Source organism: Shewanella sp. (assembly GCF_041630135.1).
Classification (GTDB): Bacteria; Pseudomonadota; Gammaproteobacteria; order Enterobacterales; family Shewanellaceae; genus Shewanella.
This window is the reverse complement of sequence record NZ_JBFKLW010000025.1, coordinates 1-54,131: the sequence shown is the minus strand read 5'-3', so window position 1 is coordinate 54,131 and position 54,131 is coordinate 1. Positions and strand designations below refer to the sequence as shown.

Annotated in this window: 42 protein-coding genes and 3 pseudogenes; 20 read left to right on the top strand and 25 right to left on the bottom strand. The window is 52.7% G+C overall.

Annotation, left to right across the window (positions count from 1 at the left end; genetic code table 11):
• Nucleotides 1-83 precede the first annotated feature (83 nt).
• The 5 genes from ABYK60_RS09025 to ABYK60_RS09005 form a co-directional block, all read right to left on the bottom strand.
• Nucleotides 84-1,241 (bottom strand): acyl-CoA dehydrogenase family protein, encoded by a 1,158-nt coding sequence (locus ABYK60_RS09025; protein WP_372871662.1) that lies wholly within the window; start codon nucleotides 1,239-1,241, stop codon nucleotides 84-86.
• Between the two features lie 100 nt (nucleotides 1,242-1,341).
• The gene (locus ABYK60_RS09020; protein WP_372871661.1) at nucleotides 1,342-2,835 is read right to left on the bottom strand and encodes a CoA-acylating methylmalonate-semialdehyde dehydrogenase; all 1,494 of its coding nucleotides are present in this window, start codon (nucleotides 2,833-2,835) and stop codon (nucleotides 1,342-1,344) included.
• Nucleotides 2,836-2,951: 116 nt separating this feature from the next.
• Nucleotides 2,952-4,130 (bottom strand): acetyl-CoA C-acyltransferase, encoded by a 1,179-nt coding sequence (locus tag ABYK60_RS09015; protein ID WP_372871660.1) that lies wholly within the window; start codon nucleotides 4,128-4,130, stop codon nucleotides 2,952-2,954.
• Between the two features lie 267 nt (nucleotides 4,131-4,397).
• Nucleotides 4,398-5,348, bottom strand: a complete 951-nt coding sequence (gene metA / locus ABYK60_RS09010) for a homoserine O-succinyltransferase (RefSeq protein WP_372871659.1) — start codon at nucleotides 5,346-5,348, stop codon at nucleotides 4,398-4,400.
• Nucleotides 5,349-5,400: 52 nt separating this feature from the next.
• Nucleotides 5,401-5,811: a YbaY family lipoprotein gene (locus ABYK60_RS09005; protein WP_372871658.1), complete on the bottom strand. Its 411-nt coding sequence runs from the start codon at nucleotides 5,809-5,811 to the stop codon at nucleotides 5,401-5,403.
• A 121-nt stretch (nucleotides 5,812-5,932) separates the two neighbouring features.
• On the opposite strand from ABYK60_RS09005, the gene ABYK60_RS09000 reads away from it, so the two are divergent.
• Nucleotides 5,933-6,685: an SDR family NAD(P)-dependent oxidoreductase gene (locus ABYK60_RS09000; protein WP_372871656.1), complete on the top strand. Its 753-nt coding sequence runs from the start codon at nucleotides 5,933-5,935 to the stop codon at nucleotides 6,683-6,685.
• Nucleotides 6,686-6,759: 74 nt separating this feature from the next.
• On the opposite strand, the gene ompW is transcribed toward ABYK60_RS09000, so the two are convergent.
• From ompW to ABYK60_RS08975, 5 genes are all read right to left on the bottom strand, one after another.
• Nucleotides 6,760-7,404, bottom strand: coding sequence for an outer membrane protein OmpW (gene ompW / locus ABYK60_RS08995; protein WP_372871655.1), 645 nt, complete (start codon nucleotides 7,402-7,404; stop codon nucleotides 6,760-6,762).
• A gap of 345 nt (nucleotides 7,405-7,749) precedes the next feature.
• Nucleotides 7,750-8,349 (bottom strand): nucleotidyltransferase family protein, encoded by a 600-nt coding sequence (locus ABYK60_RS08990; protein ID WP_372871654.1) that lies wholly within the window; start codon nucleotides 8,347-8,349, stop codon nucleotides 7,750-7,752.
• Between the two features lies 1 nt (nucleotide 8,350).
• Complete coding sequence (locus ABYK60_RS08985; RefSeq protein ID WP_372871664.1) at nucleotides 8,351-8,728, bottom strand: YbaY family lipoprotein; 378 nt, start codon at nucleotides 8,726-8,728, stop codon at nucleotides 8,351-8,353.
• A 56-nt stretch (nucleotides 8,729-8,784) separates the two neighbouring features.
• Nucleotides 8,785-9,654, bottom strand: coding sequence for an acyl-CoA thioesterase II (gene tesB, locus ABYK60_RS08980; RefSeq protein WP_372871653.1), 870 nt, complete (start codon nucleotides 9,652-9,654; stop codon nucleotides 8,785-8,787).
• A 77-nt stretch (nucleotides 9,655-9,731) separates the two neighbouring features.
• Nucleotides 9,732-10,628, bottom strand: a complete 897-nt coding sequence (locus ABYK60_RS08975; protein ID WP_372871652.1) for an SDR family NAD(P)-dependent oxidoreductase — start codon at nucleotides 10,626-10,628, stop codon at nucleotides 9,732-9,734.
• 221 nt (nucleotides 10,629-10,849) lie between these two features.
• On the opposite strand from ABYK60_RS08975, the gene ABYK60_RS08970 reads away from it, so the two are divergent.
• Nucleotides 10,850-11,731, top strand: coding sequence for a 1,4-dihydroxy-2-naphthoate polyprenyltransferase (locus ABYK60_RS08970; protein WP_372871651.1), 882 nt, complete (start codon nucleotides 10,850-10,852; stop codon nucleotides 11,729-11,731).
• 68 nt (nucleotides 11,732-11,799) lie between these two features.
• Here the strand turns inward: ABYK60_RS08970 and gndA are convergent, their stop codons facing one another.
• Together gndA and ABYK60_RS08960 are read right to left on the bottom strand one after the other, a co-directional pair.
• Nucleotides 11,800-13,335, bottom strand: a complete 1,536-nt coding sequence (gndA, locus tag ABYK60_RS08965; protein ID WP_372871650.1) for an NADP-dependent phosphogluconate dehydrogenase — start codon at nucleotides 13,333-13,335, stop codon at nucleotides 11,800-11,802.
• A gap of 181 nt (nucleotides 13,336-13,516) precedes the next feature.
• Nucleotides 13,517-15,451 carry a propionyl-CoA synthetase gene (locus tag ABYK60_RS08960; RefSeq protein ID WP_372871649.1) on the bottom strand — a complete coding sequence of 645 codons (1,935 nt, stop codon included), beginning with the start codon at nucleotides 15,449-15,451 and terminating at the stop codon, nucleotides 13,517-13,519.
• 248 nt (nucleotides 15,452-15,699) lie between these two features.
• Here ABYK60_RS08960 and ABYK60_RS08955 point away from each other — a divergent pair, with 248 nt between their 5' ends.
• The 8 genes from ABYK60_RS08955 (at nucleotide 15,700) to ABYK60_RS08920 (ending at nucleotide 24,325) form a co-directional block, all read left to right on the top strand.
• Nucleotides 15,700-16,101 carry a MerR family DNA-binding transcriptional regulator gene (locus ABYK60_RS08955; RefSeq protein ID WP_372871648.1) on the top strand — a complete coding sequence of 134 codons (402 nt, stop codon included), beginning with the start codon at nucleotides 15,700-15,702 and terminating at the stop codon, nucleotides 16,099-16,101.
• Nucleotides 16,102-16,190: 89 nt separating this feature from the next.
• Nucleotides 16,191-17,360 (top strand): isovaleryl-CoA dehydrogenase, encoded by a 1,170-nt coding sequence (locus tag ABYK60_RS08950; RefSeq protein ID WP_372871647.1) that lies wholly within the window; start codon nucleotides 16,191-16,193, stop codon nucleotides 17,358-17,360.
• A 117-nt stretch (nucleotides 17,361-17,477) separates the two neighbouring features.
• The gene (locus tag ABYK60_RS08945) at nucleotides 17,478-19,085 is read left to right on the top strand and encodes a carboxyl transferase domain-containing protein (RefSeq protein WP_372871645.1); all 1,608 of its coding nucleotides are present in this window, start codon (nucleotides 17,478-17,480) and stop codon (nucleotides 19,083-19,085) included.
• Between the two features lie 10 nt (nucleotides 19,086-19,095).
• Nucleotides 19,096-19,926 (top strand): enoyl-CoA hydratase-related protein, encoded by an 831-nt coding sequence (locus ABYK60_RS08940; protein ID WP_372871644.1) that lies wholly within the window; start codon nucleotides 19,096-19,098, stop codon nucleotides 19,924-19,926.
• Nucleotides 19,927-19,936: 10 nt separating this feature from the next.
• On the top strand, nucleotides 19,937-21,958 hold the full coding sequence (locus ABYK60_RS08935) for an acetyl-CoA carboxylase biotin carboxylase subunit (protein WP_372871643.1): 2,022 nt from the start codon (nucleotides 19,937-19,939) through the stop codon (nucleotides 21,956-21,958).
• 1 nt (nucleotide 21,959) lies between these two features.
• Complete coding sequence (locus tag ABYK60_RS08930; RefSeq protein ID WP_372871642.1) at nucleotides 21,960-22,850, top strand: hydroxymethylglutaryl-CoA lyase; 891 nt, start codon at nucleotides 21,960-21,962, stop codon at nucleotides 22,848-22,850.
• 106 nt (nucleotides 22,851-22,956) lie between these two features.
• Nucleotides 22,957-23,658: a CoA transferase subunit A gene (locus tag ABYK60_RS08925; protein WP_011759472.1), complete on the top strand. Its 702-nt coding sequence runs from the start codon at nucleotides 22,957-22,959 to the stop codon at nucleotides 23,656-23,658.
• A 10-nt stretch (nucleotides 23,659-23,668) separates the two neighbouring features.
• Entirely contained in the window at nucleotides 23,669-24,325 is a 657-nt protein-coding gene (locus ABYK60_RS08920) for a CoA transferase subunit B (RefSeq protein WP_372871641.1), read from the top strand.
• Nucleotides 24,326-24,830: 505 nt separating this feature from the next.
• On the opposite strand, the pseudogene ABYK60_RS08915 reads toward ABYK60_RS08920, so the two are convergent.
• A pseudogene (locus ABYK60_RS08915) lies at nucleotides 24,831-25,860 on the bottom strand (integron integrase).
• Nucleotides 25,861-26,204: 344 nt separating this feature from the next.
• Between ABYK60_RS08915 and ABYK60_RS08910 the strand changes: the two are divergent.
• From ABYK60_RS08910 to ABYK60_RS08885, 6 genes are all read left to right on the top strand, one after another.
• Nucleotides 26,205-27,047 carry a hypothetical protein gene (locus ABYK60_RS08910; protein ID WP_372871640.1) on the top strand — a complete coding sequence of 281 codons (843 nt, stop codon included), beginning with the start codon at nucleotides 26,205-26,207 and terminating at the stop codon, nucleotides 27,045-27,047.
• Between the two features lie 203 nt (nucleotides 27,048-27,250).
• Nucleotides 27,251-27,898, top strand: a complete 648-nt coding sequence (locus tag ABYK60_RS08905) for a hypothetical protein (RefSeq protein ID WP_372871639.1) — start codon at nucleotides 27,251-27,253, stop codon at nucleotides 27,896-27,898.
• 65 nt (nucleotides 27,899-27,963) lie between these two features.
• Nucleotides 27,964-28,761: an enhanced serine sensitivity protein SseB gene (gene sseB / locus ABYK60_RS08900; RefSeq protein WP_224159496.1), complete on the top strand. Its 798-nt coding sequence runs from the start codon at nucleotides 27,964-27,966 to the stop codon at nucleotides 28,759-28,761.
• A 134-nt stretch (nucleotides 28,762-28,895) separates the two neighbouring features.
• Entirely contained in the window at nucleotides 28,896-29,330 is a 435-nt protein-coding gene (locus ABYK60_RS08895) for an energy transducer TonB (RefSeq protein WP_372871638.1), read from the top strand.
• A 109-nt stretch (nucleotides 29,331-29,439) separates the two neighbouring features.
• Nucleotides 29,440-29,754, top strand: coding sequence for a hypothetical protein (locus ABYK60_RS08890; RefSeq protein WP_372871637.1), 315 nt, complete (start codon nucleotides 29,440-29,442; stop codon nucleotides 29,752-29,754).
• 1,193 nt (nucleotides 29,755-30,947) lie between these two features.
• Nucleotides 30,948-31,607, top strand: a complete 660-nt coding sequence (locus tag ABYK60_RS08885; protein ID WP_372871636.1) for a hypothetical protein — start codon at nucleotides 30,948-30,950, stop codon at nucleotides 31,605-31,607.
• Between the two features lie 67 nt (nucleotides 31,608-31,674).
• Here ABYK60_RS08885 and ABYK60_RS08880 read toward each other — a convergent pair.
• The 7 genes and pseudogenes from ABYK60_RS08880 to ABYK60_RS08850 all read right to left on the bottom strand — a co-directional run.
• Nucleotides 31,675-32,048, bottom strand: a pseudogene (locus ABYK60_RS08880) (transposase); the annotation flags it as partial.
• A 113-nt stretch (nucleotides 32,049-32,161) separates the two neighbouring features.
• A complete protein-coding gene (locus ABYK60_RS08875) occupies nucleotides 32,162-37,198 on the bottom strand; it encodes a S8 family serine peptidase (protein ID WP_372871663.1) in 5,037 nt (1,678 codons plus the stop codon).
• Nucleotides 37,199-37,632: 434 nt separating this feature from the next.
• Complete coding sequence (locus tag ABYK60_RS08870) at nucleotides 37,633-38,388, bottom strand: serine/threonine protein phosphatase (RefSeq protein ID WP_372871635.1); 756 nt, start codon at nucleotides 38,386-38,388, stop codon at nucleotides 37,633-37,635.
• A gap of 176 nt (nucleotides 38,389-38,564) precedes the next feature.
• Nucleotides 38,565-38,750: a Trm112 family protein gene (locus tag ABYK60_RS08865; protein WP_372871634.1), complete on the bottom strand. Its 186-nt coding sequence runs from the start codon at nucleotides 38,748-38,750 to the stop codon at nucleotides 38,565-38,567.
• On the bottom strand, nucleotides 38,740-39,750 hold the full coding sequence (lpxK, locus tag ABYK60_RS08860) for a tetraacyldisaccharide 4'-kinase (protein WP_372871633.1): 1,011 nt from the start codon (nucleotides 39,748-39,750) through the stop codon (nucleotides 38,740-38,742). The genes ABYK60_RS08865 and lpxK overlap by 11 nt, the downstream gene beginning before the upstream one ends.
• Nucleotides 39,750-41,549: a lipid A export permease/ATP-binding protein MsbA gene (msbA, locus tag ABYK60_RS08855; RefSeq protein WP_372871632.1), complete on the bottom strand. Its 1,800-nt coding sequence runs from the start codon at nucleotides 41,547-41,549 to the stop codon at nucleotides 39,750-39,752. The genes lpxK and msbA overlap by 1 nt, the downstream gene beginning before the upstream one ends.
• 33 nt (nucleotides 41,550-41,582) lie before the next feature.
• Entirely contained in the window at nucleotides 41,583-43,928 is a 2,346-nt protein-coding gene (locus ABYK60_RS08850; protein WP_372871631.1) for a DNA internalization-related competence protein ComEC/Rec2, read from the bottom strand.
• 30 nt (nucleotides 43,929-43,958) lie between these two features.
• Between ABYK60_RS08850 and ABYK60_RS08845 the strand changes: the two genes are divergently transcribed.
• A complete protein-coding gene (locus ABYK60_RS08845) occupies nucleotides 43,959-44,468 on the top strand; it encodes a DUF2062 domain-containing protein (RefSeq protein WP_372871630.1) in 510 nt (169 codons plus the stop codon).
• Between the two features lie 58 nt (nucleotides 44,469-44,526).
• On the opposite strand, the gene lolE is transcribed toward ABYK60_RS08845, so the two are convergent.
• From lolE to ABYK60_RS08830, 3 genes are all read right to left on the bottom strand, one after another.
• Nucleotides 44,527-45,783 (bottom strand): lipoprotein-releasing ABC transporter permease subunit LolE, encoded by a 1,257-nt coding sequence (gene lolE / locus ABYK60_RS08840; RefSeq protein ID WP_372871629.1) that lies wholly within the window; start codon nucleotides 45,781-45,783, stop codon nucleotides 44,527-44,529.
• The gene (lolD, locus tag ABYK60_RS08835) at nucleotides 45,783-46,472 is read right to left on the bottom strand and encodes a lipoprotein-releasing ABC transporter ATP-binding protein LolD (RefSeq protein ID WP_372871628.1); all 690 of its coding nucleotides are present in this window, start codon (nucleotides 46,470-46,472) and stop codon (nucleotides 45,783-45,785) included. The genes lolE and lolD overlap by 1 nt, the downstream gene beginning before the upstream one ends.
• Before the next feature lie 75 nt (nucleotides 46,473-46,547).
• Nucleotides 46,548-47,786: a lipoprotein-releasing ABC transporter permease subunit gene (locus ABYK60_RS08830; RefSeq protein ID WP_372871627.1), complete on the bottom strand. Its 1,239-nt coding sequence runs from the start codon at nucleotides 47,784-47,786 to the stop codon at nucleotides 46,548-46,550.
• Between the two features lie 148 nt (nucleotides 47,787-47,934).
• On the opposite strand from ABYK60_RS08830, the gene ABYK60_RS08825 reads away from it, so the two are divergent.
• The 3 genes from ABYK60_RS08825 to ABYK60_RS08815 all read left to right on the top strand — a co-directional run bounded on the left by ABYK60_RS08825 (nucleotide 47,935) and on the right by ABYK60_RS08815 (nucleotide 53,348).
• Complete coding sequence (locus ABYK60_RS08825) at nucleotides 47,935-48,501, top strand: hypothetical protein (protein ID WP_372871626.1); 567 nt, start codon at nucleotides 47,935-47,937, stop codon at nucleotides 48,499-48,501.
• Nucleotides 48,502-48,681: 180 nt separating this feature from the next.
• Nucleotides 48,682-52,146 (top strand): transcription-repair coupling factor, encoded by a 3,465-nt coding sequence (gene mfd / locus ABYK60_RS08820; RefSeq protein ID WP_372871624.1) that lies wholly within the window; start codon nucleotides 48,682-48,684, stop codon nucleotides 52,144-52,146.
• Nucleotides 52,147-52,148: 2 nt separating this feature from the next.
• Nucleotides 52,149-53,348 carry a peptidoglycan binding protein CsiV gene (locus tag ABYK60_RS08815; protein ID WP_372871622.1) on the top strand — a complete coding sequence of 400 codons (1,200 nt, stop codon included), beginning with the start codon at nucleotides 52,149-52,151 and terminating at the stop codon, nucleotides 53,346-53,348.
• Here the strand turns inward: ABYK60_RS08815 and ABYK60_RS08810 are convergent.
• Nucleotides 53,339-53,614, bottom strand: coding sequence for an acylphosphatase (locus ABYK60_RS08810; RefSeq protein WP_372871621.1), 276 nt, complete (start codon nucleotides 53,612-53,614; stop codon nucleotides 53,339-53,341). The two genes, ABYK60_RS08815 and ABYK60_RS08810, sit on opposite strands and share 10 nt — an antisense overlap.
• A gap of 436 nt (nucleotides 53,615-54,050) precedes the next feature.
• Nucleotides 54,051-54,131: pseudogene (locus tag ABYK60_RS08805) on the bottom strand (IS200/IS605 family transposase); the annotation flags it as partial.

Sequence of the window (54,131 nt, the reverse complement as noted above, 5' to 3'; positions counted from 1 at the left end):
CCTTCGATACGTTCAATCAAAAAAGCCATGGCAATAATTCCTTATTCTGTCGAAGTCTCTATTCAATCGAAATCACTGGCAAATCAGAGAATGTCGTGGGCGTTTTCGTCCAGCAGGCGACGGGAGATAATAAGGCGCATGATCTCGTTGGTGCCTTCCAGAATTTGATGTACCCGTACATCACGGAAATGACGTTCCAGCGGATATTCCCGGATATAACCATAGCCGCCATGAATTTGCAGTGCAGCATCGCACACGGCAAAGCCGATATCGGTGGCAAAACGCTTGGCCATGGCACAATATGCGGTGGCTTCCGGGTCTTTGCTGTCGAGTTTAAACGCAGCCAGACGCACCATTTGACGGGCAGCCACCAGCTCGGTGGCCATATCCGCAAGCTTGAACTGCAGCGCCTGGAAGGCTGCCAGCGGTTTACCGAACTGCTTACGCTCGTTCATGTACGCGATTGAACGCTCAAGGGCTGCCTGAGCCGTTCCCACTGAGCAGGTGGCGATATTGATACGGCCGCCATCCAGGCCCTTCATAGCGAAGGTAAAGCCCTGACCTTCGTCGCCCAGCAGGTTTTGGACCGGCACGCGCACGTTTTCAAAGGTAATAAGGCGGGTTGGCTGGGCATTCCAGCCCATCTTGTCTTCGGCCTTACCGTAAATCACCCCTTCGGCGTCCGCGGGAATGGCGATGGCGGAGATACCCTTGGGACCAGCTTCACCGGTACGGCACATCACCACCAGAAGCTCAGTGGCACCTGCGCCGGAGATAAACATCTTGCTGCCGTTAATCACGTACTCATCGCCCTCACGCACCGCCTTGGTGGTAAGTGACGCGGCGTCGCTGCCTGCACCGGGTTCAGTGAGGCAGTAGGAGGCAAGTTTGGCACCCGTAGTCAGCGCCTCAGACCACTCGGCGCGAAACACTTCTGTGCCCCAGGTGGTGACCATCCAGGTGGCCATGTTGTGAATGGTCAGCATCGCCGTGGTGGCGGTACAGCCTTTGGAAAGCTCTTCAAAAATAATGGAGCTGTCCAGGCGTGACAGCCCCATGCCACCTTCGGACTCCGGACTGTAGAGCGAGCAAAAGCCCAGCTCACCGGCTTTTTGAATCACATCTTTCGGAAAGTGGTGTTCTTCATCCCACTTGGCGGCGAAGGGGGTAAGCTCATCTGCGGCGAACTGGCGTGCAAGTTCAGCGAACTGGCGTTGATCTTCGTTTAAATTGAAATCCATCTTGACTGCTCCCGTGACTCTGGGGTCACTTCATGTAATGGCCGGCGATTACGCCGGCCTGTCAGGCTTTACCTTGATGTATTGCTGCCTTGGCTCGCTATCAGCGCAGGGCAATGGTCATGTTGGGACCATGGGGGATATCGTCTTCAAACCAGCGACAGGTGATGGTCTTGGTCTCGGTGAAGAAACGCACCGCCTGCTTACCATAAGCGTGCTGGTCACCGTAGAAGCTGCCCTTCCAGCCGGTGAAGGAGAAGAACGGCAGTGGCACAGGGATTGGTACGTTAATACCAACCTGACCCACTTCGATTTCGTGCTGATATTTACGTGCAGCGGCGCCGCTGGCAGTAAAGATAGAGGTGCCGTTGCCATAGGGTGACTTGTTTACCAGCTCAATGGCCTGTTCCAGCTCATCCACTTCCATACAGCACAGCACTGGACCGAAGATTTCTTCTTTGTAGATGCTCATGTCAGTGGTGACCTTGTCAAACATGGTCGGACCAACCCAGTTGCCGGACTCATAACCTTCAACGGTGAAATCGGAGCCATCCAGCAGACACTCGGCGCCTTCAGCCTTGCCCTGAGCAATCAACTTGAGTACCCGCTCTTTGGCAGCAGGACTGATAAGCGGGCCGTAACCTGCATCTTTGTCGTCCCACAGACCCGGACGAACTTTGGCAAGCGCCTCTTTAAGCTCTGGGATCCACTCTTTGGCGGCGCCCACGAATACGGCAACTGAAATGGCCATACAACGCTGACCGGCGGCGCCCACTGACGCTCCCACCAGGTTATTGATCACCTGCTGCTTGTTGGCATCGGGCATGATAACGCAGTGGTTTTTGGCACCGGCGAAGGCCTGAACGCGCTTTAGGTTGTCGGTACCTGTCTTGTACACATACTGACCCACGCCCACTGAGCCGACAAAAGAGATGGCCTTGATATCAGGATGAGTCAGCAGAATATCCACCGCGCTCTTATCACCATGCACCAGCTGCAGTACGCCCTTTGGTGCGCCGGCCTGTTCAAACAGCTCGGCCAGACGTTGCGGAGTCATGGGGTCTTGCTCGGAGGGCTTGAGCACGAAGGTATTACCGCAGGCAATGGCCAGTGGGAACATCCACAACGGGATCATCGCCGGGAAGTTGAATGGGGTAATACCGGCGCACACGCCCAGAGGCTGGGTGTAGGAATAGGTGTCGATTTTACGGGCCACGTTCTCAACGGTTTCGCCCATCAGCAGGGAAGCAATATTGCAGGCATGTTCAGCCACTTCAATGCCACGCCACACATCGCCCTTGGCATCTTCGAAGGTCTTGCCGGTTTCCTTGGCCAGAATGGTTGCCAGCTCATCATGATGCTCTTTCAGCAGCGCCTGATAGCGCAACATCACTCGGGCACGTTCAGACACAGGCACTTCTTTCCAGCTCTGGAACGCCGCCTTGGCACTGGCAATGGCACCATGAACTTCATCATCACTGGCACAGCGTACCTGAGCAATTGGCAGATTGTTGGCCGGATTGGTTACCGTGATAACGCGCTCACCTTGCCCCAGAGTAAACTCACCATCGATGTAATGCTTAACTTGTGTAGTCATATCGCTTCCTTTTGAGGGTCAGAGGTCGTGGCGCGCCTGCTATAAGATTTATGAATGGCTGCGCTCACGTTCTGCTTGTTGTCTTGTTGATTGCTGCTTGCAGTATTCCCAAATACTCAGACTTCAATGGCCATGGCAGTGGCTTCGCCGCCGCCGATGCACAAAGAAGCAACACCGCGCTTAAGACCACGGGCCTTGAGGGCGTGAATAAGGGTTACCAGCACGCGGGCGCCGGAGCAGCCGATGGGATGACCCAGGGCACAGGCGCCGCCATTGACGTTCACCTTGGCGGCATCCAGCTTAAGTTCGCTGATAGCCAGCATGGTCACCATGGCGAAGGCTTCATTGATTTCAAACAGATCCACGTCATCCTTGCTCCAGCCCACATTGGCCAGCAGCTTGTTCATAGCCCCCACAGGCGCGGTGGTGAACATGGCTGGCTCCTGGGCATGGGTGCTGTGCCCCTTAATGGTGGCGAGCACGCTCAGCCCCAGCGCATCGGCCTGGTCGCGACTCATCAGCATCAGCGCGGCGGCGCCGTCGGAGATTGAGGATGAATTGGCGGCTGTGATGGTGCCGTCTTTGGCGAAGGCAGGACGCAATGTCGGAATTTTTTCAGGGCGGGCGTTGCCAGGCTGCTCGTCAACTTTTACTTCCACATCGCCTTTGCGGCTGGACACAGTCACGGGCACGATTTCGGCTTCAAAGGCACCTGAGTTAATGGCAGCGTTGGCTTTTTCCAGTGAGCTTAAAGCGAAGGCATCCATAGACTCGCGGGTAAGGCCATAATCATCGGCGGTTTTCTGGGCGAAAGTACCCATTGCGCCACCTGTGTAGGCGTCTTCAAGGCCATCGAGAAACATGTGGTCCATCACTTTGCCGTGACCCATGCGCATACCGCCACGGGCTTTATCCAGCAGATATGGCGCCTGACTCATGCTTTCCATACCACCGGCAATCACCACCTTGGCGCTGCCAGCTTTAATGAGGTCATGGGCCATCATCACGGTTTTCATGCCGGAACCACAGACTTTATTCACTGTTGTGGCTCCAACAGACAACGGCAGACCGGCACCCAGCGTCGCCTGACGGGCTGGCGCCTGACCCAGACCTGCGGGCAGAACACAGCCCATCAGCAGCTCGTCAACTTTAGCACCGTCAAGGCCAGTGTCATCCAGCAGGGCTTTCACTGCGGTGGCGGCCAGTTTTGGTGAAGGCACCTCTGACAGACTGCCCTGAAAACCGCCCATGGCAGTGCGCTTTGCCGCGACAATGACGATATCCGATACGCTCATTTTTGACTCCAATTGCTTGTCGTGCCCTGTTCAAAAACAACGGGCAAATGTGATTGCTGTCGCAGTTTGCGACCCGATGCATTGAATGTGACGTTTACGCGAACGTAAAGCAAGTGGAAATTGGTCTAATAAGGTGCATTTATGGCCGGTGCTTTGTCACTCTGGATTTACACCCCCGGCGGCCAGACAGTCAGCGGAATGGCAAATACAATAAAAAAGCTGGCGTTTGCCAGCTTTTTTATTAATTAATCAGCCAATTATTGCAATTCAGCTACTGGTTCCGCCTTCCCATGGAGTGATGGCGCTCATGTCGGATAAGTCATAAGGCGTCAACTGGTACACGTAGTAATTGAGCCAGTTACTGACCAACAGGCTGCCATGGCCATGCCAGCGGGCCACCGGCGCCTGGGCCGGATCGTCATCGCGGAAGTAATTTTTGGGCACTTGCGGCTCAATACCGGCAGCCAAATCCCGATGATACTCATCACTCAAGGTAGATTTCTGGTATTCGGGATGACCGATTACAAACAGGTTGCGGTTATTGCGACTGAGCACCAGATAAGCCCCGGCCTCATCAGATTCAGCCAATACCTGTAAGCCAGGATGGGCATGCAACTCTGCCACCGGAATTTCAGCATAACGTGAATGGGGCGCAAAAAACTCCTCGTCGAAGCCGCGCAGCAGCGGATGATGCTCACAGCTGCGGGTATGTACATAGACGCCGGAGCGTTTGGTTTCCAGCAGTTGCCGCTTTACCCCATACAGGTGATACAAACCCGCATGGGCTGCCCAGCACAGGAACAACACAGAGGTCACATGGCGTTGAGACCAGTCAATGATTTCACGAATATGGTCCCAGTAGGTCACCTCTTCAAAATCCATTTGCCCGAGGGGGGCACCGGTGATAATCAGGCCGTCGTAATTCTTATGACGAACATCTTCGAAATCGCGATAGAAGGTGTTCATATGATCAATTGAGGTGTGACGGGACTCTTTGTCGTGAATACGCAGCAAATCCACATCCACCTGCAACGGAGTATTACCAAGCAGCCGCAGCAGCTGTGTTTCAGTCTCAATCTTATTGGGCATCAGATTGAGAATAAGCACCTTCATCGGACGTATGTCCTGATGAGCCGCCCGAGTCTCGGACATCACAAAGATATTTTCAGCGAGCAGAATTTCTGCCGCCGGCAGGTTATCTGGGATCTTAACCGGCATACCGCGCCTCTCGATTGATTAAACCCGGGGTGCCACTGCCGGTTATCCCAGCTCAGCGCCCAGCTTTTTCCAGCATCACCGACATACCGGTGGGCTGATTGAGATCCACTGTGTAGCTTTGGGTATTGATAAACAAAAGTTTATCGTCTTTGGTTATTCGCGCACCTATGGCGTAAGTGTGTCCGGGCTTAAACTGGTCGCGTTTGAACACGAACAGAAAATCCTTAGGCAAGGCCTGCACAGCTACTGTCATCTCACCCAGCATTTCGGCAGCCACGTCCATCCGGGACACATCCTGCACCTGCACCTTGAGTAAAGACTCCGGTGGCAAAGCAATACGCTCGCGAAACCACACACTGCCACTGATCTCCACATTGTCTTCGGTGGAGGTGCAAGCTGTCATTGCCGCAGCCCCTATCATGGCGGCCATCGGCAAGGCGGCACTCAGTAACCATTTCTTCATCAGTAGATCCTCCCGAATCATACATCAAGACTTCCAGATGTCTATACATCCGCTGTTGAATCTTGTTCACCTGCGGCTTTAGCTCTATCATGTTAGCCTCGGTTCACGGCAAAAATACTATATGACTCAAGCAACTGCGATAATTGTGGGTGCCAGCTCACAACTCGGACGCGAATTGGTGATCCAACTCACACAGGAAGGTACCCGCCTCGGTCTGTTGGTGCCCGACCCAGACGCCATGAACGACTTTATTGCTTCACTTGATGAGCAAAACCAGGCCAATATCACAGTAGCCGCCCTGCCAATCACAGAGCCAGAAGCGGCCATCCAGTCGATAGAATCTCTTTGGCAACATTTGGGCGGCGCCCATCTGGTGCTGGTCAATACCGGTCTTAACAGCTATCACCCGGATCTGCCCTGGCAAATGGAAGCCGATATCATCAGGGTAAACGTGCAGGGCTTTGCGGCTATTTGCAATACCGCCTTTCGATTACTGCGCGAACAGGGCTATGGCCAACTTGGCGCGATTAACTCCATTGCGGGACAGCGCGGTGGCCCGGCGGTGGCCTACCACGCCTCCAAGGCCTTTGCGCAAAATTACCTTGAGGGCCTGTCGATGCATGCTCAGCGCCTGAAGTTGCCGATTACCATTACAGATCTGCAAATGGGGCTGCTGGACAAGGCTGCCATGCAGCAAAGCCAGTTTTGGCTGCCACCGCTGCCCAAGGTTGCGGCGCAAATCATCCGGGCACTGAAAAAAGGCAAGCGACGGGCCTATATCACCCGCCGCTGGGCTCTGGTCGCCTGGCTTACCCGGCTGTTACCTGAATATATCTACAACACCCGCCACTGGAAGAAAAAGGGCAAACACTAATAGTGTTTACCCTCTGAAAAACAAACATAAAAAAGGCGCCAACGGCGCCTTTTTTATTTCAGCGTTTGCAGGGCTCAGAACTTGTAACCCACGCTCACCATGTAAACCCATGGGTTGATATCAGTCTTCACTGACTGAGCTTCACCGCCAAGGTTAAATTTCACGTCGGTGCTGATATCGGCATACCAAACAGAAGCGTTCAGCATCCAGTTCTTGTTGAAGCTGTAATCAAAACCGGCCTGAGCTGCCCAACCAATGGAAGTGGACAGACTCAGATCGGTCAGAGCGCCTTCCAGATCATTGGTGAATTCGTTATCAAAGAAGTTGGTGTAGTTCACACCCACACCCACGTAAGGACGGAAAGCAGAGTTGGCATTGCCGAAGTAGTACTGGGCAACCAGAGTGGGTGGCAGATGCTTGGTTTCAGCGATTTTGCCCAGAGCACCCAGAGACACATCATGGCTGAATGGGGTAGCGGCCAGCAGCTCAATGGCCCAGTTGTCGGTCAGCATGTAGCCAAAGTTCAGACCCAGCTGAGTATTATTGCTCACTCCAAATTGAGCACCTGGCACCACGTCAGGGCTGGACTCGTCAGGGGCAACAGTCACGGCACCGGCACGTACAATGATATCACCGGCCTGATGCGCCATGGCAGAAACAGAAACTACAGACAGCAGGGATGCGGCAATCAGACCAGACAGCAGAGATTTGTTCATCATTTACTCCATTAACCTCGTGGGCTTTGTTATTTTCAGTTACATCCGTAACAATTGCGGCCTAGCCTGCCAGACGATTGCTTTAACGTTCTTGATCCAAATCAACGCCCCATTCAATACCCCGTTTGAGGTAGCGCCAGCGGGATCCAGCTCACAATTCAACCCTGTTTTGTTATTACTGCTGGCAATAAATTCGAGATAAACGCCCCATTTACAGTATGAAAAACCGTTAATTACCAACGTGTGTAAGCATATGAGACGGTCAGCCAACGCAAAGCATCCACTGTGAAAACAGGACTATGTATAGAGAAGGCTGAGGCAGGTGCGAAATGAATTGGGTCGGGGATCTTATGAGAGACTGAGCCTGGGATAGCGCTGCAGCCATTGCTTGCTATGTACCCGCTGCTGGAACGAGTGCAATTTATGGGCAGCGGAAGGAGTAAGCTTTAGCGCAAAAAGCGACTCAAGCCCCCAGCTGCTGACCACGTCAAGTTGCCCATCGGCAGCATGTCTGACACCTATGGCGGTCTCTTTTTCAGGCCAGGCTGCCATGGCTTCAGGCAGATTGGTATAGGGCGCATCGCCGTGCTTAAGATGCATGCGGCGCTGATCCCTTACCTCCCAATTTACCTCGGGCATACGCTCAGACAGCGCAGAACAAATATACCGCTCAACTTCCCTGGCTTGTGTCAGCCAATCTGAGTCTTTTTGAGCCGCTTGGGCGGAAATCTGTGGCCCCATATAGATAAGATCAACATCATTAAGCGCTGCTGGCGACTGCTCGTGCAAATAATCCCATACGGCATTTCGCACAAAGCCTGCCGCCAACAGATATTGACCAACACCAACGCCGGCACATACCTCATGGGCAACCTCGAGGCATCGTCTGCGGATGGGGTCATCCACCAATATGGCCGCCAGACGGCTATCAAGGGAGCCTGAATGCACCTCAGTTATCTACCTGCTTCATGAGGACCTCAGTGGTAAACTTGCGGTTATTGATAACCGGGAACCGCTCGTAGGTCTGAAAAATCACCAGATTGTTATGCTTGATAAGTGCCACCACACCATAGTTGACGTTGGGGTCTATGGTTTCCGGCGGCAGAATAAATTTAAAAGGCACGGGGGCGCGCACAATATTAAAGGTCTTCTGGGCGAAAATAACCCCGGGAGTGTCCAAATCGATGACGGCTATGGTAATGGCGCTGTTTGGCGGCAAAGCAACCCGCTCAAGATAACCCGCCGCGCCATTGATAATCACCGGCTTGGGTTCCTCCACGGTCACACAGCCGCTCAGGCTTGTAAGCGACAGCAACAACATTACCATCACTGACACCCATCTGATGGCACCCGGCAGTTCAGACTTCAACATCGACTTAAACATCACTTTGTATCCTGTTTCATACGCATCAGCCCTTCCTGGGTTGCCGATGCCACCAGCTCACCGTGGCGATTGAAAAAATGCCCTTTTACAAAACCCCGGCCGCCACTGGCGTTGGGGCTGTCGATACTGTACAGCAGCCAATCGTTCATATCCAAGGGCCGGTGAAACCACATGGCATGATCTATGGTGGCCATGCGCATACCCGGTGTTAAGAAAGAGACCCCATGTGGCTGAGCCGCAGTGACCAGAAAGTTAAAATCGGAAGCATAAGCCAGCAGCGCATCATGAACATGACTGCCTCCCTCCACCTTTCCGTTGGCACGCAGCCAGACATGACGCACCGGCTCACGGGATCGCGGTGCCACCGGGCTTACAGGGTCAACAATACGCATTTCAATGGGCGCATCTGCCATGAATTTTTCCAGCATTTTAGCCGGGATCTTGTCCCTTAATGTCACCGCCAGCTCCTGCTGGTTCAAAAGCCCCTCAGGGCCCGGCACGTCGGGCATGGTAATCTGGTGGGAAAAACCGTCTTCTTCAGCCTGAAACGAACAGGTCATGTAAAAAATCGGCCTGCCCTTTTGCACCGCCTTGACCCGACGGGCACTGAAAGAGCCACCATCGCGCATAATTTCGACGTCGTAAACTATGGGCAGCGACTCATCCCCGGCCCGCAGAAAATAGCTGTGAAGTGAATGCACCTTCCGGCTGGATTCAACTGTTTCGCGGGCAGCACTGAGCGCCTGCCCCATGACCTGGCCACCAAACACATGACCAAAGCCCAAATCCTGGCTCTGGCCACGGTAAAGACCAATTTCAAGGGGTTCCAATGTCAGTAACGACAGTAGGTCATTCAAAACCTGGCTCATGTTATCTCACTGATTTAAAAAATCATTGGCACAGAGTAACAAAAAGCCCTGTCAGCTGCGAGTCCGGTCTGAGGGATTCAGTCGAGCTTGACCCCCTGCTCATGGGCGCTGCGCCTCGCCCAGGCAAGGATCTGATCTTCACCATTGGCATGTTTTATGATGGGCAAGGCCGAAGCAATCTCGCCCCAATGAGCAGCGATGGCCTCAGGGGTGCGGGAATCGGAATCAAAATACCTGTGGCTGTGCTCACCGATACAAAGCTCACTGACGCTGCCTCCGGCTGCCAGTAAATGACGGCCGCAAGGCGCCTTGGGACTTAGCAAAAACAACAGAGTCGCAGTTATCATTTCTTTGGAAAACAGCGGTTTTACCTGAGGTGCCAGGTGAACCTCTGTCATGGATGTATGCGCCAGAGGGCACAGAGAGTTAACCAACACATTACGGGGAAGGCCTTCCATAGCGAGGCCATTGACCAGCCCCACCAAGGCCATTTTGGCGCAGGCAAACGCACTTTGATGCAAGTCACCATAGAGAGCACTGACGCCTGTGGTCATGACTATCCTGCCATAGCCCCGGTCCATCATGCCGCGCCAAAGACCATGGGTCAGAGCAAAACTGCCACACAAATCAACCTGCAGCTGACGATGAAATTCTGCCGCACTTAAGTGCTCAAAGGCACCATAGGTATGAATGCCTGCATTGTTTATCAGCAAATCTATGCCGCCGGTAAGGCGTTCGATATCCGCAAACAGACTGCATAACTCACCTTCATCACTGATATCAACAGACAAGTAAGTCACGTTGGCACCGGCTGCGGCCAGGGCGCGCAGCAGCTCAATCACCGCAGGTGAATCCTGTGGCAGCGTATCAACCATAAACACCCTGGCACCGCGTTCCGCCAAGGCTAACGCATAGGCCCGCCCAAGCCCGGTAGCGGCTCCCGAGATCAGGGCTGACTGATTATCGAATCGCATTTTTGGCTTTCCCCCACAGTGCTTTTTACCGGCAGGCCCGTCCAAATAAAGCACAGTGGACGCGGGAAAACTTTGACAACACTGGCAAAATCACACATTGCTCACGGCACGGCTGTGCGGTCACTCTCAGTCTGCTAAATGCATGATTTCGATTGTGCTAACTTTCGTGGCATTTCTTGGTATCCTTATGCGGTGTTTGGATTTCTCTTTCTAAGGACACCATGAATCCCTGGTTACTTGCTATCCGTCCCCGTACTTTGCCAGCCGCCATCGGTCCATTATTGGTAGGAAACACGCTGGCATTCGGCCTTATCAGCTTCAGCGTGACTATTGCTATAGCATCTATGATGTGCGCCCTTCTGCTGCAAATCGCAGTCAATCTGGCCAACGATTATTTCGATTTCAAAAGCGGTGTGGATACCGAAGAGCGTCTCGGCCCGGTCAGGGTTACCCAGAGCGGCCTGATTGCCCCAGCCAGGGTTAAGGCAGCCATGATAGCCTCGCTGCTGGCAGCGCTCACGGTAGGCTCAGTACTGATTTGGCATGGCGGCTGGCCGATTGCCATTCTGGCGGCAGCATCCATTTTGGGTGCGCTTTGCTACAGTGGCGGCCCCTACCCGCTGGCATCTCACGGACTTGGCGAAGTGGCAGCCTTTGTATTTTTCGGTCTGGTGGCCGTGGTGGGCAGTTTCTATTTGCAGGCAGGTTCTACCTCTGTGGACGCCTGGATTCTGGGTGCCGCCATCGGGCTTTTCAATGCCGCTATCATGCTGGTGAATAACACCCGCGATATCAGCACCGACACCAAGGCCGGCAAACGCACCTTAGCGGTGCGAATAGGGGAAGCTCAGTCACGGGTGCTGTATCAGGCACTGGTTTATCTTCCTTTTGGCCTGATCATTGGCAGCTTTTTAATGGGTATTCTGCCGGGATGGCCGGTGCTGCTGGCGGGGTTGTCGATTGTGGTCGCCAGACGCCTGTCGCGGGAGTTCAGTGAAATCAGCGGCGGCGCGTTAAATCCGCTCCTTGGCCGTACCGCCAGATTGACTCTGGTATTCAGCGTTCTTTTTTCCGTCGGACTGCTTATTCCGGCTCAGGCCTGACAAGCCCCGGTGCACAGGCATTAAAAAGGCTTCCCGAGGGAAGCCTTTTTTGTTTGTCTGTTCGCGGCTCAAAGCTTGATTAAATCGCGCTGTGTGCTGCTCCAGTTAAGGTGGTACTTCTCGCCTGCGGGCGTATCGATACGCTCAAAGCTGTGGGCGCCAAAATAGTCACGCTGGCCCTGCAGCAGATTAGCAGGCAGGGTTTCGCGGCGATAACCATCGTAATAGGCCAGCGCCGAGGTAATGCAGGGCGAAGGCACGCCTGCCAGCACCGCTTTGGACACCAACCGGCGCCATGACTGCTGCGCCTCACCCAAAGCGCTGGCAAAACTGTCAGCCATCAGCAGATTGGCAAGCTTCGGCTCTTTTTCATACGCTTCGGTGATCGATTGCAGGAAGGTAGCGCGAATAATACAACCGGCGCGCCAGATACGGGCAATACCGGCAAAATCCAGCTCCCAGCCCTGCTCGGCGGCATTCATGGCCATCAGCTGAAAGCCCTGGGCGTAACAGCAGATTTTAGCGCAATAAAGCGCCTGCTCCAGCTCCTCGATAAAGCTGGCTGCATCAACACCCTCAAGCGGCTCGGCACCGCCAAGACGGCTGGCAAGCTCAGTGCGCAGCGCCTTTTGATTCGACAGTGCGCGGGCATAAACGGCTTCAGCAATCGTTGGCGCAGGCGTGCCTATTTGCAGGCTGCTGACGGCTGTCCACAAGCCGGTGCCCTTCTGACCGGCCTTATCCAAAATCATTTCCACCAGCGGTTTGCCAGTGATGGGGTCACTCTGACGCAGCACCTCGGCGCTAATGCCCATCAGGTAACTGTTGAGCTTGCCGTCATTCCATCTCTCGAAAATGGCGGCAATGTCCTGTGCCGACAACGCCAGCACGTCCGAAAGCAAATGATAAGCTTCGCAAATCAACTGCATGTCGGCGTATTCAATACCGTTGTGCACCATCTTTACGTAATGGCCGCTGCCAGCAGGACCTATATAAACGGCGCAAGGCTCGCCTTCCAGCACAGGATTTCCCGGTTCGAAACGCTCAATCGGCAAGCCGGTGGCATTATCGACCTTAGCTGCAATGGCACGCCAGATAGGCGCCACTCTATCCCAGGCTTCTTTTTTGCCGGACGGCATCAAAGAGGGGCCAAAACGGGCCCCCACTTCACCGCCGGATACGGCAGAAGAGAAAAACACAAAGCGGCCAGCGTAGTCCTGCTCACGCTTAACTGTATCGGTCCACAGACTATTACCGGTGTCGATAACAATGTCTTGTGGCTTGATACCGGCATCCATCAACGCCGAGCAGACACCGTCAACCGGCGCGCCTGCAGGCACTGACAACAGCAGTAAGCGCGGCGACTTCAAACTTGCCAGCATGGATTTGAGGCTGTCAACGCCGGTTATCTCTGTGGCTTTACTGTGGGCAGGTCTGGCCGCAACTTCGGTAGCGGACTGGCTTACAGCGGCACGCATCTTGGCGCCATCCAAATCAAAGGCGGCCACACGATAGCCGTTGTCAGCAATATTAAGGGCAAGATTCTTGCCCATGACACCCAGGCCAATGACCCCGATGTCGTGCAATTGGGTGTGGTTTTGCATATTTTTATTCCACGGGTACAGAAAGAGGCTAATTCGCCGCGGATTATAGCTACTTTGGTAACTGAATTACAGCTACTGGCAACAATGCATAGGATTGCAGCCAGAATCCGTTGCAAAATGACGAAGTTAACCCAGAAAAAAGCCCCAGAAGATGTCCGGGGCTTTTCCGATAAATGAAAGGTCAGACTCTGGCGTCACCATAGCCCATACGGGTCAGGGTATTACGCACCAGCTCCAGTGTCGCCGGATCTTCAATGGTTGCCGGCACAGCGTACTCCTGATTGTCGGCAATCTTGCGCATGGTGGCGCGCAAGATTTTGCCTGAGCGGGTTTTGGGCAGTTTGGGAATAGCACTCACCAGTTTAAAGGCGGCCACCGGGCCGATTTCACTGCGCACCAGCGCAACCAATTCCTTGTTGAGCTGATCTTCAGTAATATCCACACCGTTTTTAAGCACCACCAAACCCAGCGGCACCTGCCCTTTAAGTTTGTCTTCCACGCCAATGACTGCCGCTTCGGCAACAGCCGGATGCTGGCACAGCACCTCTTCAAATCGTCCGGTAGACAAACGGTGACCGGCAACGTTAATCACATCGTCGATGCGGCTCATAATATACAGATAGCCATCTTCATCCATATAGCCCGCATCACCGGTGAGATAGCATCCGGGATACATGGAAAGGTAGCTGTCGATATAGCGCTGGTCATTTTGCCACAGGGTCGGCAATGTACCGGGCGGCAATGGCAGACGAATAACCACATTACCGTACTCTCCGGCGCCAACACTGTTACCAGCTTCATCCACCACATCCACCAGATAGCCGGGCACAGGCCGCGCAGGCGACCCTGGCTTAATAGGCGTTTGTGCGATCCCCATCAGGTTGGCAGCCACCGGCCAGCCGGTTTCGGTTTGCCACCAATGGTCAATCACAGGTTTACCCAAGATTTCCTGCGCCCACAGCAAGGTATCGGGATCACAACGCTCTCCGGCGAGGAACATCTGCTTAAGACACCCCAAATCGACAGAGCGGCAAAGCAGCCCTTGCGGGTCCTCCCGTTTGATGGCACGAATTGCGGTTGGGGCAGTGAAAAAACTTTTCACGCGATATTTATTGATGACTTTCCAGAACGCAGCTGCATCCGGTGTCCCCACGGGTTTTCCTTCGTAAAGAATCGAGGTCGCCCCGGCGAGCAGAGGACCATAGACAATGTAAGAGTGTCCCACCACCCAGCCGACATCCGATGCTGCCCAAAAAGTATCACCGGGTTCGATGTCATAGATATTGCGCATCGACCAGGCCAACGCGACTGCGTGGCCACCATTATCACGCACCACCCCTTTGGGCTGGCCGGTGGTTCCCGAGGTATAGAGCACATAAAGTGGGTCGGTCGCTTTAACCGGCACCCAATCGGCATGTGGCGCACTGGCCACCGACTGCTGCCAGTCGAGATCACGCCCATTCTGCATGGCCGCTTCGTACTGTGGACGTTGCAGGATCAGACATTTATCCACTTTGTGGCTGGCCTGCTCCAATGCAGCATCCAGCAACGGCTTATAGGCAACCACACCTGAGGGTTCAATACCGCATGAGGCCGACAGCACCATCACAGGCTTGGCATCGTTGATGCGGCTGGCCAGCTCATTGGCCGCAAAACCACCGAATACCACCGAATGAATGGCGCCAATGCGGGCACAGGCCAGCATGGCATAAGCAGTTTCAGGCACCATAGGCATGTAAATAACGACCCTGTCACCGGCCTTCACCCCTTGGTCGGATAACAGACCCGCCAGCCGCTTTACCTGTGCCAGGCATTCATCATAACTGATTGAATACTCGGTATCGGTCACGGGGCTAACGTAGTGAAAGGCGGCCTGACTGCCACGGCCGGCAGCAACATGACGGTCGAGGGCGTTATAGCAGGTGTTGATTTCACCATCTGTGTACCAGCGATACAGGGGCGCGCTGGCATCATCAAGAATAATGTCAGGATGCTTATGCCAGTTCACCAGAGCCGCAGCTTCTTTCCAGTAACCAACCGGATCCTCTTTGGCCGCCCTGCGCAGTGTATCGGCCGGATCGTGTATCTGAGTGCTTGTGCTTATAGTTGTTGTCATTGTTTTTCCTCCGAATTGGAGTGGCGGGGCTTCGCCGTAAGGTCCCTTCCTTATCAAGACCATTATTGCTCCAAGCCCTCTGCTTACCCATTAGACAAAAGCCTAGGCCGGAAAACGGAATACCATTTGTAAGCTATGCCTGACACTCTGCCCGCAAAAAGCCACCGACAGCGCACCCGCCAGCTTTACCTTTACGTAAACTTCATATATCTTGCATGCAATTGAAATAAGATTTATCCGGTGTCGAAATGAGCGCAAACAGTAACGCACAAACCAGCTATTCCATCAGTGACTTGTCGAAAGAGTTCGACATCACCACCCGCTCTATCCGCTTCTACGAGGATCAGGGACTGCTCAAGCCAAAGCGTCGGGGGCAAACCCGTATCTACAGTCTCAAAGACAGGGTACGCCTGAAGCTTATCTTGCGCGGCAAGCGTCTGGGCTTCTCACTGGCCGAAACCCGCCGTTTGTTTGAACTGTACGATGCCGACAAGAGCAGTGTGACCCAGCTTAATACCATGCTTGCACTCATTGAAGAGAAAAAAGCCTCTTTGCAGCAGCAGATGGATGACATCAAGGTGGTATTGATGGAACTGACCAGTGCAGAGGCCCAGTGCCGCACTGCACTGGATGGCCAGCAAAAGGCATAACCGTCGCCTGTTGCCAGCGCGTTAGCTGAACTCATTCAACACAATAACAAAGATAACAAGACAACAAGCAGATTTAAGGACACAAGCACATGAGCCACCTGTACTCTACACTCAACTTCGGTCTTGGCGAAGACGTGGATATGCTGCGTGACGCGGTATACGAGTTTGCCAAAGGTGAAATTGCACCGCTGGCTGAAAAAGTTGATCGCGACAACGCCTTCCCCAATGAGCTGTGGGCCAAATTCGGTGATATGGGCCTGCTGGGCGTTACCGTGGCCGAAGAATACGGCGGCGTCAACATGGGCTACCTCGCCCATGTGGTCGCCATGGAAGAAATCAGCCGCGCCTCGGCCTCCATTGGCCTGTCTTACGGCGCCCATTCCAACCTGTGCGTGAATCAGATTTACCGTAATGGCAACGATGCCCAGCGTGCCAAGTACCTGCCAAAGCTCATCAGCGGTGAGCACATAGGTGCGCTCGCCATGAGTGAGCCCAATGCCGGTTCCGACGTGGTGTCCATGAAGCTTAATGCCCGCAAGCAAGGCGACCGCTATATCCTCAATGGTAACAAAATGTGGATCACCAACGGCCCCGACGCCCATACCTATGTGATTTACGCCAAGACTGACCTTGATAAGGGCCCGCACGGCATCACCGCCTTCATCGTTGAGCGTGGTTTCAAGGGTTTCTCCCAGGCGCAGAAGCTCGACAAGCTGGGCATGCGCGGCTCCAACACCTGTGAACTGGTGTTTGAAGACTGTGAAGTACCGGAAGAAAACATCCTCGGTGGCCTCAATAACGGCGTGAAAGTGCTGATGAGCGGTCTCGATTACGAGCGCGTGGTGCTCTCCGGCGGCCCACTGGGCATCATGACCGCCTGTATGGATATCGTCGTGCCTTATGTGCACGAGCGGGTGCAGTTTGGCAAGTCTATCGGCGAGTTCCAGCTGGTACAGGGCAAGCTGGCCGATATGTACACCGGCATGAACGCGGCCAAGTCCTACGTGTACAACGTGGCCCGCGCCTGTGACAGAGGCGAGACCACCCGTAAAGACGCCGCCGGTGTCATCCTGTACGCCGCCGAGCTGGCCACCAAGATGGCGCTGGATGCGATTCAGCTGCTGGGCGGTAACGGTTATGTGAATGAATACGCCACCGGCCGTTTGCTGCGTGACGCCAAGCTTTACGAAATCGGTGCCGGCACCTCGGAAATTCGCCGCATGCTGATTGGCCGCGAGCTGTTTAACGAGACTAAATAACTCACGCCAATAAGCCTGGCCAATAAGCCCGACACCACACATCCACTCCCCGGAAAAACGCCGGGGATTAAGGACACAGCGGCAGGCAAAGAGCCTGCCCTATGGAGGACACAAGACGTGACTCAACTCGCCTCCCGCGTGAATCCACGCAGCGATGAATTTAAGCAAAAATACGATGCCATGGCAGCTCTGGTAGCTGACCTCAGGGACAAGCTCGGCCATATCGAACAGGGCGGCGGCCCGGTGGCCATGGAGCGCCACTTATCCCGTGGCAAGCTAGCGCCCCGCGCCCGGGTTGAAAAACTCTTAGACCCCGGCTCGCCCTTTTTGGAGCTGAGCCAGTTTGCCGCTTTCGAAGTCTACGATGAAGACGTACCGGCTGCGGGCATCATTGCCGGTATCGGCCGGGTCAGCGGCGTGGAGTGCATGATTATCGCCAACGATGCCACCGTAAAAGGCGGCACCTACTACCCGATCACGGTGAAAAAGCACCTGCGCGCCCAGGCCATTGCCGAGCGCTGCCACCTGCCCTGCATCTATCTGGTGGATTCGGGCGGTGCCAACCTGCCCCGTCAGGACGAAGTCTTCCCCGACCGCGACCACTTCGGCCGGATCTTCTTCAATCAGGCACGTATGTCCGCCAAGGGCATTCCGCAAATCGCGGTGGTAATGGGTTTGTGTACCGCAGGCGGCGCCTATGTGCCAGCCATGGCGGACGAGTCGATTATCGTGCGTGAACAGGGCACCATCTTTTTGGCAGGCCCGCCACTGGTAAAAGCCGCCACCGGCGAAGAAGTGAGCGCCGAGGAGCTTGGCGGCGGCGATGTACACACCAAAATCAGTGGCGTGGCCGACCATCTGGCGCAAAACGACGAGCACGCGCTGGAGCTGGCCCGCAAGGCAGTATCGCGCCTCAACCACCAAAAGCAGGTTGAACTGCAACTTTCGAAAGTGAAACCGCCCAAGTACGACATCAACGAACTGTACGGCATAGTCGGTACCGACCTTAAAAAGCCCTTCGATGTGAAGGAAGTGATTGCCCGCATCGTGGATGACTCAGACTTTGACGAGTTCAAGGCCAACTACGGCACCACCCTGGTGTGCGGATTTGCCCGTATCCATGGTTATCCGGTGGGTATTGTCGCCAACAACGGCATTCTGTTCTCTGAGTCGGCCCAGAAAGGCGCCCACTTTATCGAGCTGTGCTGCCAGCGCAAAATCCCACTGGTATTTTTACAAAACATCACCGGCTTTATGGTGGGTAAAAAATACGAGCACGAAGGCATTGCCAAGCACGGCGCCAAGATGGTGACAGCGGTCTCCTGCGCCACTGTGCCCAAGTTCACCGTGCTGATTGGCGGCAGCTACGGCGCCGGTAACTACGGCATGTGCGGCCGCGCCTTTGAGCCGACCCTGATGTGGATGTGGCCCAATGCCCGCATCTCTGTAATGGGTGGCGAGCAGGCCGCTGGGGTACTGGCGACTGTGCGTAAAGATGGTCTGGCCCGTAAAGGGGAAACCATGAGCGCCGAAGAAGAAGCCAAATTCAAGGCACCCATCATCGCCCAGTACGATAAAGAAGGTCATCCATACCATGCCAGCGCGCGCCTGTGGGATGACGGCATTATCGACCCGGCGCAAACCCGTGACGTACTGGGGCTGGCCATTTCCGCCGCCCTCAATGCTCCCATCGAAGAGACCCGCTTCGGCGTGTTCCGCATGTAAGGAGAAGGCTATGACAACCATGACTTCCATTGCCGAGCTGTCTGCCTCCTTCAGCCGCATCCGCCTGGAGCTTAACGGCAGGGTGGGTTATCTCATCTTAAATCGCCCCGAGGTACACAACGCCTTCGATGAGGTGATGATCAGCGAGATGACCCAGGCCATCAACGCCTTCGCCCATGAAAGCGACTGCGCTGTGATGGTCATGAAAAGCGACGGCAAGCACTTCAGCGCCGGCGCCGATTTGAACTGGATGCGCAAGCAAGCCGCCATGGACTTTGACGACAATCTCAAAGATGCCCGCGAGCTTGCCAACCTGATGGATACCCTGGATCGCTTCCCCAAGCCCTCCATTGCCCTGGTTAACGGCGCGGCCTTCGGCGGTGCGCTGGGACTGGTTTGCTGCTGCGATATTGCGATTTCCAGCCACAAAGCCAGTTTCTGCCTTTCTGAGGTCAAACTTGGCCTTATTCCGGCGGTCATCAGCCCGTATGTGGTACGTGCCATGGGGCCACGCCAGAGCCGCCGCTATATGCTCACGGCTGAGCGCTTCGATGCCAGCATGGCACTTGCCTTGGGCGTAGTGCATGAAATCGCAGACGATTTGGACGCCGCAGCCGCGCCCATTATCCAAAATCTGCTCAGTGGCAGCCCCCAGGCGCTGGGGTGGTGCAAGTCGCTTATCGCCCGTTTGCAAAGCGGCGTGATTGATGAGCACACCCGTGACTACACCAGCGAGCGCATTGCCCGCATTCGGGTGTCAGCCGAAGGACAGGAAGGCCTCAACGCCTTTTTCGATAAGCGCAGCCCAGCGTGGGTTAATGATACCGGCAGCAAGGACTAAGGGATTTTTCATGTTTAACAAACTCTTAATTGCCAATCGCGGTGAAATCGCCTGCCGCGTTATCCGCACCGCCCGCGACATGGGCATTAAAACCGTGGCCGTCTACTCCGACGCCGACCGCGACGCCCGCCATGTGGCGCTGGCGGATGAGTCTTTTTATCTGGGTGAAAGTGCCCCGGCAAGCTCGTACCTGCGCGGTGAGCTGATTATCGATATCGCCAAAAAATGCGGCGCCGAGGCCATTCACCCCGGTTACGGCTTTTTGTCGGAAAACGCCGAGTTTGCCCGCGCCTGCGAGGCAAGCGGCATTGCCTTTGTGGGTCCGGGCTCAGACGCCATCGACGCCATGGGCAGTAAAAGCGCCGCCAAACTGATTATGGAAAAGGCCGGTGTGCCACTGGTACCCGGTTACCACGGCGACGACCAGAGTGATGCCACCCTGCTTGCTGAAGCCAAAAAAATTGGCTATCCCCTGCTTATCAAGGCCGCCTACGGTGGCGGCGGTAAGGGCATGCGTATTGTCGAGGGTGAGAGCGAGCTTAAAGCGGCCATCGACTCGGCCCGCCGCGAGGCCGCCTCAAGCTTTGGCAACGATAAGCTCCTGATGGAGCGCTATCTGCGTCAGCCGCGCCACGTTGAGGTACAGGTGTTTGCCGACTCACAGGGCAACTGCGTGTATCTGTCTGACCGCGATTGCTCTATCCAGCGCCGCCACCAAAAGGTGGTGGAAGAAGCTCCGGCCCCGGGCCTGCCGGACAGCCTGCGCAAGCAAATGGGTGAAGCCGCCGTTGCCGCTGCCAAGGCCATCGATTATCGTGGCGCCGGTACCGTGGAGTTCCTGCTTGACGTCGATATGAGTTTCTTCTTTATGGAGATGAACACCCGTCTGCAGGTAGAGCACCCGGTAACCGAAATGGTCACAGGTCAGGATTTGGTGAAATGGCAGCTGCTGGTTGCCGCTGGCGCCGAGCTGCCACTGGAGCAGCAGGAAATCCAAATTCATGGCCACGCCTTTGAGGTGCGGATTTACGCCGAAGATCCCAATAACGAGTTTTTGCCTGCCAGTGGCAAGCTCACCTTTTTGCGTGAACCCGAGCCAAGCCGCCATGTGCGCATCGACTCAGGCGTGCGCGAAAACGATGTAATTTCAAACTACTATGACCCCATGATTGCCAAGCTGATTGTGTGGGACGAGTCACGCCCCCGGGCGTTGGCCCGCCTTACCCGTGCCCTTGGCGATTACCGCGTGGGTGGCCTTAAGCACAATATCGAGTTTCTCGCCAACATCGCCGAGCATCCGGCGTTTGCACAGGCGAACTTTTCCACCGACTTTATTGGCCGTTATGGTGATGCGCTGATTGGCGACAGCCGCGATGAAGCCGACACCGCCTTTGTGCTGGCCGTGCTCACTCAGCTGCGTTTACGCGAGGCTGTGTCTCAGGACGTGGCTGGACACGACCCCTTCAGCCCCTGGTCGAGCCTTAAGGGCTTTCGCTTAAGCAGCCCAAGACGCCACAGCGTAACCCTGCTGGATGACGCTCACCAAAGCCGCAGTGCCGAACTGACTGAGGCTAACGGCCGCTATCAGCTAAGCCTCAACGACAAGCTGATTGAGCTAAGCGGCAGCATTGAAGACAGCGAGCTTAAGTGCGAAATCAACGGCCACAAGATGAAGGTAACGGTATCGCTGGAAGAAGGCGGCCTCACCGTGTTCCTCTCAAGCGGCAGTTACCACTTCCGTGAAGTGCTCGGCCAGGTGCTGGAAGAAACGGCCAGCTCTGAAGATAAACTCAAGGCACCGATGAACGGCACCGTGGTGACCCATCTGGTGGCTGTGGGCGATAAAGTCAGTGCCGGTCAGGGCCTGCTGGTCATGGAAGCCATGAAGATGGAATACACCATAGAAGCACCCTTTGATGGGGTGGTGAGCGAGTTCTTCTTCGCCCCGGGCGAGCTGGTATCCGACGGCACCCTGCTGCTGGCGCTGGAAATGGCCGACACCGCAGCCGACAGTAAAGCAACGGAGGCCTGAGATGGCACTGCCAAGCTCCATCAGCCTGTTTGAAGTCGGCCCCCGTGACGGCCTGCAAAACGAAAAGCAGGTCACCACGGCCGACAAAATTTTGCTGGTCGAAAGCCTTGCCGCCGCAGGGGTTAAGCGCATCGAAGCAGCCAGTTTCGTGTCGCCAAAGTGGGTGCCGCAAATGGCCGACTCCGGCGAAGTACTCAAAGGTATTTCCCGCGTGGCCGGGGTGCGATACAGCGCCCTCACCCCCAATCTCAAGGGGCTGGAACTGGCGCTTGACGCCAACGCCTCTGAGGTGGCGGTATTTGCTGCCGCCAGCGAGGGCTTTAGCCAGAAGAACATCAACTGCTCGGTTGAAGAGTCAATTGAGCGGTTTATCCCACTGATAGAAAAAGCAAAAGAGCATAACCTGCCGGTACGGGGTTATGTTTCCTGTGTGCTCGGTTGCCCCTACGATGGCGAGATAGCTGTAAGCGAAGTGGCGCGGGTGTCTGAAATTCTGTACAAACTCGGCTGCTATGAAATTTCGTTGGGTGACACCATAGGCGTTGGCACTCCGCTAAAGGCCCGTAAAATGGTCGAGGCCGTGGCGGCCAACGTGCCGGCAGACAAGCTTGCGCTGCACTTTCACGACACCTATGGCCAGGCGCTGGCCAATATTCTGGCCTGCATTGAAACTGGCATCCGCACCGTGGATACCTCGGTGGCGGGCCTCGGCGGCTGCCCCTACGCCAAGGGTGCGTCGGGTAACCTTGCCAGCGAAGATTTGGTGTATATGCTCCACGGTATGGGCATAGACACAGGCATAGACCTTGGCAAACTGATTGAGGCCGGAAACCGCATCAGTGCCGCCCTTGGTCGGCACAGCGGCGCCAAAGTGGCTCGGGCTCTGACCTAGCCACTGCAAGATAACAATAACTATCTCCTGCCCCACAGCGGGCAGGTGAACAAAGCACAGCACACGACCTGACATCACAGCAGGTTAAGAACAAAAGGAAGACAAGATGGCTGGACTCTACAAGGTCGTCGACAGTTACGACCAGGCCCTGGCGGGCCTAACTGACAATATGACCATTATGGTGGGCGGATTTGGCCTGTGTGGCATCCCGGAAGGCCTGATTAACCAAATGGTAAAACTTGGCACCAAGGGGCTTACAGCCATTTCCAACAACGCAGGCGTTGATGACTTTGGTCTGGGGCTGTTGCTGCAAAACAAGCAAATCAGCACCATGATAGCCTCCTACGTGGGTGAAAACGCCACCTTCGAGCGCCAGATGCTGAGCGGCGAGCTGAACGTTATCCTCACCCCACAGGGCACACTTGCTGAAAAAATCCGTGCCGGCGGCGCCGGTATTCCTGCGTTCTTTACCGCCACAGGCTACGGCACGCCGGTTGCCGAGGGTAAAGAAACCCGCGAAATCAAGGGTCGCCACTATGTGCTGGAAGAGTCCCTGACCGCCGATTTTGCCCTTATCCGCGCCTGGAAGGCCGATACCATGGGTAACCTGGTGTTCCGTAAAACCGCCGCCAACTTCAACCCCATGATGGCCACCGCCGGAAAAATCACTGTGGTGGAAGTGGAAGAAATCGTTGAGCCGGGCGAACTTGACCCGGACCATATCCACACCCCGGGTATATATGTGGATCGCATCATCAAAGGCAGCTTTGAGAAGCGTATCGAACAGCGCACCGTGAAAAAGGCATAAGGAGACCGCCATGGCACTTTCAAGAGAACAACTGGCCCAGCGCGTCGCCAAAGAGCTGAAAGACGGCTACTACGTAAACTTAGGCATCGGCATCCCTACCCTTGTGGCCAACTATATCCCCGACGGCATGCAGGTGATGCTGCAATCGGAAAATGGCCTGCTGGGCATGGGTGAATTCCCCACCGAAGAGACTATCGACCCGGACCTGATTAACGCCGGTAAGCAAACCGTTACCGCGGTAAAAGGCGCGTCCTTCTTCTCCAGCGCCGAGAGCTTCGCCATGATCCGCGGCGGCCATGTGGACTTAACCGTGCTCGGTGCCTTCGAGGTGGACGTGGAAGGCTCTATCGCCTCCTGGATGATCCCCGGCAAGCTGGTAAAAGGCATGGGCGGCGCCATGGATTTGGTGGCCGGTGCCGACAATATTATCGTTACCATGATGCACGCCGATAAATACGGTAACTCCAAGCTGCTGCCCAAGTGCGAGCTGCCGCTCACCGGCTTTGGCTGTATCAAACGCGTGCTTACCGATCTGGCGTTCATCGAAATCAAAGACGGCGCCTTCCACCTGCTGGAGCGCGCCCCAGGCGTGACCGTGGAAGAAATCGTCGGGAAGACCGCAGGTAAGCTTATCGTGCCCGAGCACGTACCTGAGATGCAGTTCTAAACGGCCCAGCGCTTTCAGAACAGTCCACAAAAACACCCGCATCTGCGGGTGTTTTTATATGTATAGCCTGCTGCTGTTTGCCAATCCAAACTTGTGACATCATTCCGCTTGTTAAGCTGTTGTTATTTATGTATCTTAAGCGTCAATAAGGTGCGAATTTGTCATGATAATTACAGGCGTCACACTGATAGTCAGCTGATAACAACTTGTATTGAGTCTTCAGCAAAGAAAAACAGCCAGGGAAGCGCATAATCTGTAGAGACTAAGGATAAGCTCACCATTCTCTCCACTACCGCCCTGGCCTTTCGGCTCTGACTCAAACCGCTCAGATATCATCATTAGATGCCCTTTCAAATGAAGGGCGTCATGCGGTAGCCATGGCGTTTTCCGGCAGCCACAATGGGGAGTCGGGAATAGTGAATGGTGAATTGGGAATGGTGAATCGGGAATGATGAGTCGTGAATCGGGAATGGTGAATCGGGGGTGGTCGGTCGGGATGGCATAGTCACAGCCGATCGAGGGGGCTGACTGTTCCGGCGTAATGTTGTCCCAGCACATGGGTATAAATCTGCGTCGTTTTTACATCATTGTGGCCAAGCAATTCCTGCACGGTACGGATATCGTATCCGGCCTGAAGTAAGTGGGTCGCACAAATTCAGCCGGACTGAATTTGAACAGCTCCGCTGGCCCGAAGGGGAAAATACAGGGAGGTATTTTATAAAGCTGTGACGGAAAGTGTGGCAACTCACCCGCTTGTTGACCCCTGATTTAGCAACAGCAACCGCCAGCGCTTTACGCACAACACTCTGATGAAGATGATGCCGACATAACGCCCCGGTAATGGGATGATGGCAGATTGCATGTGATGGGAAGACAAACATCCAGATAGATTTTCTGAACGCGTTTGGATATTTGCGCCCAAGTGCATAGGGCAGTGATGGCCCAAGGCCTTGTAGATTATCTTTCTGCTGAAGGGCTGTGGCGCAGGTTATGTAAGATTGCAATGCCGTCGCACAATGTTGGCTAAGCAGTGTTTTGCGATCTTTACGGCCTTTACCGTCCCGCACTGTTAAAGACAGATGTTCAAGATCAACGTCCTGGATCCTGAGTCTAAGGCATTCGGAGATCCGCAAGCCACTACCGTAAAGCATTTCGACAATCAGCCGGCTACGCCCTTCCAGACAATTGAGGATGCGCTTTACTTCATCAACAGTCAGTACTACAGGCAAGAATCGCTGTTTGCTGGCGTAATGAAAACCAAGGCTGCCAAGTTCCTGATGCAAGTGCTTATGATAAAGGTAGACCAGGGCGTTTAACGCCGTCTTTTGGGTATTTATTGCCACATTGCGTTGATTGGCGATAAAGGTCAAAAACTGTGCGACCTCTGCTTGTCCCATCTCTGCCGGGTGCCTTTTGTGGTGAAAGCGGATAAAGGTCTTTATCCAATACAGATAGGTTTTTTCTGTACGGATACTGTAACCACGCATCCGCATCTCTTCGCGAATGCCCTGCAGAAACGGACTTTGAGTGGCCATGCCAAAAAACCACAAAACTGTATGTACACACAGTATGATTTCAAAACAGACGATTTCGCCACCCCAAATGGTAAAAAATGTGCGCACTATTTCTGAAACACTTTTTATAATTTCAACAAATTCACAAGCTTAAAAATGGTGCACGAAACAAAGCGAGCGCGAATCATGCGCATGCGCACTTTCCACCCAGGATGATTTTTGCTAATTAAAAAATCAAATTTAAAAACAGCGTGTTGCGTGAGTTCTTGCCAAGTGGTCGGAGGGGAGATTATGCGCATGCGCACTATACAAATGTTATGTTTACAAGGTCTATACTGTTTAGATTATTCAAATGAGGAGTGAGCATGAAAGTCAGAATACAACATACAAAAATCTTTGCGGTTCTTGCATTGACGATATTATTATCTGGCTGTCCCTTAGATGGTGACAAAGGTGAGAAAGGATCCGTTGGTGCTACTGGTCCTGTTGGTCCAGCCGGCTCGGTTGGCCCTTCTGGCATCAGCTGTTGGGATCTTAATGAAAACAATATCAAAGACTCTGCTGAGGACGTAAACCAAGACGGAATTGTGAATGTCGCTGACTGCCGCCCGGCTGTGGTCCATCAGCAAACCGTGGAGAGAACTTGGTATGTTGCCTCTGGGGCCCTTCTATTCGCTTCAACACAGGCAGACCCTGACGGGCCGTGGGCAGACCCTGCGCGTCGATTGCCGCTGTATGATAATTCAGCTAACTGTCTGTTGAATATTGATCCGCTCTGCGTCGCGGATCCGGTTCCCGACCCTTGTGGACTTTGGTATTGGGCGGACGGGCCGGAAGATTTGACTGGGAGCCGTTATCTAAAGGCCAGTCGCGGTTACCAGTATTCAGTTCAAATATTACAAGATTTTAATTCTGCCAATACTCCGGATGACCCAACAGATGATTCATTCGGATGGGAAAACTGTCTGGCCAGCTGTCTCGCTGACTCGCAATGCGTCGGCGCGAGCATTACTGAGAGTGGCGAAGAAGCTCTTGCCTGTCGACTCATCGCAAAGACCCAGTTCGAGGCCCCTATTGTCGATGAATACGATCATCTTGGTCCCCGCACACAGGAGCAATGGCCACCGATTTTGTCCGGAATGGAAAACAATTTCCTGACTGCTATCAGAAACACAATCATCAGTGTTTGTCCTGCTCCTACGCCTTGAAATATATGGAGAAAGCTGTCGAGTATGATGAATTTAAACGAATGAAAACTTAAGAAAACTCATCCAAAGAATACCAACATAACAAGGTTATCAACCGGACTCCATTTCCGTCGCTTGGTTTTTGTGCTTATTAGCACAAAAATCCAAGCAACTACAATTCGCCGGTTATAACGGCGTTAAGCCCTAAAGTTCAGAGTATCAACATGAATTTGAAACCAAGCAGATTGCCAGATAAAGAATCACTTAAAAAGCGCGCCAAAGCTCTGGCAATGTTGGATGCAATTATCTGTCCGGAATGGGAAGATCGATACTATAGCTTCGATCAGAAATGGGACGAGAATGAACAAATGGCTTCCATGCGCAACGGGTGCGGAGATGAATGGTTTATTTTGTTCGCTTCTTTTGGGATAGGCATAAAAGGTCTGGATCACGAAACTGAGATTGCAGCGGATGATGAGTTTAGAGAGGAGATAGCGGGGCAGCTACCAGCCAGCTTCTCCTCTTTCTACAAAGAGCCGTCTTTCTCTTGGGACTGGGTTAGTTTTTGTTATTGGTTAGAACCGGAAACGTCTGAGTGGCAAAAGGTTGAAAATACCGCCTCGAAATACGAAGATGATAATGACGGATCTTCAGATCTACTAAACATACTGATCGATAATGAAACGGCATATCATGAGTTTGTTGGATGGTATTATGAGCTCGAAATTCCAATTGAAACCATAAAAAAGATTTATGATCTAGAGCCTTTATCAGCAGTAATGATTGAAACTCTCAATAAGGATATAAGTATCAATCAAGCTATAGAATTTGCCAACGAAATTGGTTATCCACTATCAGAGTCGTTGGCTTAACAAGTGCGTCAAAGATGACGCCTGGCGGCGCACTTTACGCAGGCGTTATGCCTAAAGGAAGAATCGTGGAAATATCCGAAGAAAATAAACTAGAAGAAATTTTAAGGTTGGCTGCTAACGAACCAGCCCATCGACCACAATTCTGTGAGGTCCTACTAAGCTCTCAGGTATTTTTGCTTGGTACAACTGGAGTACCAGGCACGGATGGAGAAGTGAATCTCGAAGCTGGTAGTAAAATTCAAATCCAGCATTGGGAAAAGCCAGATGGCTCACCTGTAATTCCTTTCTTTTCGTCGCTTGAAGTGTTGCAAAAATCAATCAATAACGAAGAATCATATTTGGCCCTACCAGTACGTTCTTTGTTTGAAATGACACAAGGAGCTACGCTATTTCTTAACCCCAAATCAGATTATGGTAAAGAGTTTGTTCCTGAGGAAGTTGCGCACTTGTTATCTATCGGTATCAGTCAGGCTCCATCTCAGAGAGTGGTAGAGAAAGAAACCAAAGTTCTTCTTGGGCAGCCTTCTAATTACCCATCACAAATGGTTGACTCACTTACACAGCTATTGGCAAAGCATGGCAATGTTAAAAAAGCTTATCTGGCACTCATGCATGACACATCTGTTGATGAGAAACCACATCTAATAGTTGGCATAGAGGCAGATGGTGATATTGAGAAGGTAATGAGAGAGGCTGGCAACGTGGCTGGTGATACCGCGCCTAAAGGCGAGCCTGTTGATCTCTACGTGGTCAATGAAAATGATTTTGGTTTGAGCCAGTACTTTATAAATCAAACTAAGCCATTCTACGAGAAAAAATGGGGTACAAAGCTCAAATCGTGGTTTGGTGTGGGTAAGGCATAACAAGTTGCTGCACTCGGACACATACTGCTACGCTCGTTTTTGTGTGTGTCGCTGCGCTCCATTTTACACAAAAACGCTCTCCGCAGTATGTGCCGGTGAGCAAGGCGTTATGTGAACTCACTAAGGAAGGTATTATGAACTACAAGAATGCACTTTTACCTCTCTGTTTTTTGTCCACCGGAGCACTTGCTGCAAGTAACTACGCATCGGTAGAATTAACGCATTTGGAACCAACAAAAACTGAAAGCACTTGGCTTAGAGAGAAGCAATTTATGCCACGCTACCCCGTTGAGTTGGCAATGAAGGGAATCGCTGGCTGCGGAATATTTAAGGTAATAGTCGACGAAAGGGGTTCAACCGAAAGCATCGATCTTATTAGTTCAGTTCCTGAAAAGGTTATTTTTAAACCAGTAACGAAAGTTATTAAAGATTGGGATTGGATGTTGGCTGACGGCAAATCCCCAATCCGCGAAGAAAAGCTATTGAGGCTAGATTTCTGTATGGGAGGTAGTACAGAGGAAGAATCTATTTCAATGTGTAAACAACAGGCAGCTACGGAGTGCGAATAGCGTACACATAACAAACAAATTATGGCACTCGTTGGGGCGCAAACATGTGCGCGGCTTCGCCATTATTAAAAAAGTGTCTTCGCCCCGTATTCAGAAGTTAAGTGTTACTATGAAGTTGAGCATTGGTATACTTATTGTCGCAATAGTAGTTTCGGTAGGTATCTGGCAAGCGGATATTGCGAATGATCGCAGTAAGGCAATTAAAATCAGCGAAAGAGTCACGGCATATAATGACTGGGAATGCGGTTATCAATCACAAGTGGGTTGCACCAATGTGTTTGAAGTTGCTCCTGTTCAAACACTTCAGGTCGAACGTATTCGCTACGGTAAAGATTTTGTGGCGGTAAAAATAAGTCAAGGCGAAAAAACTGGCTGGGTTATTTCTGGCAAAGGCATTGAAGTATATGTGCAGCCCAATACTTAACGCGGCGTTATGTGAATTTCTGAAAGATGAAAATATACGGATATACAAAGCAAAATTCAGAGATACTATCTGAGCTTAGTGAAGTCACTATATCAACTTCACCAAAAACCCTTCGAGAGTTATCTTTATTTTTAAATAAGTGCGCTGACGAAATTGAAACCAATGACGCGGATTGGGAGCATAAGCATTTTGAAAGTAAGTCACTAAAAAGCATTTCCCCTATTGTTATAGTTTTTAATGAAGATCAGTTTTAACTCACATAACAAGGTAAGTCAGCATAGCACTGAACTTGACCCGTTTTAGTGGACATCTAAATCGTTTGATGAAGGTGTCGATATGCCAACTTATAAAACAGGAAAACGTACTCAGCAGTACAGTGTCGAGTGGACGTCGCGCACGCTCTGGACATTCATCCGTTTATGTTGGCTCGTTGGCGCAAACAATACCGAGATGGTAAATGGGGCATGGGCAACAAGACAAAAAAGTAGCCTAAGCCGATTGCCGAACATGATGACGTCAGCAAATTAACTCGGTGTATCGGTGAAATGGAGTCGGAGAATGATCTGCTAAAAAAGTGGCCACGGTTTCAGGCCGAGGAACAGCGGCGTCATTCCGATTCATAGCCCGCTATCATGGGACGTTCCGACCGTCTCGTCTGCGTCAGCTTGTCGGATCAGAATCACTTAACTACACTTTTCATCCTCCGTTAACAGAGAATCAGGAGTAATTGTGGAACATAAAAATACAATTTGAAGCAAACTATCGGAAGGCAATTTACGTCGCACTCGCTTCTATAATTATAAATACTTTAAGCATCATATTTACGATCAATTTCGAAGAACCTTGGCAATTGCAAAATGAACCAGATATGTTTTTATGGGGTTTTATCGGTATTATAATTAAAGCAATAGTCTCTCCCGCGTTTTATTCTTACGGACTATTTATGGCGTTTTATTCAAAAAACCACTAATACCAATTTCACACCAACATTATTGGTCGTAATTTTTAAGCGCACTCTCTTTTGCATATTCTTTGGTAATCGCATATTTAATTACCGTAATCAAACTAAGCTAAAAAGGCTAAAGAAACTCGAGTCAACTCATAACAAATCAAGACTGCTTCTCCATGAACACCACTGCGCTGGGCATTTTCTAAGGTCTAGGTAGTATTCGGAATAAGTTAAGTGAGATAATATGAAAAAATTACAGATGTTCGCTGGTGTCGCCTCAATAAGTGAGGCCATTATTTATATGTCCGCATTCATTTATTTTGGCCTGTTCTTTAACTTTCCACACGGGACAGATGCCGTAGAAGCCGTTAATTTTCTTACAGAGAACCAACTCAGCCTCACAATTGTAACGTTCGCCATGTATATTCTTTTTGGCTGCTTACTTGGTCTGTTGGTTGTTGGCCTCCATAATCAGCTGGGTAAAACTGGCTCTCCACTCGTACAAGTTGCGTCTATCTTCGGCGCTGTATGGGTTGGACTGGTAATAGCCAGTGGAATGATTTCAAATATCGGCTTGAATGCCGCGCTCAACATATCAACTGAAAGCCCCGAAAAAGCCCTTGATGTATGGAATATTGTAAGTATTGTCGTAGAGAGTTTAGGAGGTGGCAACGAATTAGTTGGTGGGCTTTGGGTGTTGCTAATCAGTTTAGCTGCTTTGAAGCTCCAAAAGTTGTCGCGTTATCTCAATTATCTTGGCATATTTGTTGGTGTTGCTGGCATATCGACGATATATCCTGCTGAAGCTCTGACTGAAATATTCGGTGTTACTCAAATAGTTTGGTTTTTATGGCTTGGCATTGTATTCATCAGGTTGTCAAAAATGAGTAAACCCAATACTTAATGGTAAGATTTTTTTAAACAGCAGTTCCGAACACGAGTGTGTTCAACATTCGGTGTCATATTAAAAGTCACAGAACGATATGAGCATCCAATCGTCCTTCAAAATAGAAGGACAACTGAGATAGCGGTAATTTCCAGTTTTTAATCGGGTGTGACCAGCACTCCTGAGCCTTCAATATACCTGCGTAGCGCAGTTTGAGTAAGCTGTTCTCGTTGCCCTCCTTGGTTTTCTTCAGTTTACGAAACTGACGATGCAATGCCTCAACCGCGTTCGTGGTGTAGATTAGCTTACGCACATATTCAAGGTACTCTAAATAGGTTGATAACAGCGCCCTTTTGTTGCAACAGGACTTGATGACCACAGGATATTTGTCGCCCCATTTGGCTTCCAACTGATCCAGCGCATCTCAGTGGCATTGAGGGTTGTGGCCTTATGAACACAGCCCTTTCATAAACCAAGGCCATTACCATAATAATATTTGAAGTACATTGCCGATTATTACCAAATAAAAACCGGCTCATTACTGAGCCCGTTTTAGCTATTACTGATACTGATTAGGCACGACGACGCAGTGCCGCTATCAGCCCCAGTAGCAGCAGCGACACAGGTGCTGTGCTACCGCCGCTGGACTTCTTGAGCGGTTCCGGTTCAGGCGTCGGCGTTGTGGCAACCGGCTCTACGCCATCAGAGACAATCGTCAGCATAAAGCTTGTGGAAGCGGCATCGCTTGGGTTTTCCACATCGCTTACTGTGACTGTCACTTCCACTTCACCATGGAAATCTTTTTCCGGCGTGATGCTGAAGGTGCTGCCTGAGCTGCTACCGGATACGTTGGCGGTGATGTGTTCACCGGTCACCGTAATCTGGTTAACACTGTTTTGCTCATCTGCGTACAGCACTTCAATGCCTTCCAGGGTGGTGTTTTCATCCATACTCTGGTCGGCAATAGCGCCCATTTTGATGTTGGCTGGCACAGTGATTTCGTGGTTAATTTCGATATCAGCCATACCTTCAACCTGGCTTACTGCATTGACTGCCAGAGTCTTGCCGGCGGCAGATGGCTTCACCCTGGTCCAGGCAGTCACTTCAAACTGTGATGACTCAGGGCCCTGATAGTCATAACAAATAACCAGACCATCGGACAGTTTCTCATCGAGGTTATCGAAGGCTACACGCTCACCACGGTATTTCTCCAGCGGACCATAGCTATATATACCACCACGGAACCCCTGCACACCGATGGAACCACGGCCGTCTTCACCGGCAAAATCGATGTTGTCGTAGGCCATCATCATTTCATATTCGCCATCACCAAAACGTGTATTAACGTTAAAAATCAGTTCGAAGTCGAATCTGTCGTTCAACGCCTCCCATTGATTTACACGACTGGCATCCATCCCTGCGTATTTGTATGAACGGGCATTGTCAAATTCAACGATTGCCCAACCGGTTTGAGTGCTGGCTACAGTGATACCGGCACGCTCTGAATAGGTGTTAATCAGCGGAGCCGTCATAATTGCCTGGGTAGCACCGGCACCCAAACCGTATCCACGCCACAGCATACCCAAACTTTCATAAGGGAAGCCGTTGTAAGGGAATACATCGTGGAACGGGAAGAAAAACGGCTGACCGGCCCAAAGAGATACAACTCCGTGTGCGTGAATGTCGATGGCGTTTTGCTTACCGGCGTTCAGATCATCGGCGTTGTTGTAAAGGTGGAAGCTGTCGTATCGACCACCGAAAATCAAATCAATGGGCAGTACAATACCGTTACGGTAAAGGATCATATTGTCTTTACCGTAAAGGGCTCTGCCGTTTGCACCGTATTCCACCGGAGAAAAACCACCGAACATCGGATAAATACGGAACTCTTCCAGGTCTACATAGCCACCGGGGTTTTTATTGCCAAAGTCAGGAGTTCGGCACATGGCATCATCAAGGTTGGTTGTAACCTTGTATGAAGGTTCCATATCGCGGGTATCCGGCTGGACACCGCTGATGGTCAGCTTGCCGTTTTCCAGTTTAATGTCGGTCACCATGGCACTGGATGAGGTCAATACATCTTCCACATACAGACTTAAGTCCGCTGGCACATCTGCCGAGATACTGAAAGCACGGTCTGCACCCGAATCGTTAGGCAGTACAGTGAAAGTAAACGGAATTTCATCACCTTCACGGGCAGAGGTCTGTGGCACATCCAGGCTCACATCGTCTTTGCCACGGCTCAGTTTGAACGCCGTTTTACCAATATTACCGGCATTAACAGCTGAAGTACCAAAGTCGATGAGAGAGTAATACACATCCCCTTCGGCCATTTCGGTCATATTCCAGTTCACCTGAAGATCCACAGGCTCCTTACCTGTGCTGGCAGGCACATCAACGCTCATATCAGTTGCCAGTTCGTCAGTCACTACGGTTGCGGCATACTCGAAGGTTTCCTCCGGTGAATCATAGTAATTGTTCTGCGCGGAACCTTTACGGGAGTTATAGAAAACCGCCCAGTACATTCCTTCATCTGGCTGGTTGATATTGCAGAAGTTGTTGTAATTAATATGATTGGAAACGCACAGCAACTCCTCAAACGGATCAGGCTGGCCGTTGCCGTTGTAGTCTTTACCTACATAAACCAACAGATTACCCTTATCCAGCGAGCCTTCAAGTGGCGATTCTGTGGTACCAAAAGACTCTACAATCAAACGCTTGGCATTTGCTGGAACGTTTATCATTACGGTTGCCGTGGCTTCATCCAACCGGCTTTCCACCGGAATTGTCTGATCAGCCTGAGAGTCCCAAGGGAAATACCGGTCATCATCTTTTGGCAGGGTGATAGATTGTACATCGGCTTTCACGGGGGCAAAAATTCGGCCGTGAATGCTATCCCCTTCAGGAAGACTAATGCCTTTTATTACCGCGTTGCCTTTGTTTCGGTGAGCCGTGGCAGCCAAACGGCCAGGCATTCCATTTTTGTCGTACTTAAACACGACCGGCCAGTGTGCCTCTGGTGATTTTCCGCTGCTCTCGGTGAAAATCAGGTTGGAGTGAAGTTCAACTTCCGAATTGGAGAACCACTCCTGAGTGTCCATAATGGACGCTTCAATCACTATGGACTGGGTTTCACCGGCTTCGAGAGTAAATTCGCTGGGGCTGACGGTAATGTTTACCCCGTTCTGTTTCATCTGCGAATTCATATCGGGATGCCAGTTAAGCACATCATCATGGGTGACAGACCAGCTGCCGTCCTTGGTGGCTTTGACGGTACGGATCCACTGACACTTGGGCTTACAGCTGAAATTTACCAGTTGCGGAATGTTCAGCTTGTGCACCATACCACCATTGAGTGGGTCGGCCGCACGGAAATTATCGGCAGTCTCATCCATGATGAGACCCGCCTGCACTGCATTGGCCACGTTTATACGGCCGGTGCCTGCGCGGTAAGTAGACGCCAGGCCAATATTTCCCGTTGCTTGGTTCAGTCGGCGGTATTGCACCTGATTATCAGCAGTCATGGCCAGCGCTGATTGAATTTCGGTCGCTGTCCACTCTGGCTGAGCCTGCTTAAGCAATGCCATGGAGCCTGCTGCATGAGGAGAAGCCATGGACGTACCGCTTAAGAATGCGTAATCGCCCGAAGCAGGTGCTGAAGTAAAGGGATGCTCATCAGCAAAGGCGGCATAAATGTCAACGCCGGGTGCTGCTACAGCCGGGATCAGCGCTTCAGGTGTGGAAGGGCTTGGGCCACGGGACGAAAAAGCCGCCAACCAGTCAGCCTTGGCCGGGTCAATCACCCGATCAATCGCGGTGGCACTGATGGTGAGCATATGACCTGTTCCCTTCACCAGCCAATCGCTTAATCCGTATCCAGCCATGCCGTTATCGTAACGGCCATCCCATTCCTGTTTGGTGATATGAATACTCGGCAGGGAGTAGGACGCAGTAGGCACTATGGCATCGGCATTACCATAGTTGTACATAATCATACCATCGGCGCCACCGGCCTTGATGTTATCGGCCTTGGCACTGCGGGCAACAGCATTGGGGTCAGTAAGACTGTTACGCCGACACACCACGATAACATCAACAGGGTTACCGCCGCTGTCGGTCAAATCGAACGTCCCGACCGGGAACGGACTGGCACAGTACTCATCACCAAAATTTTTGGCCTGAACCACCATACCGGTAACAGATTCTTTATTTACTGCACCACCGATGATTTCCATCCATCTGGGCGCTTCAGCGCCGCCCATGGGATCGATCAACTTGGTTTCAATCTCGACATCACGACCATGGGTAGTGGCAGCCACGTTCAAAAGCCAGGGAGAGGCATGGTCGATGGCGCCCATATATTCGGAATAGCCACCGGCCTGACCGGAATTACCGGCGGCCGCTGCTACAGAAATACCTGCCTCACGGGCTGCCAGAAAGGCCATTTCAACATCGTCGGACCAGGGGTGGGAATCCTGACCACCAATAGAGAAGTTGATGACGTCCACACCATCGCTGATGGCATCTTCAATACCGGCAATTAATGCTTCACCCGGGCATCCGGCGAACACGTCATTACTTGGATGACAAACCTGATAGGACACAATGTTGGCGTGGGGAGCCACACCACTGATACGTGGGAACAGGGCTTCCTTTATCAAAGCACCATCTGACACCTTTTCCGCGACGGGACTGGAAAAAGCGACATCATCAAGCACGTTACCCGCAGCGGTGGAGGCTACGTGTGAACCGTGTCCCTGGTAATCTTCACCGATGGCGGGACGGGTATCACCAAAAATACCGCTGGTAAAATTGTCGGTAATCACATCATAAGAGCGCACACCGATAAGCTTGTCGTTACACAGGCTCTCAAAGCCCTCTTTGGTGCAATCACCTACGTAGCTGCCCGCTCCCCAGGGGTTTACATGGTCATAACCATCACCGCCAACATCAGCAAATGATGGATGGTCAGTGTTTACGCCAGTGTCAACGATACCGACAATAACACCTTCCCCCTGATAGGGTATTGACTGAGTGACAGTCCCCTGCCAGATCTTGTCCGCCTGTATCAATTGTGGCCCGGCATCTGACAGCAACTCATAAGTTTTTGCGCGTCTTACAGAAGCCACACCGGCAATTTCCGACATACGCTTTGCTTCATCCTGAGTCAGACTCATAGAGAAACCGTTGACGGCATTGGTAAACTGATGGCGTACTTCACGCTGGCCAACGACCAATGCGGCTTCATTAAGTACCTGCTGTTGCTTGCCAAGCAGGTGTGCCTGATAGGCGTTGACTTCATTTGCTACCGGCCTGCCGGCGACAAAGAGTTTGCCTTGAGAACCCGAAGATGTGCGAATCTGTCTGGCTTCGTTGGAACGCGCCAGCGGTTTGTCTACCAAACTGACGATATAAACATGCTCACCGGTCAGACCCTCTTCAAACTCAAACTTGCGATGTTGTGGCGAGATCTGAACATTAAGACCTTCACCCTGCCCCAGTGAGTCGTCATTGATCGGGGCAGGTGCCTGCAATTTTGCGATTTGTTCGGGGGTGAGTTTCAGCCCTTCGAGCTGGTGTTGCTGTTGCATCGAAGCCGCAGCATACATACTGCCGGCCCCATAAAGGGTAGCCACCACAGCACTGGTGATAAGGTTAAGTTTCAAGAGGTTTTCTCCACTTATAGTTAGATTTCTTGACCTGCTGCGCGCAATGTTTGCGCGCGAGACGAGACCAATCTAACCACCATGGATGCTGTTGGTGTCAGTACTTCGATGTAGCATTTTGTATACTTTGTTAACACAAGTCACAAATACGCAACACGAGTAAGAGCATAAAATCCATTGAATACAAGTTATTGAGCGAAGCTGCTAAGTCTGCCCATTGCGGACAAGCTCTATTCGCGACTCAAGGAATACCTGCAAATACAGTTCTACAAGGAGTAATGCGCTTGTTGCCGCAGCGCAGTAACACCATAACTGCGCTGCCTGGTGTAAAACAGCGACAAAAGCTGCAAACACCCTCTTCCAAAGATCAACAGCCGCTAACGATGGCGCTGAAAGTGCCACAGAACCCAATAGACAGGCTTCAGGTCTTTACCGCCTATATTGCGCAAGGGTTTCAGTAACGGCCGCAGCCACTGCCAGCGACGCATCCGCTGCTGAGTCTCAAGCCAGTTTTGCTCGCCACCACTACGACGATAACTTGCAATGGCAGCGTCTATTTGAGCATGTTCAGTACCCATATAGCGGTAAAGACTGTGCAGGTACACCAGCAGATCGCGCTGCTGCTGATAACGCAGGGGCCGGCTTTGCTGAGCCGCTTCAAAGTCAATAAATTTGACGTTACCTTGCTGCCAACCAATATCCCGCAGCGCCGGGCGACCATGGGAAAGTCCGAGTGCATGCAAATCAGCAAGTGCTTTGGCGCTGTCATTCAGGACATCCATGAAAGGCACTGAGCTATCGGATTTGGACGCATGTAACCAGCTGCTGACCGTCTTGCCGGCATCTTCCACCACAAAGAAATCATCTCCGCTCAGCATCACACGGGGAACAGGCGCACCTTTGCCAGCCAGGCCAGTCAGCACTTGAATCTCCGTCTGCAGTGCCCGCCTGGGGTCGTCTTTTAACAGTTTCATCGCACCTGCAAGCCGTTCCGGCTGTTTCAGCCAGTATTTGTGACCGGCGAATTCAAAAGACTGAATGCGGCTATCGGGATGAGTCTGGCGCAACGTGGCAACCCTGGCTTCAAACTCAATCATATCCGGCTGTGATCTTGCTGCTGTGTGCTGTGTCATCGTCATTCCCTGTGGCTTTGGGCCAGCATTATCCCCGCAGGCTGGGGCAATTTCAATGCAGGTTGGCGCTGATACGGCTGCTGTTTACTGCGCTGATGCACGATAGGGTACGCACTAAGCGGTACACCAGAAAAGCAAAAGGCCTCTCTGGGAGGCCTTCTACAGTTAGCGCAACATTAATCGGCGCTGTGTTCCTGCCATGGCTGAGCCCGGTTTTCCAGCAGTACCGGAATACCTTCAGTGATGGGATAAGCCAGGCGATCAGCCTTGCAGATAAGCAGCTCTGCAGCTTTGTCGTATTCCAGTTTGCCCTTGCATACCGGGCAGGCAACGATATCCAGAAGTTTTTTATCAAAGGCCATGGGATGTTCCTTGCTTGGCATTGGCTGCCCGGGAGAGCTTCTCCAGCAGCTGTGTTGAGAATTGTGGCGATAGGTTCGCATCAACAGCAACATACCACCAGTGTTGTTTGGCAAATTCGCGACATTTAACCGCATCTTTTTCGGTCATCAGCAGCGGCAGGCCATTGTCGATGGCCGCAATATCGCTGGCCTGATAGGCCATGTGATCGGCAAATTCATGCGCTGCATTGAGCTTATAGCCCTGAACGTTCAGTGCTGAGAAGAAGCGCTGTGGATTGCCTATACCGGCCATGGCATTGACTTCATCACCAACTGAAGGCGGAGTTGCGTCAGCGCCTGGCAAGACCGGCAGCAGCCCGCTGGGCTGCAATGTCATGGCAAACTCCCCTGCTTCGGCGCTTTGACCATTGCAGATACTGAAATCGACACGGCTTTTACGCCACAGGCCTTCGCGCAGCGGCCCTGACGGTATAAGCAAGCCATTGCCGAAACGGCGCTCACCATCGATGACCAGAATCTCGATATCGCGCCCAAGCTGATAATGCTGCAGGCCATCGTCACAAAGAATGACATTGACGTCGTGGCAGGCCAGCAACTGATGGGCTGCCTTGACACGGCTTGCGCCCACCACCATAGGGATACCGGTGCGCAGGGCTATCATGGCGGGCTCATCACCGACTTCGGCGGGCGTCATACCGGGGCGTACCTCGCGTTCCCCTTCAATCCTGGCCCCATAGCCACGACTCACGACGCCGGGTCGCCAGCCATGTTGGCGCAGCAACTCGATTAAATAGAGCACTGTGGGGGTTTTGCCACTGCCACCGGCGGTGATGTTACCGACGACGATAACCGGCACAGGCAAGTGTGTTTGCCGCTTAAGACCAAATCTGAAGCCAAGCCGCCTGAGGCCGCTTATCAGCCAAAACAGCATAGACAGCGGCAACAGCAACCACGCAGCCCAATGCCCCTGATACCAGAGCTTATGAACAAAATTCTGCATCAGCCGGTAAACTGCATCTGGTAAAGCTTGGCGTACATGCCATCCTGCGCCAGCAGGGATTTATGGTTACCACGCTCCACAATGTGGCCCTGTTCGATAACCAGAATTTCATCCGCACTCTCGATGGTTGACAACCTGTGGGCGATCACGATTGAGGTACGGTTTTGACGCAAATTCTCAAGCCCTTCCTGAATGGCTTTTTCTGACTCTGTATCCAGCGCCGAAGTGGCTTCGTCAAGAATGAGCACGGGGGCATTTCTGAGCATGGCGCGGGCAATGGCGATCCGCTGGCGCTGGCCACCGGATAGCAGTACACCGTTTTCGCCCACCTGGGTATCAAGACCATCCGGCAGCTTATTGATAAACTCCATGGCATGGGCCAGGGTTGCCGCCTCAACAATCTGCTCACGGGTCACTTCCCACGGGCAAGCATAAGCAATGTTGTTGGCAATGGTGTCGTTGAACAGGGTTACCTGCTGGCTCACCAGTGCAACCTGGCTGCGCAGGTTTTTAAGCCGGTAGTCATCCACATTCACACCATCCAGTTCAATAGCACCCTGTTCCAACCCGGTGTAAAAACGGTTTACCAGGCTGGCAATGGTAGATTTGCCGGAGCCGGAGCGCCCTACCAGTGCCAGGGTTTTGCCCGGTGGTACATCGAAATTGATGCCATCGAGCGCGCGGTTGTCCTGACCGGGGTAACGAAATGCCACATTTTTAAAGCTGACATGCCCTTCAACCCGCTCAGCCTCGAACTTGCCTTTGTCTTCTTCCGGTGCCGTGTCCAACAACTCAAACACGGTACTGCAGGCAGCAATACCGCGCTGAAACTCCGCATTCACACGGGTCAGGCTTTTGATGGGCTGCAACATGGCGAGCATGGCGGCCAGTACAGTGGCAAAGGTACCTGCAGTCAGCTCATTTTTAAGTGAGTCAAAACTGGCGGCATAAAGCACGAAGGCCAGTGCAAAGGAGCCAATAATCATAATGGTGGGCTGGCTGATGGCCTGGGCCACGGCCAGTTTCATATTCTGATGGCGGTTTTGGTCGTTCACCCTGGCAAATCGTCCGGCCTCGGTTTCCTGGCCGCCAAATGCCAGCACATTTTTGTGCCCCTTGATCATCTGTTCGGTTACAGCCGTCACCCCGCCCATGGCACTTTGAATTTGACGGGAAATCTTACGGAAACGGCGGCTGACCACAGTGATCACCACGCCTATCACCGGGCCGACAATCAAAATACACAGAGACAACTTCCAGGAGTTGTAAAACATTAATCCCAGCATGGCGATAACGGTAATACCATCGCGCACGATTGAGATAAGTGCACTGCCGGACGCGCGGGCAATTTGTTCGGTGTCAAAGGTGACGCGGGAAATAAGATTGCCTGAATTTTCACGGTCGATATAGCTTACCGGCAGGGTCAGGTAGTGTTCAAATACCTGCTGGCGCATGTCCATAATCAGCCTGGCACTCATATAGGAAATGCCGTAAGTGGACACAAAATTGGCCAGGCCACGCAGGGTAAACAACCCCACTACCACAAAAGGCGCCCAGAACATCACCTGATTATTGGAGTTGAATCCCGATGAGGTGCCCATATCGAGGGAACCGGAAACGCCGCCAGAGGAAAACCCTTTGTCGATAAAAGGTTGAATAAATGCGATAAAGGCGGCATCCACCGCGCCGTAAAGTATCAGCGCCAGCACCGACAGGATGGCAATGCCCTTCATAGGCTTAAGGTAGCCGAGCAGGCGTTTAAAAACCGCTGAGACTTCCTGATTGTGAACTGTAGTCATTGATTAATCTGACAGTATGACAAAGGCGCCATTCTACTCTGTAATCGGCCAGTCACCAACTCCAAACACCCTGTTGTACCAAAAAGGCGCCAGATCATGCCGATAACTTTTCACCGCCAGTGGCTCGGTAAAGTACAGACTTATCTGGCCTTCACTGGCGGTGGAAAGACCGCTGATACCCCGGCTTTGATAGCGCTCCACCACTTCTTTTTTGGGAAATCCATAGCGATTGTCAGCCCCGGCGGCGAACAACACCAAAGCAGGCGATACAGCCTTGATAAAGGCATCTGTCGAGGATGTGAGGCTGCCGTGGTGCGGGGCAATCAGAACCTTGGCAGTGACATTCGTTGCCGACTGCAACAGTCGCAGCTCACTGATTGCCTCGATATCGCCGGGCAGCAGCAGTGACATTTGGCCAACGCCGGCATCACCGGTGATACGTACCACACAGGAGCTGTCATTGCCTACCCGGCCAGCCGGCAGGCGTGGCGGTGCCAACACACTGAAACTCAGACTATTAAGCTGGAATGATGCGGGTCGGCATCCCGTGTGTACATCGGCAGCAATCATCGATGCCACTTTGGTGTCACTGATGAGCAGCGATACGGGAAAATGCTTTGCCAGCCCCTCGGCGCCACCGGCATGATCCTTGTCTTCATGGCTGATAATCAGCACATCGATGCGACTTCGTCCCCTGGCTCTGAGAAATGGCGTCAGGGTGCGTTCACCGTGGGAGAAACCGCCATAGGCACTGCCGGTGTCATACACCAGCGTTTTGTCACCATCAAACACCACAGCGGCCAGGCCCTGACCAACATCCAGCAGATGCAGTTCTGCCACTGGTTGGCTCCGTGGCATAAAAGACAGCGCAAAAGGCAAGAGTAAGCAGGTACTTACAATCCTGAAGCTGCGGGAAACCGGCATCCAAAGGAGCAGCACCGCGACGAGGGCAAAAATTAACGGTGCAATCAATTGATCGGCAAGACTCACCCAGGCAAGGGGTAAACGATCACTTTGCTCAAGCAACACGTTAAACGGCAATAAGGCATAAAGAGCTGGCAGAAACAGCGCCCCGGGCGCAAAACCAAAGGGCAAGACCAGCAAAAACACCAATAAACCCAGCAGCGCAAGCGGGATCACCAGCAGTGAAAACCAGGGCACCATCAATAAATTTATCCAGATGCTATGCACACTGACACCGCCAAACAACAGCAGCTGCACCAACCCCAAGCCGAGCGACAGAGCCAGCTGGACTTTTATCAGCGACACACCATATTGCAGTGCATACGCCCGAAAGCGACCAGCAACAGTGTCAGCGGACGCAGCCTGCCTGCTTTCTGAGTTCGAAACCACCAGCAGAATGATGCCGATGGCGCCGAACGATAACCAAAAACCGGCAGACAGAGGCGATAAAGGATCGAGCACCAAAACTGCACTGAGTGCGTACAGTAATCGCTCCCATGGTGACGCAAAGCGGCGGCTTGCGGTGAGTACAGCTACCATGGCCAACATAATAAAGGCGCGTCGGGTGGGGATGCCCATGCCAGCAAGCAGCCCATATAATAAGCAACCACAGGCGGCCACTATCATGGCTATCAGCAGGTTTTGCCGATCCGGCCTTGGACGAAACCGCAGCAATAGTAATCTTGTTCCCCCATAGAGCCACAGTGCCAGCACCGACATATGTAACCCGGAAATAGCCATCAGGTGGCCAGTTCCGGTCTGGCGCAGCTGTTGCCATTGTGAGCTGGTAATCAGTCCCTGCTCCCCGCCAAGCAGCGCGAGCAGCATACCCGTCCCCGGATTTAATGATTCCTGAGACTCCAACGCCAGCCGAATGCGCTCAATCAATGAGAAGCGTAACCCGGGCGCTCTTGACACGGGTCTGGCTTCAATCACCCGCCCCCTGAGTCCTATATGCTTCGACAGCAGATAGCGCTGGGCATTAAATGCCCCCTGATTGAGATTTGAGCTGATGCTGCGCCTGTCAATACGAAACTCCCACACCTCTCCCGGGCGTATTTGTTCATTCGTTCGCCAGTTAAGCCGCATTTGCGGGGCAAAGGGTGAGATTAATTTTGGTTTAACATAGCGTATATCTATACTCAGCCAGTCGCTGCCATTTGTGACAGATGCTATTATCTCGGCGCGTAACCAGTTTTGTTCATTGTGCTCAGGCTGACGATAATCAAATATCAGCGTGGCATACAAACAGACCCAGGCTATGCCCAGCATGCCTCCTGCAAGCAGCGGCTGAGGCTTATACAGCAAGACGGCGCCAAACAGCAACAGCAGGCTCCATGGCCAGGGCAAAAGCGCCGGCCAGAGCAGCGACGAAATGTTAAGGGCACAAAAGCCCAGCAGAAATGGGTTCTTCACAGCAGTAAGTTAAGACAGCATTATCCGCCTATGCCAAAAAAGCTCATCAAAAGGTTTATGCCACACCCGGACAGCCTTAAAGATCATAAGCATCTGAAGATGTTCGGTACCCTGCTGCATAAGCCAAACCTGTGGCACCTGAATCGCCGCTCGGCACCGGGTGCATTTGCTGTTGGGCTGTTTATGGCCTGGATGCCGATGCCATTTCAGATGGTGGCTGCAGCGGCAATGGCAATATTTTTCAACGTGAACCTGCCCGTCTCTGTGGCACTGGTATGGATAACCAATCCGGTCACTATGCCAATACTGTTTTATATGGCCTACATGGTCGGTACCAAAATTCTCGGCCATGCCCCCCAACCCTTTAATTTTGAGGCCAGCTGGCAGTGGCTGGAATCGTCCCTTGCCACCATAGGTCCACCCTTCCTGCTGGGATGTGTGGTACTTGGGTGTCTCAGTGCCGGTGTGGGTTACTTCATTATCAGTAACCTTTGGAAATACTCGGTACTTTTCAAATGGAAAAGCCGAAGTGGCAGATAACAAAAAACGCGCATTAAGCGCGTTTTTTGTTATCTGGTGCCCGACACCGCTATGGCGTTCAGCGGCCAGCCAGTGCCGGAGCCGGCTCGGTCAGACTCGCCTTGTATGCCGGATACAGGGTTGCAATCAGACTCATGGCAAAAGCCATGATACTGACAATAACCACATCCTGTGAGTGAAGCTCTGAAGGCAGAAAATCAATAAAGTACACATCGGCTGAAAGGAGGCGAATACCCAGTGCCTGCTCAAGCGCTGCCGCCAGAGTCGACAGATTCGCTGCCACCAGCACGCCAGCCAATGTACCTATGAGCGTGCCCAACAGACCGCTGATGGCACCATGCACCATAAATACCAGCACAATGGCACCGCGTTTAAGCCCCATGGTCATCAAAATGGCAATTTCAGAGGTTTTATCCCTTACCGCCATGACCAATGTGGACACAATATTAAAACAGGCCACCGCAATCACCAGCGCCAACACCAGATACATCAAAGTGCGAACCAGTTGAATGTCCTGATAAAGATGTCCCTGGGTTCGGGTCCAGTCACTCATATAAAGGTATTGGGTTTGGGTATACCCAAGCTCACGGATAAGCCTTGGTGCAGCAAATACATCATTTACAGCGATGCGCACACCGCTGACGTCAGCTCCCATTCCGAGTAATTCGGCAAGATGACTCATGGACGCATAGGCTGTGGTGAGCTCAAGCTCCCCCCCGAGCTTATAGGCACCTCGCACCACAAATCTGTGGCTGCGGGCCGCGCCGAGTTTACCGGCCTCCCGGCCAGACACGTCCGGCACATATAACAGCAGGGCATCACCTTCCCTGAGGCCAAGTTTATCCAGTAACGCCTGCCCCAGCACAATGGTATTTTCACTGCCGCCAAGCTGCTGCCAGGCGTTTTGTGACATGTACTGCCGGATACCGGAAACAGACTCTTCAAGTGTTGTGTCAATTCCCACCAGGCTTACGCCCTGAAAACCGCCCTGACGCTGTACCAGCCCCTGCAAACGGATAAATGGCGCTGCAGCATAAATCCCCGGGATTTTTTGGGCATCGGCTACCATGGCCTGCCAATCCATCACCGGATTGTTGACTCCAACCAGTTCAGCATGGGGCACTACATCCAGAAAACGCTGCCTCAACTCCCGCTCAAATCCATTCATGGCCGACAGCACTATGATAAGTACCGCAACACCGAGCGCGATACCGGCGGTAGAGGCAAAGGAGATAAAGCTGATAAAGCTGTTGGATTGCCTCGCCCGATAAAAGCGAAACCCCAGCCACAGCGGCAACAGATGCTCACGACTCATCAGTTGGCCGCCCCTGCCGACAACTTGCCACTCTTCATCGACACTTGTCTGTCCATACGCGCCGCCAGGCCATTATCATGGGTCACGACCACAAAGGCGGTGCCAAGTGACGACGCCAGCTCACGGATAAGACCATAAACAGCATCGCCGCTTTTGGCATCCAGGTTACCGGTTGGCTCATCAGCCAACACCAGCTTGGGCTCGTTAATCAGTGCCCTGGCAATGGCCACCCGCTGGCGCTCACCACCGGAAAGCTCAGAGGGTGCATGACTCAAACGATGGCTGAGCCCTACCCGCTCCAGCAGTGCTTCGGCACGGCCAAAGGCAGTTTGCTTATCAATCCCCGCAATACGAGCCGGCATGGCGACGTTTTCGATTGCACTGAATTCCGGCAACAAGTGATGAAACTGGTAAATAAATCCCAGGCTTTCGTTTCGCACCCTGGCCTGACGGGCCGCCGACATGGCATATAAATCTTCTCCGTCGAGAAACACCTTGCCTTCGCTGGGCTTATCAAGGGTACCCAATATGTGCAGTAATGTGCTCTTACCCGAACCAGAGCTGCCAACGATAGCCAGTTGCTCGCCACGTCTGACCGAGAGGCTTACGCCACTCAGCACCGGGGTTTCAAGCTTGCCTTCGCGGTAGGTCTTACTGACATTTTCCGCTCTGAGCAGGATCTCTTGCATGAATTTTTTCTCTCTGTGCCTTAGCAGGCGTTTAATCAGCTTGAATGAAGCACTCTCGTACTATCCGGATCTGTGTTACTCGTATCTGAGGGCGGCGGCAGGCTCAACCCTTGAGGCCTTCAGCGCCGGATACAGGGTTGCCAGCAAAGTAATCACCACAGTGCCCGTGACTATCAACCCCAATTGCTGCCCCGATACCATGACAGGCAACTGTTGTCCTGCGCCCAGAATTGAAATACCCAGGCCACTCAATATCGGGTTCAGGTTCAGTGTCAGCACAGTGCCAACTGTCAGTCCAAGCAGCAATCCAAGGAAGGCGTTCATTGAGCCCTGAACGACAAAAATACCCATCACTTCTGTACGCGTCAGCCCCTGGGTCATCAACACGGCAACGTCTGTGGTTTTGTCTACCACCATCATCACCAGCGCCGAGACGATATTAAAGGCCGCGACAGCCACAATCAGACTCAACATCAGCGACATCATATTCTTTTCCATTTTGACCGCACCGAACAAATGGCCAAAGGTGTCACGCCAATCGTGTACCACCAGACTGTCTTTGGCGTCAGGGGCCACCAGCGCGGGCAATTTGGGGCCAATCTGCTCAGCTTTAAAGGGGTCGTCCAGATAAAGCCGCAGCATATCCACCTGTCCCGGCGTTTTGCGCATCAGCCTGCGGGCATCGTCATAATGAATAAAAGCCAGCTGAGCATCGACCTGAGAGCCCATCTGAAACAATCCGGAAACGACAAACTTACGCTGACTCGGTACAGGACCCAGAGGTGAGTACACAACGCCTTCGCCGCTCAATACTCTGATAGTATCCCCCACAGCGACATCCAGCTCAGAGGCAACCTGAGTCCCCAGAATAATGTGATACTCACCCGCGTTCAGGGTATCAAAAGCTGGCGACCAAACGGTGGTGGTCAACTTTGATAACCTGGCTTCCTGCTGCGGAAAAATCCCCTGCAACTGTACGGCGGCAATATTGGCGCTGGACTGCAGCATCGCCTGGGTTGAGGCCGACGGGCTGCTTCCCAGCACAGCCGGTATATTGGCTTCTATCTGCGCGGCGCTCGCCTGCCAGTCGGCAAACCCGTTGGCATCTTCCAGCACCAATTGCGGCACAGCTCCCAGAATACGGCTCTTGAGCTGACCTTCCAGTCCATTCATCACCGAGCTGACCACGATTAGGGCGGCAACACCCAGAAAAATGCCACTTACGGCAAACAGGGTGATAAATGACGCAAAGGCGTTGGCTTTACGAGCCCGCCAATAGCGAAATCCAATAAGAAAAGCGGAGGATGAAAACATGTGCGCGCTGTCGGCCCTGGCTGAATTGGGAAGGGGTGCCAATATACCTGCACTGCAAGCATACTGCCCGCTCGAACCTTCCCTTGCGTATTTGTTTGAGTGGGCACGATAATAGGGGTATCTCACCTATAAATAAAGAGGCATATCCTTGTTAGCCGATCCCAACGCCTATTTCAGTGTGGTGCACGATTTCAATGCCTACCTTCAACCCTTTGACGGTCCTCTGCCCGATGATGCGCAGCTGTCGATGATGCGCAGTGTCGGCCTGCAGCTACTCAGTGACGTTAAGGCATTGGAAGCCGGTTGCCTGCTTCAGCTGCGCCAGCTGGATAATGAAGCCAAAGCGGTAGTGGATTTTCTTAAGCTACAGTCACGAAAAGTGGACATGGTGCTGCACTATGTACTTGAAAATGAATGCCGTGATGGCAACCGTTACCTCGGCAGGCGCTTTGGCGGCAGCAGCTTTGTGATCGAAAGCAAAACGCCTTTCAAAATTGGGCAAGTGTTTAAGGCCACCTTGTATATCCGTGATGAGTTGATTGCGCTGGTGTGTATTGCCAAGGTGACTCAGGTGATGCAGGAAGGTGAGCATCTGCTGACAGAACTCAGCTTTGAGTGCATTCTTGAGCCGGATGTGGAGCAACTGGTAAAGGCCAGCCTCAGTGTGCAACAAAAGCAGCTCAAGGCACGCAAGCAGCAAAACACCCACAACTGAGCCAACGCCTGACTCGCCTATCGGGCCAGCTGAATGCCCCCGCCAGAGCTGAGCATCAGCCGAATGATGTATTGATGGCGCTTAAGCTGCCGATATCCCCGCTCTGGTATTGGCACTGCGGCACGGTTGCCTCTACAATGGGCGACTGATTTTTCGTGAAAAACCGGCAATCCAAACCGAATGACCTCTTTTACGGTAGACCGTCTTCCCAAGACACCGGCCAAGGGCCGGGTGTCATCGGTCAGACTGCCCGGCGGTGTCGCCCGGGCAATGACGCTGGCCCAAATGACCCGCGACTATACGGGCACCACCCTGATAGTCACCAGCGATACCCCAACGGCGCTTATCCTGGAAACTGAACTGAGCTATCTGCTCGGCCATGAAGGCATTGATATCTGCCTGTTTCCCGATCGGGAGACCCTGCCCTATGACAGCTTTTCACCCCATCAGGACTTGATCTCAAGCCGCCTTGAAACCCTTTCCAATCTGGAACGCGGCAAAGGCAGGCTGGTGATTGTGCCGCTCACCACCTTGATGGTGCGCCTGTCGCCAAAGGCGTTTCTGGCCGCCAATGTGCTGATCCTCAAGAAAGGTGACCGCTACCAGTTGCAGCAGATGCGGCAACTGCTGACCGACACTGGCTATCATCTGGTGGAGCAGGTATATGAGCATGGCGAATTTGCCATCCGCGGCTCGATTCTGGACATCTTCCCCAGTGGCGCAACTGAACCGCTGCGCATAGAGCTGTTTGATGACGAAGTGGAGTCTATCCGTCACTTCGACCCTGAAACCCAGCGCTCCAGTGCCGAGGTAGACAGCATCCGGATGCTGCCGGCACGGGAATTCCCCACCGACAGCCAGGCCATCGAAGGTTTTCGCCAGCGCTATCGCCGCGCCTTTGATACCATCACCAACGCCCCTGAGTCTGTTTACCAGCTGGTGAGCCGCAATCTGATGCCGGCGGGCATTGAAAACTATTTACCGCTGTTTTTTGACGACACCGCCACCCTGTTTGATTATTTGCCCGATGAACTGCAAATCATCACTACAGGTGAGCTGCATCAGGCCGCCGAGCACCACCTTGGCGAAATTCACGCCCGCTATGAAGACCGCCGGGTTGACCCCATGCGGCCATTGCTGCCGCCCAAGGTGCTTTATCAAACCACCGAAGAGCTGTTTGGTAAATTCAAGCAATATCCCCGCATTCAGCTCAGCACGGCCGAGGGCGACAAGGAGCTGGACTGCACGCCACTGCCGGACATTCGCGCCAACCACAAACTCAAGCAGCCGCTGGAGGCCTTAAGTCTGTGGGCGGCGAATACTCAGCGCATTCTGTTTGTGGCCGAATCCGAGGGCCGCCGTGAGGCACTGCTGGAGCTGTTGTCCAAGGCAGGCATCAAGCCCAAACTCTACGGTCATTTGCAGGAGTTTATCGATTCCGGCAGCCCCCACGGGCTGATAGTGGCTCCGCTGGCGCAGGGCATAGATATCCGCATTGGCAAAAAGCAGCTGGCGATTGTCTGTGAAACTGAACTCTTTGGTGAGCGGGTATCCCAGCAGCGCCGCCGCGACAAGCAGCGCCAGCTCAGTCAGGATGTACTGATTAAAAACCTGGCTGAGCTCAAAGTGGGCCAGCCTGTGGTACACCTTGAGCACGGTGTTGGCCTGTACCAGGGCCTCGAAACCCTGGACACCGGCGGCTTGGTGGCCGAATACCTGAAGCTTGAATACGCCGGTGGCGATAAGCTTTATGTGCCCGTGTCTTCACTTCATCTCATCAGCCGCTACGCCGTTGGCAGCGACGATGACGCCAGTCTCAACCGTCTCGGTAATGAAAGCTGGAGCAAGGCCAAGCGCAAAGCGATTGAGAAAATCCGTGATGTGGCCGCCGAGCTTCTGGATGTGTACGCCCGCCGCGAAGCACGCCCCGGCGAGCCCTGCAAGCTGGATGAAGAGGAATACGCCCTCTTTGTACAGGGGTTCCCGTTTGAGGAAACCGTGGATCAGGAAGTGGCCATTGAAGCCGTTATCAGTGACATGTGTCAGCCAAAGGCCATGGACAGATTGGTGTGCGGCGATGTGGGCTTTGGTAAAACCGAAGTGGCCATGCGCGCCGCTTTTCTGGCGGTGTCCAGCGGCAAGCAGGTGGTGGTGCTGGTGCCTACCACACTGTTGGCACAGCAGCATTTTGAGAACTTCAAAGACAGATTTGCCGACTGGCCGGTGCGTATCGAGGTCATGTCCCGCTTTCGCACCGCCAAAGAGCAGCAAGCCGTGCTTTCCGCCATGGGAGAAGGTAAGGTAGATATCGTTATTGGCACACACAAGCTATTGAATACCGAGCTTAATTTCGATGCGCTCGGGCTGCTTGTCATAGATGAAGAGCACAGATTCGGTGTGCGCCAGAAAGAGCGTATCAAATCGATACGGGCCAATGTGGACATTCTCACGCTTACAGCAACCCCTATCCCCCGCACCCTGAACATGGCCATGTCAGGTATGCGCGATTTATCGATTATCGCCACCCCGCCCGCCAAGCGTCTGGCGGTAAAAACCTTTGTGCGTGAGTACGATAAAGCCACGGTGCGCGAAGCAATTTTGCGTGAAATCCTTCGTGGCGGTCAGGTGTACTACCTGCATAATCAGGTGGAAACCATCGAAAAGACCGCTCAGGATATTCGCGAATTGCTGCCTGAGGCGCGGGTTGTAACGGCCCATGGCCAGATGCGTGAGCGCGAACTTGAGCGGGTGATGTCGGACTTCTACCATCAGCGCTTCAATGTGCTGGTATGCACCACCATCATAGAAACCGGTATCGATGTGCCGAGCGCCAACACCATCCTGATTGACCGCGCCGACCATTTCGGGCTGGCGCAGTTACATCAGCTCCGGGGCCGGGTGGGCCGCTCCCATCACCAGGCCTATGCCTATCTGATGACACCCCACCCTAAACTGATGACGGTGGATGCCAGGAAACGCCTCGAGGCCATTGATGCACTGGAAGATTTAGGTGCCGGCTTTATGCTGGCCACACAGGATCTGGAAATCCGCGGTGCCGGTGAGCTGCTTGGCGATGAGCAAAGCGGTCATATCAGCAAAATCGGCTTCAGCCTCTATATGGAGATGCTGGAGGGCGCGGTAAAAGCGCTTAAGCAAGGCAAGGAGCCATCGCTGAAGCAGATGCTCGGCAGTCAGTGTGAAATCGACCTGCGTATTCCGGCGCTGCTGCCGGAAGATTACGTGGGCGATGTCAATATGCGCCTGTCGCTGTATAAGCGCATCGCCGGCTGCGACACCGAGCAGGCAGTGGATGAAATGAAGGTTGAGCTTATTGACCGCTTTGGTTTACTGCCGGACGCTACCCGCAATCTATTGACCATGACAGTCGGTAAACACCGAGCCACCCGTCTTGGTGCCACCAAAATCGAGATGCATGCCAGGGGCGGCAGCATCGAGTTTGGTGAGGACCATAAAATCGACCCGGGTTTTATCATCGGCTTGCTTTCATCACAGCCACAAGTCTATCGTATGGACGGCCCGAACAAACTTAAGTTCACCATGCCTTGTGAATCCGCAAAAGAGCGGCTGGAGCTGGTGGATCTGCTGCTGTCGCAGCTGGAACAACACAGCGTTGGAGAAGAATAATCATGTTCCGCAAAACCGCACTTTTGGCAGCGTTATGTCTATTGCCACTGACTCAGGCCTCAGCTGAATCCTGGTTTGAAGTGGAAGTTTTTCTGTTTGAACGAAATCAGCCCAGCACCGAGGTGTGGCCTGAAACGCCGAAACAGCCCAATATCGCCAAAGGGCTCGATCTTATCACTCCGGCACTGGTAGCTGTGCCCGATATTCAGCCATGCAGCGATGACGAGCGTGTGGTTGATCCTCTGCGCTGTGATGGACTGGACTTGCAAATTGCAGCCTATGCACCCGAATATCCGAAACCTTTTCCGGTCACTGTGGCATCTGCCAGCCCCAAGATTGCGGCTCAGGGTGCTTCTGCAGTACTGCTGGACAAAAGTCAGCTCAGGTTTAACGATGCCGTTCGCCAACTCAGCCGTGAAAACGGGGTCAAGCCTTTGTTGCACATGAGCTGGCAACAGGCGATGCAGCCACGCCATACGTCGGTGCCGGTACGCTTGTTTGCGGGCGAAGACTTCTCTGACCGCTTTGTTGCGGCCGGCACCAGGGTGCCTCCACTTCAGCCCTATCCCGAAGTGGCGCTGAGCAATGACGGCAGTGCTGACACTCAGAGCCTGGAACCAGAGAGTACAGGCAGTCTCGAACAGCCACAGGTTAATAACCTCACCGCCCTGCTCGGCGGCGAACCGGCAAACCTGCCAGCTCTGCGCACAGAGAAACCATCACCGGTTTGGCAGCTCGATGGCTTATTGAACATCTACCTCAACCACTACCTGTATATTGAAACTGATTTGATGCTCAGAACCCCGGGCAGCCGCAAAGTGGAGCTGTTGGATACAAGCGTGGAATTGGCAGTCCAGGGCGAGCCAGATACTCAGCCAGCGGCGCAACGCCCAATCCCGCTAATGGCCACCAGCGAACCAATTCAGGAAAGTCAGGGCTCTCAGGTGGTAATGGAAGAGCAACCGTTTCTCTACTCAATCCCACTGACGCAAAATCGCAGGGTACGCAGTGGCCAAATCCATTATTTTGATCACCCCAAGTTCGGACTTATTATTCAAATTCGCAAAATGGCGCAACCGACCGGTGCTGTGGATGTTGAAGAGCCTGCCAGCGAGCAGGAAGGTGATGATACGCCTGAAGGTGATGTGATCAATCAACAAAATGAGCTTCAGCCCGAAGCCCGGAACCAACCTCAGGACTGAGTGATGGAAAAGTCGAGGTAGATTTCATCTGCCTCGTCTTCATTCACCTCAACGGCGGTCACATTGGCCGCTGGCGATCCCTCCCAGCACCAATCAATCAACTTCTCCACCATGGGAATACTGCCCTGCACCAACAGCTGCACCGTGCCATCGTCCATGTTGGTAACATAACCCGTAACCCCAAGTTCACGGGCCTTCTCAAGTGCAAAGCGACGATAGCATACCCCTTGCACCTTACCTTTAACCCGCACCAATACACGCCTCATAATATCTTCCTGCGCGACCTTTATTAAAAAAGCATAGGACACAGGAACAGGTGTGACAGTTTGAAGCTGTGATCAGGCGGGATTATTCAGCAAAAAAAACAGCTAACAAAACTGCTGTTAGCTGCATCGGGCGACATACGCAATCAGAAGGTCCAGGGAACCAATAAGGTCATACTTGATACAAAATGCTACAAAAGTATCAAGAAAGGCCGAAACTCTACACCCTGACCCATTTTTTGCAACATCACACCACCGCCAGACGCAATCAGAACCAATATGTGTGATACAGATCACACATTGCCACCAACTATTCAAGACTCCGTACTGTATTTATCAATACATATGTGGTACGTGAGTTCAAATTAAACCGAAAGACAGTAAATAATCCACCTTCTGAAGAAGGTGGCTTTGCGTTAACCCCCTAAAAGGGGGCCTTCTATTCCAGAGCAAGCTGAGCTTGCTCTTGCCTTTCCGCTTTCTCTTGATGTCTCACATATCGGCGAATTATCTCTTCGTT

Bases quoted from the DNA above. Each gene is read 5' to 3' on its own strand.
- ABYK60_RS09025 (WP_372871662.1), bottom strand. From the start codon at position 1,241: ATGGATTTCAATTTAAACGAAGATCAACGCCAGTTCGCTGAACTTGCA.
- ABYK60_RS09020 (WP_372871661.1), bottom strand. From the start codon at position 2,835: ATGACTACACAAGTTAAGCATTACATCGATGGTGAGTTTACTCTGGGG.
- ABYK60_RS09015 (WP_372871660.1), bottom strand. From the start codon at position 4,130: ATGAGCGTATCGGATATCGTCATTGTCGCGGCAAAGCGCACTGCCATG.
- metA (WP_372871659.1), bottom strand. From the start codon at position 5,348: ATGCCGGTTAAGATCCCAGATAACCTGCCGGCGGCAGAAATTCTGCTC.
- ABYK60_RS09005 (WP_372871658.1), bottom strand. From the start codon at position 5,811: ATGAAGAAATGGTTACTGAGTGCCGCCTTGCCGATGGCCGCCATGATA.
- ABYK60_RS09000 (WP_372871656.1), top strand. From the start codon at position 5,933: ATGACTCAAGCAACTGCGATAATTGTGGGTGCCAGCTCACAACTCGGA.
- ompW (WP_372871655.1), bottom strand. From the start codon at position 7,404: ATGATGAACAAATCTCTGCTGTCTGGTCTGATTGCCGCATCCCTGCTG.
- ABYK60_RS08985 (WP_372871664.1), bottom strand. From the start codon at position 8,728: ATGGTAATGTTGTTGCTGTCGCTTACAAGCCTGAGCGGCTGTGTGACC.
- tesB (WP_372871653.1), bottom strand. From the start codon at position 9,654: ATGAGCCAGGTTTTGAATGACCTACTGTCGTTACTGACATTGGAACCC.
- ABYK60_RS08975 (WP_372871652.1), bottom strand. From the start codon at position 10,628: ATGCGATTCGATAATCAGTCAGCCCTGATCTCGGGAGCCGCTACCGGG.
- ABYK60_RS08970 (WP_372871651.1), top strand. From the start codon at position 10,850: ATGAATCCCTGGTTACTTGCTATCCGTCCCCGTACTTTGCCAGCCGCC.
- gndA (WP_372871650.1), bottom strand. From the start codon at position 13,335: ATGCAAAACCACACCCAATTGCACGACATCGGGGTCATTGGCCTGGGT.
- ABYK60_RS08960 (WP_372871649.1), bottom strand. From the start codon at position 15,451: ATGACAACAACTATAAGCACAAGCACTCAGATACACGATCCGGCCGAT.
- ABYK60_RS08955 (WP_372871648.1), top strand. From the start codon at position 15,700: ATGAGCGCAAACAGTAACGCACAAACCAGCTATTCCATCAGTGACTTG.
- ABYK60_RS08950 (WP_372871647.1), top strand. From the start codon at position 16,191: ATGAGCCACCTGTACTCTACACTCAACTTCGGTCTTGGCGAAGACGTG.
- ABYK60_RS08940 (WP_372871644.1), top strand. From the start codon at position 19,096: ATGACAACCATGACTTCCATTGCCGAGCTGTCTGCCTCCTTCAGCCGC.
- ABYK60_RS08935 (WP_372871643.1), top strand. From the start codon at position 19,937: ATGTTTAACAAACTCTTAATTGCCAATCGCGGTGAAATCGCCTGCCGC.
- ABYK60_RS08930 (WP_372871642.1), top strand. From the start codon at position 21,960: ATGGCACTGCCAAGCTCCATCAGCCTGTTTGAAGTCGGCCCCCGTGAC.
- ABYK60_RS08925 (WP_011759472.1), top strand. From the start codon at position 22,957: ATGGCTGGACTCTACAAGGTCGTCGACAGTTACGACCAGGCCCTGGCG.
- ABYK60_RS08920 (WP_372871641.1), top strand. From the start codon at position 23,669: ATGGCACTTTCAAGAGAACAACTGGCCCAGCGCGTCGCCAAAGAGCTG.
- ABYK60_RS08910 (WP_372871640.1), top strand. From the start codon at position 26,205: ATGAAAGTCAGAATACAACATACAAAAATCTTTGCGGTTCTTGCATTG.
- ABYK60_RS08905 (WP_372871639.1), top strand. From the start codon at position 27,251: ATGAATTTGAAACCAAGCAGATTGCCAGATAAAGAATCACTTAAAAAG.
- ABYK60_RS08895 (WP_372871638.1), top strand. From the start codon at position 28,896: ATGAACTACAAGAATGCACTTTTACCTCTCTGTTTTTTGTCCACCGGA.
- ABYK60_RS08890 (WP_372871637.1), top strand. From the start codon at position 29,440: ATGAAGTTGAGCATTGGTATACTTATTGTCGCAATAGTAGTTTCGGTA.
- ABYK60_RS08885 (WP_372871636.1), top strand. From the start codon at position 30,948: ATGAAAAAATTACAGATGTTCGCTGGTGTCGCCTCAATAAGTGAGGCC.
- ABYK60_RS08875 (WP_372871663.1), bottom strand. From the start codon at position 37,198: ATGTATGCTGCGGCTTCGATGCAACAGCAACACCAGCTCGAAGGGCTG.
- ABYK60_RS08870 (WP_372871635.1), bottom strand. From the start codon at position 38,388: ATGACACAGCACACAGCAGCAAGATCACAGCCGGATATGATTGAGTTT.
- ABYK60_RS08865 (WP_372871634.1), bottom strand. From the start codon at position 38,750: ATGGCCTTTGATAAAAAACTTCTGGATATCGTTGCCTGCCCGGTATGC.
- lpxK (WP_372871633.1), bottom strand. From the start codon at position 39,750: ATGCAGAATTTTGTTCATAAGCTCTGGTATCAGGGGCATTGGGCTGCG.
- msbA (WP_372871632.1), bottom strand. From the start codon at position 41,549: ATGACTACAGTTCACAATCAGGAAGTCTCAGCGGTTTTTAAACGCCTG.
- ABYK60_RS08845 (WP_372871630.1), top strand. From the start codon at position 43,959: ATGCCAAAAAAGCTCATCAAAAGGTTTATGCCACACCCGGACAGCCTT.
- lolE (WP_372871629.1), bottom strand. From the start codon at position 45,783: ATGAGTCGTGAGCATCTGTTGCCGCTGTGGCTGGGGTTTCGCTTTTAT.
- lolD (WP_372871628.1), bottom strand. From the start codon at position 46,472: ATGCAAGAGATCCTGCTCAGAGCGGAAAATGTCAGTAAGACCTACCGC.
- ABYK60_RS08830 (WP_372871627.1), bottom strand. From the start codon at position 47,786: ATGTTTTCATCCTCCGCTTTTCTTATTGGATTTCGCTATTGGCGGGCT.
- mfd (WP_372871624.1), top strand. From the start codon at position 48,682: ATGACCTCTTTTACGGTAGACCGTCTTCCCAAGACACCGGCCAAGGGC.
- ABYK60_RS08815 (WP_372871622.1), top strand. From the start codon at position 52,149: ATGTTCCGCAAAACCGCACTTTTGGCAGCGTTATGTCTATTGCCACTG.
- ABYK60_RS08810 (WP_372871621.1), bottom strand. From the start codon at position 53,614: ATGAGGCGTGTATTGGTGCGGGTTAAAGGTAAGGTGCAAGGGGTATGC.